We start from the raw sequence: 53,131 nt of genomic DNA, 5'->3' as shown, positions 1-53,131 counted from the left end.
GCGCAACGAAATTCCGGTCAATTCGGCCGTTTCAGTCGCGGTTAAATCCAACGAAAAACATCGAATTAAATGCCGAAATTTGGCCTCAGAAATTCTTGAACGCTTGTAATACTTGTTATTCATTGTATAGCAATATGTTACAAACTTTTATAACATGCTATACTTCATAAGACCCTATTTTAAATTGACTGCCTGTTATGAACATAGTTTTTCTGAGCCATACTCCCCGCAACTATTTGTTTAAAGTCGGGAGCTATCATCTGTCCAGGAACCTGGCATCCATGGGTCACCGTGTTCTGTATGTGCCCTCTCCCCTTTCGCTCTTCCACTTTCTCAACCTCCCCAAGCTTGGAGATGCAGACTATCGCAACGTGTTAAAAAGCCGATTGAATACCCTTAGCCCCAACATAGATTCAGACAACATTACCAATCTGACTCCCTTCGTACTTACTCCTTTCAACAGGGGCATTTTTGATCGTGCCCGGATACCACTAAACCAATGGTTCACCTTTAACCGGATGGGATCAAAAATAAAAAAGTTGGATTTCAAGGAAGCTGATCTCGTCATCCAGGACAAACCCGGCCTTTTCTTCATGCGAAAGTTTATTCAGGCCCGAACCTGGATCTACCGGGCAACCGATGACTACAGCAATATGTCTCGTGGGGCGGGAAAACAGGCTATTCAAGATCTTGAGCAGCAGATATGCACGTTCGCAGATCTGGTGCTGGTGACCTCCGAGCCGCTCAGACAGCTTTTCGAACAGCGGTACGGAATCCAGGCTAGGGTTCTTCGCAATGGCGTTGAAGCTTCTCATTTCAGCACTCCCCGTGAAAAACCCCGAGAATACCTTGGAATAACAACCCCCATTGTATTGTATGTGGGCAGCCTCGATGATCGCTTTGACCTTGACCTCCTGAAAAAAACCGCACGTTTGAGTCCCGATCTGCATTTTGTCATTATCGGCCCGGGCAGCCGCAAGCATCTTGATGGTAAGATCAGTAATATTACAGCATTGGGACCCAAGCCCTATGAAGAAGTCCCTGCTTTCATGCAGCATGCCGATATAGGTATATTACCCCTGAAGCTGACAGAGGCTAATCACGCCCGCTCGCCGATGAAAGTGTATGAATACGGCATCAGTGGATTACCGGTGGTCAGTACTCCCCTGAAGGAACTCAAGAACAGAAATGAAGATTTTATTACCTTTGCAGGGGATGCCAAACAATTCCACGAACAGCTCAGATATTGCCTGAACAACCAGCAAAAACTTGCGGCCATGGCACAGCAGGAGTCCCGAAAGCATTCCTGGCAGTCTATTACAAAACAGCTGCTTAACCTGGCAACACCTAAATCCCCGGATCATTCATGATCGACCCGGTTAAAACATACCATAAAACTGAAACAGGACGACGGGTGATCGATACCTTTTTCAAATGCTGGGCCCTGGTTCTTCCCATTACATCCGTTTTGCTGGTTCCTTTCATTCAGGGTACAACCCCTGCTTACATGATGGCCTTCCTCTCCGTTCCTCTTATTGTTGCCTTCGCAACGGTAAGGGAGATCAAGGAGTATTTTTACCTGCTGCTACTTATCGCCATTGCCTATATCACCCTCAACCTGGTCAGCCAGTTCCTGCTGTCGCTGTATGGACACATGGATTTATCCTCTCTGCCCCTGGTCGATCCCCTTTCATTCACCCGGAAGTTTGTGCTCCGCCCAACCCTTTTTACCCAAAGCCTCTATTTGGCGGCCTGCCTGCTAACCTTCTTATTTGTTTGCAAATGGTATCATCCCTCTTGGGATCCCTATATTTTTGCCGGCATTCTGCTGCTGGTCGCCTACGGCTTTTACGAAGTTTTCTATTTCTGGCTTACGGGCACATCCGGTGATTTTTTGTCTAACCGCGTATTCAACGAACGCTATTTCGGAAGCTCAACCCAGGTTATGAATATTGCCGGCCTCTCGACCCTGCGAATGAAAAGCCTTACGGGTGAAGCCTCCATGTTTGCCTTTACGGTATTGCCCTACTGGGTGCTGGCCCTTCATAAACAAAAATATCTTATCGGGGGTATTTTGACGCTGGCCCTGCTGTTCTCTACCTCAACAACGGCTATTCTGGGTATATTCACTTATCTTGTCGTTCTTGTCTTCAGTGGAAAAGTGGGCTGGAAATATCTTGTCGCGGGGGGAGCAGGCATCGTATTGATTACCATCATAAAGTATCAAGCTGTTTTCTCCGTTTTTAATGAGCTGATTCTCAAAAAGCTTTCCGGCGCCTCTATCTCGGGTAATGTACGCCTATCTAACATGATAAACTCCCTAACCTTTTGGTGGGAAGCCCCACTGCCGACCAAGATATTCGGACTCGGCTTCGGCTATATACGATCCACAGATTTCTTTTCAACCATACTTGTCAATAACGGACTCCTGGGGTTAACGGTTTTCCTGACTGTCTTTGCTTATCCAATCCTGATCCTGGGCCGTACATCCAAAGAATTCGGGCTTAAAGCAGCACTGATCATTATCCTTGTGACTATGCTGATAGCGGTCACAGAATATACCTACCTCCCCACCTGGCTGTTTTTAGGGATGTCCTACCATTATCTGCCCTCTCCTGGAAACAGTTTCTCAAAACAGCTTTTCCGATTGGAGAACAGCTAATTTTCCGTCCCTCGTTATACCTTGTCCTATATCCTGTACAGTGTGTATAATTTAGGACACTAAGCCACCTTCCTTTTTCAGAATTTCAGCTCATTTCCTTGCCTTCATTTGCCCTTTACAGCCTTATAAGGTGATTTTTCTGCTTCATTACACGCAACTGACAGGAGGCACTGAGCGCGGTACAGATATTGCAATTAATAATAGCAAACGGGCAAATTTATTCTGTCGATTAAATGCCCCGGGCTAACCAAACGGCCTTAAATTCTGCAAGATTAATTTAAAACTTAATCGATCCATTTTATGAGTTCCACAGCAAAAAAATACTCGCCCAAAAAGAATCGATTGAGGAGGGTTCCCATTCCGACCTCGTCATCGGCATTAAATTTAGAGATTAATTCCATATCTATAAATTATGCCCAGATTTATCATGAGAAACTCCTATGGAAACAAGGGCTTGATTTATTCTTTGGCCTCATAGGAACAATGATTCTCATATTGCTATATCCCGTTATTGCCCTTGGCATCAAGCTGTCTTCAAACGGCCCGGTTATCTTTAAACAGGAACGGTCCGGGTTTGATGGTCGGGTTTTTAACTGCTATAAATTCCGAACGATGCATTGCCATCAGGATAATGCATCGGGCAAGAAACCGGATATTACCAAGAAGAATGACAGTCGAATTTTTCCCTTTGGCCAATTTCTTCGAAAGACCAACCTGGACGAGATACCGCAATTTATCAACGTCCTGAAAGGTGATATGAGTTTGGTGGGGCCACGCCCCTACCCCCTGCGGGAGAACTCGTACTGGAATACCACATTCCCCGATTTCTACAAGCGGTTCTCGGTAAAACCGGGACTTACGGGATTGGCACAGGCATCGGGCCTTCGGGGTGGAACGCTTAACATCAAGCATATGCGGGAACGTCTGAAATGCGATCTCAAATATATCAAAGAGCGTTCCCTGGCCATGGACCTGAAGCTTATTTTCATGACAATAAAAAGCATGGTTACCTTCAAAACCCGGGCCCATTAACCTATTGGGTTCATCTCATCACATCACCCTAGCCCCCCTTTCCGGGGGGCTTTTTTTTGGGGTAAAATCTGAATTCCTTTCCGAAGCTGCCTGTACCAATTCATCATGATTACCGTTGCCATTCAAAGTTCTGATCAGTCTGTCATTCAATGCGGTACGGATACAATAGCTCTTTCATTTCCAAAAAGAGCTTAATAATCTTACTTTACCATTTTTCACTGAATTCAAAAGACTGATGTCAAACAGCCCGCTAACCTACGAAGAATCCTTTAAAATTCGTTCTTCAGAGGTAGATGCAAACCAAACTGCCACACTTCCCGCCATCTGCAATCTCCTTCAGGAGGTATCCGGAAATCATGCACTTGAACTCCACTTTGATATTACAGATCTGCAGCAGCATAAGCTAACCTGGGTACTGCATCGCCTGCAGCTCGTCATAGAACGGTTTCCAGCATGGCGTGAGAGCGTGACCATAAAAACCTGGCCTTCCGGCGGCGATGGACTGCGGGCATACCGTGATTTCCGAATATACGATCAGAAGGGAAACACGATTGGCCGGTCCCTCAGCCACTGGCTGATCCTGGATATGGAAAGCCGAAAGCCCCATCGCATCCCAGAAGAGATACGCAATAAAGTACCAGCCCACTCCTCCCATGTACTTAGCCCCGACGAGCACACTGTTACAGGCTTTGAGAAAGCCGATGCTTCTGAATCATTTCACGTCAGGAAAACTGATTTGGACCTTAATCTCCACCTGAACAACGTCCGGTATGTAGAGTGGGCGATGGCTTCTCACCAAGGAAAGAATAAGCCCGATAATATAGATATTAAGTTTATGGCAGAGGCTTCTTTAGGAGATACTGTTACAGCAAGTTTTAAGTCCGGAGGCAAACAAAAATACTTCCAGTTGAAACGTCATTCGGATAACAGAATTCTCGCCCTGGCTTCCTCCAAATAAAAAACGCCCCCCGTTGCCGGACGACGCCTTTCTGAATGCATGCAACCGATCAGGTTATCCCCAATCTGGAGCAAAACTCGGATTGACCAGCCGTTGCCCCTTTTCAAATTGATCAATGCGTTCGAAATCTTCATCCTCGAGGAAAAAATCAAAAATATCAAAGTTTTCCCGAAGATGCTCATCGGTAGAAGCCTTGGGAATAGCTACCACATTTTCCTGTTCTATAAGCCAACGGAGGGCTATCTGCGCCGGGGACTTGTCATATTTCTCAGCGATTTCCTGCAGTTCTTTGTTCCCACTAACCTTACCTTTGGCCAGCGGAGCATAAGCGGTAAGCATGATATCATTGTCTATGGCATAGTCAAGCAAATCAAGCTGGTCGATAAAAGGATGGAATTCCACCTGGTCACAGAAAATAGGAGCCCGAATTTCATCATTGACTTTTTTCAGTAACGGCAAGGGGAAATTGCTCACTCCTATATTCATGGCCTTTCCCTGATCGCGGAGCACCAGCATTGATTCAATAGTCTCACGCAAATCGTACTGTTCATTGGGCCAGTGAATGAGAAGCAAATCGACATAAGGCGTATCCAGATGACGGAGACTCTGCTCCGTAGACTGCAATACATCATCGGCATCCAGATTCGTATGCCATATTTTGGTAGTTAAAAAGATATCTTCGCGCGGAACATTAGAAACACTGATCGCCTCACCAATCTCCCTCTCATTCTTGTACATTTGCGCGGTATCAATATGGCGATATCCGATATCCAGCGCTGTCCGTAAAACTCGTTCGCATTCTCTATCATGGAGTTTATAGGTACCAAGACCTATTTCGGGTATGTCTATACCCTGTATATTCTTATATTGCATTTTTATTTAAAAAGATACTCCGTTAGTTTTTTAATTAGATTAAAAGTTATAACAGCTTACAGCTTAAAATGATTCGATAAAATATAGGAAAGTATTCGATTCTAAAAATCATATTCCCTATTGGCAGTTTATCTTTCCCTCCAGGGTAGCCCACCGGCCGATAAACGGTTATTTAATCAAGGTCATTTTCCGGGTAAAAACCTCTCCTCCCGCCTCCAGACGAGCAATATACATGCCACTGGGCATATTTGCAGCATTCCAATCCTCTTCGTGGTCTTTTCCAGCTTGTCTCGGTTCATTGTCTATGAGTGTAGCCACCTTCTGGCCTATCATGTTCCAGACCGTAAGCGTCACATCTGTAGCCTCATCCAATTCGAAGGGAATCGTGGTGCTAACTGTAAAAGGGTTTGGGTAATTGGGTTTCAACCGTATAGACTCGGGAAGCTCCGAGAGTATCTGCTCCTGGGTTCCAGAGGGACGGATAGCCAGTGAGAATCGCTCACCACTGATCGCTTCATACTGGGTATTCAGCAACGACTGCTGACGGGGGATAACAGCTTTTTCTATGGTCGGGGTTTCCGGTTCAAAGGCGTAGCGATTAGCTGTTCTCAAATTAATTTCTCTTTTCCTTTTCTGATCCACCAGTACCAAGTTCCAGTCCCGGGGCAGCTCGTCCGGCGTATCCCATTGAAATAATAGCTTGTCCTTGTCCAAGGCTGAAAAAGCCAGGGGAATTTCCAATTCACGCTCCAAGCTATTCGGCAGCACGTTTTTTGCCAGCCTGTTACTCCCGCTCACCCTACTGAAGAGATTGATAGAACCAGTATTCAGCGAAAAAAGCTTGTACGCATCCCACTGATCTTCACCAACCCGGGCCCCTTCGCGGAGTTCTATGCGATAGGTGTCATACCAGTTGTCAGCCCCCAGCCTGATATCGAAGCTGCCGGTGGGTTCATTCGAAGAATAATAGGTTTCCCTCTGCTGTTCGGCAAGAAGGTTATTTCGGTCAAACCGTACAATACCGTTGATATCGGAGTCCAGGTAACGTACCCAAAAGGGCTGAACCGGAGCAATTACTTCATTATTCGTTAAAAATTCGAACCCCCCGTTGCCGTTGCCAAGCTCCGGGTTCCAAACATACAGGTAATAGTTCATATTGCCATTGGCAGTGGCAAGAGCCTCTTTAACAGCTCCGACTGAAAGCTCACGGCTGTACGGATTCCCCAGCAGATTGAACCCCTCCATACCATCGATGCGCTTGTTCTCATTGGCATCAGTGGCTGTAACATGAATATCAACATATCGACCGTGGGGGCGACCCTCGGAAGACAGTATTTTGGGAACGCCTCCCCTATTCAGATCATTATCTTCGGGTACATGAATGAAGTATCCCCTTCCCGCTTCCATATAATTTTTCATATCCGTCGGGTAGACAAACGCTTCTTCCCGCTCTCCCCAGGTCAGGATTGAGCCTTCCCTGGCGGAATTTTCAGTATCTGCTCCCCCCTTCCAAATATCGCCCAGAATATGCTCAAAAGCGGTATTGACAGTGGGAGAGGACAGCCCCTTCCACCCCTCCCTTCCATCAATGGAGGCCACATAGGTGGATGATGGCCTCTGTATAGCTTGAGCTGCAGCGGAAAGGGATGCCATATCCCTCCTGATGTTCATGGATGCTCCCTCCGTACTTTGCAGCCAGTGGTTTTGTGTATCGGCAATAATCCGGTGAGAAATACCTCCTCGCCCCCCCGTGCGCTCACCGCGATACACCGCATAATCAATCCCGCGCCCTATCACTACGGCCTCCCTTTCCGCCCTAAGTCCGGTACCCTCAAGCAGGCTTTTGTCATTGGTTATTGCGGTGAGGAATAAATGAGGTTGTTCAGGTCTGTTTCGGCTGTACGAATAAAGGGCAAAATCCCGGGAAGTCAGTTCAATGCCTCCGCCCTCTGCTGCTCCATGGCTAACCGAAGGTCTCATAGAACGAACGTCTTCAAAGATAACTACAGTGCCGGCGCTAATCACATTATCAGGGGTTATCCATCGGAGAATACCTCTTTCTTCTTCAAAAGAGCGACCACGCCATTTCCCATTGGTAAAAAAAAGGACCCTGCCAGGTGGCAAATCATTAAGCGTAATGATGGCGAAGTCGTTTTGATGGGTATTAAGCCCGACAAAAGCTAAATCACCGGCTGTCTGCGCTACAGCAATCTCTTTCCCCCCTAAAAAGAGACCCAAAAAAAGAAAAAATTTAATTACCCAACACCGTAGCTTTTTGCCCATAAAACAAGTTGAATTGCACCCTGTACCTGTAATTATATTTACTATTTTTTTTGGTGGTAATCAAAACAGTAAAAGAGAAATATAATTCTAATCATCAGGCATTATTTTCCTGATAAATTCCGGAACCGTTCCAGGCTTTTAGACGGCATTGAGCTCCAGCTGTGCTCATCCATCGAAGCCACAAGCTTGTATTTTTTCCTGGCCAGATCAATTTTTCCGCATTTCTCGTAAAGACGCCCCGTATGATATTGAAATATGATATTGCGAGGGTATTTTTCAGCAAGCTCACGGAGATGTTCTAGTGCTTTTTTCTCCTGATGTTCCCGTTCGTAAAGATAGGATAAAATCATTTTTGCATCATTGCGCACATAGCTATTCGATCGGGCTGCCTCTTCAAGGGCGCGAAATCCCTCGGCCCTGTCTCCTGAAAAACCGGCAAACCGGGCAACCCACTTCAATTGATCTGGAACGCTGCCCATCATGTAGTAGAACATCCCTTTGCCGATCAGCGCCTTGGGATCCTGTGCATCTAACTTCAAAAGCTGACGGGTATAGGTAAATCCGTCCATCCCGCTTTCAATAGCTCGCCGGTAATCCTCTTCCCCTGCCGCCACAAGGCTTCGATATCCATGGAGTCCACTGAGCATCAAAACCATAGTGGTGTCATACGGATTCGATTGCAGCTGATTGTGACTTACCGTCAGGGCTTTTTCCGAGCGCTCGTAGAAAGCATGAGCCGCGGAAGGCTTCTTGCCGCCGAAATAATATTTCCAGAAGGGAATCATCGAGCTAAAGAAATATGCACGCGCATCCCCTGGGTATTTCTGTTGAAGGTATTGAAAAACGGAAAATGCTTCATTCCAGTCGGACTGGTAAAAAGCCTCAATTCCTTTATCCAGTCGCTGCTCATAACTCAAAGTATCAGCAGGCACAGTAACCGGCATGCCCGCAGCAGATAGTCGCACGAGCCCAATCATGAAGAAACCAAGAATCACTGTTGTTCTTAGATTCATAACTATTTTTATTTGCTTATGCAACGAACAACAATCCCGTTTCGTCTACACACCGCCTGATTAATCATCATCCAGATGCATCTCGCCCAGCAGCCCTTCGGTATAGGCCACTGCCACTGATACAGCCGCATCCCCGGTAATATTGACTGCCGTTCGACACATATCGAGGATACGATCGACTCCCAAAATAAGGGCAATGCCCTCCACGGGAACCTGGATTGCCTGCAAGACAATCACCAGCATGATAATACCGGCACCGGGTACGCCGGCTGAGCCGATGGAAGCGAGCGTTGCCGTTAAGACAATTGTCAGCTGCTGTGCAATGGAAAGATCAAGTCCCAGAGCCTGGGCAATAAAGACCGCAGCTACGGCCTGGTACAGGCTGGTGCCGTCCATGTTAATGGTAGCTCCGATGGGAAGTACAAAGCTGGAGACTTCCTCATCGACCCCGACGTTATTCTCCACACGTTCCATGGTAACAGGAAGGGTGGCAGAACTTGAACTTGTGCTGAAACCGAGTAAGACAGCAGGCTGGATAGCCTTGAAAAAGTCTCTCAGTTTCATCTTACTAAAAATTTTGAACAGGCTGGAATACACAATAAGCACGTGCAGCAACAGACCAATCAAGACGGCCGCACTGTACCAGCCCAGCGCTCCCAGCAGATTCAGCGCCTGCCCCAGGTCATCACCTGCCAAATCAACGATAACACCAGCCATCAGGGCGAAAACACCGTAGGGAGCCAGTAACATGATAAGGTCGACAATCTTGATGATCACATCATTCAGGGAATCAAAAAAGTTGATCAGCGGGCGTCCTTTTTCAATGGGGATCTGGATGATGCCGATGCCCAGCAAAATAGCAAAGAAAACAACCTGCAGCATATTCCCGTTGTCGCTTGCCGCTGAAAAGAAATTTTCCGGTACAATATCCACGAAAAAACTCAACGGGGAGCGATCCAGGACCTGCTGCGCGGTTTGTGTGGATCCTTCAACATTCCCCTCATAACTCGACATCAGTTCCTGCTGAGTTTCAGGAGGAAGAAAATCACCGGGCTGCAGGATGTTGACAACAGCGAGTCCGATGGTAATGGCAAAAATTGTTGTGATGATATAGATACCCACGGTCTTTCCGCCCATCCGCGAGAGCTTGGCCATATCGTTCAGGCTTGTCACCCCCACAACAAGGGATGCCAGTACAAGCGGTACAGCAATAAGCTTAAGCAAATTAATGAATATGGTACCAATGGGTTTTATAAAATCAATAGTGAAAGCTGAAAACCCCAGAACACTTGCCGCCAGTCCCCATATAAGACCAAGTACCAAGCCGATGATAATTTGCCAGTGCAGTTGCTTATACCATTTTTTCATACAGTCAGTGTTCTTAAAATTATGGCCAAAAGCGCACCCAACCCGGTAGAGATTGCATTAACAAGGTTGTTGTCAATCCGAATCCCCTCCTGTCTAAACGGGATGGACACTGGCCGGTTGTTCTGCTGAAAAGCTGCCCCAAAATAAGAATCGATGAGACATCCCGAAAATCCTGCAGCAAAAATAATGAGGAAGGCGCCGATGCCCAGAGAGAAAAAATACGCCGAAACAAGAGCGATCAACAGGCTCCCGATTGAGGCCCATATAGTCCCCCTGATGCTGACCCCTCCGTCGGTACCGGGTGCAACCGGTTTAAAGGTGGTGACAAGATACGTGCCATTGCTGCGCTTGTCGCGTAGTTCAGTTGCCCAGGTATCAGCTGTGGCTGCTGCAACAGCTGACAAGCTGCCGATTAGGAGAATATTTGTTTCAAGGATAACGGCAAGGACCAGGAAGGTGATCAGCCAGAAGCCGTTTGCCCACACCTGAATGCCACTGCGCCGGACCTCGTCGGCATAAGCCTCGCGACTGCCACTGATCAACGAGCTGCTGATAAAAAAAAGCAACACAATGAAAACCATCGCCCAGCCTCCGAAGCCAAAAACGATAGTGCCTATCACTGTTGCTGCGAACATCCCATCCAGCGACAGGCGTTGAAGTCCGAAAGCCGCTAATGAAAATAAAAAAGAAGCCAAAAACCCAACCAATATATTCCAGACGGGAACAGGGTTTCCCATGTTGGATATAGTTACAAGCACGATTACAAAAGAAAAAAAGACGTTTAGCTTACGATCCACGTGTCGCTATCTAGATTGGTCGGAGGCAGTGGAAGAGCCGCTATCGTGTTTTAGGATGGCTACAATAACAGCCACATAGCCCGCCATTATCACAATTGGAGAGATGTATAAGGAAATAATACCCTGCACTTTGTTTTCAATGTACATAGCTGAGAAACCGATGATGACCAATAGAAGTCCCAGGGCCAGGACTTTATAATTCCAGGGGCTGAAGATCATCGGTTTTCTGTTACCTCGGCTATTTCGATTTCTTGCTGCCATCATCTGAGATAAATTTAAAAATTTATGCTATCCTTACAACGAAATGACGAGTCTGGGTTCATCGTTATAACCTTATAAACTAACAATAATTTTACAACTAAATTGAGTTCATTTTTGAAAACTATAGTCCTCGCCTCCGGAAGTCCACGACGTAAAAAGCTACTGGATCAGCTGCAGATTCCTTTTAAGGTCAAGATAAGCACTGTTGAGGAACAGTATGATGACGCACTTGCCCCGGCCGATATTGTTCAAATGCTGGCATCCCGAAAAGCAGAGGATGTAGCACAAACATTTGAGGATGCCCTGATTATCGGGGCTGATACGATTGTTGTCTTCAGGGAAACCATACTTGAAAAACCTTGCAGCAGCGAAGCGGCCCGGCAGATGCTCATGCAGCTCAGTGAAGATACCCACTCTGTGGTTACGGGGGTTTCTCTTTACAAAAAAGCCCCGGGTAAAAAAAGCCGAATTCATACTTTTTTTGAAGAAACAAAGGTTACATTTGGCAATCTGAATGCCGATGATGTGCAGAGGTATGTAGCAAGCGGAAGTCCAATGGATAAAGCCGGTGCTTACGGCATACAGGACAACTATGGTTCTATCTTTGTAAAACGCATAGAAGGAGACTACAACACCGTGGTAGGATTTCCACTCTATGCCTTTTATCAGGTAATGCAGGATTTCGCACCCGAATATCTTACGGCTCAAAAATAGATCCGCCCCCCAGGAATCCCCGCCTCTCATTTCTTATATTGGAGTGATGAGCGCTGCATACTTTTCTGTTAACAAAAACCTAATTTTACACCCGGCTAAACCACATGGAACCTACTGACCATTTTGACGATCTGCTCCGACTTGTTGCAATCCTCCGGAAAGAATGTCCCTGGGATCGCCAGCAGACACACGAAAGTCTCAAAGATCACCTTGTTGAAGAAGCATATGAAACCATCGAGGCTATTGATGAGGACAATTTTTCCGAATTAAAAAAAGAGTTAGGTGATGTGCTCTTGCAAGTTGTGTTTCATAGCATTATGGCCAATGAAAAAGAACATTTTGATATGGGGGATGTGGTTTATGCCATCCAAAAAAAGCTGATCCGCAGGCATCCGCATGTTTTTGGGGACACCGATGTTGAAAATGAAAAACAGGTTGCTGAAAACTGGGAAAGCATCAAGCTGCAGGAAGGAAAAAAATCGGTACTGGATGGTATTCCCAAACAGCTCCCTGCCCTGATCCGGGCGCAGCGCATGCAGGAAAAAGCCGCCAATGTTGGTTTTGACTGGCCCCAAAAAGAGCAGGTATGGGAAAAGGTGGATGAAGAACTGCAGGAATTTAAGGAGACGCTATACGCAGACGAACGGCAAAAACAGAAGGAAGAGTTCGGTGATTTACTGTTTTCACTTGTCAATATCGGGCGAAGCTACAACCTGGATGCCGAGGATTGCCTCAGGGCCGCCAATCGAAAATTCATCCGCCGTTTCCAGTACATCGAAGAACAGCTGGAAAAAAACGAACAGGATATCACCGAGACCTCTCTTGAAGAGATGGACCGCTACTGGAACAAGGCAAAGGAGAAGTAGGGTCACGACCCCTTTTGCACCCATAAGCATGGTAAGTGTTGTGCAAAAGTAAATGCTGTTAATTGATTCTGCATGACCAGATTAGATTCCATTGAAATGACCAAATAATAGTCCCATCAAAACCTGATTTTCTAATCAGTAAATATTATATTTGACCCAAATTTAAAGTTTATATCCAATCTAAAACCGGAGTACAGAATGGCTGAGAGCTTAAAAGAAGATATTGATCTGAGTAAATACCCACATATTAATAAGGGTCTGGCGGGCATCGTCGCCTTTTCATCAACTAAGAGTTTTATAGACGGACAAGAGGGCAAACTAATTTATGCCGGTTATAATATTGACACTCTTGCTGAAAATGCCACTTTTGAAGAGGTTTGCTTCCTGTTGTGGAATGATCGCCTGCCCAATAAAGCGGAACTGGATGAACTGAACAATAAGCTTCAAAATAATCGTGATCTGCCGGAAGCGGTGCTGAACTACCTGAAAAGCACGTCTTCCAATGCAGAGCCGATGTCCGTGCTGCGTACGGCGGTTTCCATGCTCTCAGACTTTCATGAAGTAGAGGCAGACACCAGCAAAGAATTCCGTATCAACAAAGCTATTTCCATTACATCCAAAATGCCCACTATTATTGCGGCATACGATCGAATTCGCAATGGTAAGGAAGTAGTTGCTCCCCTCTCTGAAAAAAACACGGCCTTTAACTTTCTGTACATGCTCAATGGGGAAGAGCCCGGAGAACAGGCTGAGAAAACCATGGATCTGTGCCTGATTCTGCATGCAGAGCACGGCATGAATGCTTCTACCTTCACCAATCGTACGATTTGCTCAACGGAATCGGATATGTACTCTTCCATTACAGGTGCCATCGGTGCCCTGAAGGGGCCACTGCACGGCGGTGCCAACCAGGCCGTGATGAATATGCTTCTTGATATAGAAGAGAATGATGCCGACCCGGTTGAATACATCAAAGAGCGCCTGGATGACAAGCAAAAAGTCATGGGCTTTGGCCACCGGGTGTATAAAACCATGGATCCGCGAGCACGTATACTGCGCGGCATGTCTGACCAGCTGTCCAGAGAAACAGGTCACGAAAAACTCTACGAATGGTCAGAAGCAATTCTTGAGACGATGAAGAGTGAAAAAGGAATTGACCCCAATGTGGATTTCTTTTCCGCCACGGTATACTATTCCATGGGCATTAGTCCTGACCTTTACACCTGCATTTTTGCCATGAGTCGTGTTTCAGGATGGACCGGACATTACATTGAACAAGCAGAAAACAACCGTCTGGTGCGACCCCGTGCCCTTTATGTAGGCGAAAAAGACCTTCCCTGGGTACCTGTTGAAGAACGGTAGAAACCGCCTGGTTTGCCGGTTAAAATTTGAAGCCCCGAAACTTTCGGGGCTTTTTTAATGACCTTCTTTTGGAAAAGCACAGTTTTCCATTAATTACGATATTGGTATCTGAACAGCAGTCAATCAGAAGTTTAATTCCCCTACGTTGGATATAAAACAAACGCAGCAGCAGTTACTCACCGGACTGATACGCCGGGCGGAGGACACCAACTTCGGACGCCGGCATAATTTTGGAACAATCTCCTCCTACAGTAATTTTCAGGAGGAGGTTCCCATCTCATTCTATGATGACATCGCTGCCCGAATCCAGGAACTCAAGCAGGGAAACCAACATATTTTTTGGCCCGGCCCCATCAATAAATTCGCCGTATCTGCCGGCACATCGGGCCAGGGCAAACATCTGCCCCTGTCGGATCAGCGATTGCAGTCCGACCGCCGCTTTATGCGTAAAATTGCCGCAAGTTATCTGCGGCAACGCCCAAATATTTTTAATATCATCGGCACCCACGTCAGCCTGCCCGGATTCATGGAAACAAATGAGCAGTTCCAAATTGGCGAAATTAGTGCCTTTTCTGCCCAGCATGCGCCATTCTGGCTCTCCCCCCTGCAATTTTTCAATGCCGATGAATTGACGCAGCTCCCCTTTAGTGAAAAAATCGACCGCATTCTTGATGAAGCTCTCGATACAGATGTACGGGTAATAACAGCTGCTCCCAATTGGGTCCTTACCATTTTTCAGGAGCTTCTTGAGCGAACGGGTGAAAATAGCATGGCAGATATTTGGCCCAATCTCAGCCTCCTGGTCTGCGGAGGCGTAAAACTTGACAACTATAGGTCGCACATCCAGGCGTTGCTGGGAACAATGGAGGTTGATTTCATTGAGACTTATGGCGCCTCTGAGGGATATATTGCTTTTAGTGACGATCTGCAGCGCAGGGATCTCAACCTTGTTTTCGATAACGGTATTTTTTATGAGTTCATCCCCAATCCACTTGCAGACCCGGATGCCTTGTCCATACAGCAGGCGGTTCCCCTTTGGGAAGTCCAGCCCCATACGCCTTATGCGGTCCTGGTAACCACCAACGCAGGCCTGTGGCGGTATGCCCTTAATGACATTGTGGAGTTCAGCCAGACCCGTTCCCCGCGTATTGAAGTGATGGGACGCGTCAGTGAGATGCTCGATGACTACGGGGAAGCACTTTATGCTTATGAAGCAGCAGAAGCGCTGGCACGTATTGCCGAAGAAATGAAAATCACCATTGGAAATTTTACCGTGGGCGCGCAAATGCCGGAACATGAGCATATTCCCCGCCATTACTGGTTCATACAGGTTTCGGATCCCATTCACCGGGATACCCTGAACCGTTTATCCAAGAAGCTGGATGCGGCCATCCGGCAAGATAACCGTCATTACGCCATCCGGCGAGACAGTCAGACCCTCGATGCCCCTAAGGTCTTTACCGTTAGCCAGCAGCAGATCAACCGATGGCTGCAGCAGAAAGGCAAGGAAAAGGCACAGGGGAAACTGCCGTCCATTCTGCACGACAGCAGTGATGTTGATTATTTCAGGGAACTTTGAGGTCGCCTCTCATCCCAAAGACATGCGTTAGCTGCCACTCCCTGCATACCGTGCTATTGAACCACCAGGTTCACGATGCGCTCGGGCACGAAGATCTCCTTGACCAGTTTACCCTTGTCCAGGTATTTGGCAACGTTTTCAACGGATTTTGCCTCCGCTAGTACATATTCCTTGTCTTTTGCCTTGTCACGGGGCACGTAAATTTCCCCACGCACTTTCCCATTTACCTGTATGGGATACATCTGGGTATCAGAAACCAAATATTCTTCATTGAGCTCAGGCCAGTCGGCATAAGCAATACTCTCCTCATTCCCGAGCTTCTGCCACAACTCTTCGGCAATATGCGGGGCAAATGGTGAAAGCAGTTTCATAAAACTTTGCAGCACGGACTTTGGATGGTTATCCCATTTGTATGCTTCGTTAATGAAAATCATCATAGCCGATATTGCTGTATTAAACGAAAGGTCGTCCACGTCCCCGGTCACTTTCTGTATGCATTCGTGCAGTACTTTCAATTGTTCGCCTGAGGGGTCCGTTTCAATCACCGTATCGTTGAGCTCACCGGTATCTTCGTCGATCATCAGGCGCCAGACGCGGTTCAAAAAGCGAAACACACCGTCCACATCTTTAGTACTCCACGGCTTAACCTGTTCCAGCGGACCCATAAACATCTCATAGAGTCGCATCGAATCAGCGCCATACTGCTCCACGATATCGTCGGGATTAACCACATTGCCGCGTGATTTTGACATTTTGTGAGCCTTGGCGTCCACCATGCAGTCAGTGCCGGCAACAACAAAATGGTCGCCCTTTTTTTCTACCCGCTCATCCTGGAGCTTTATCCGTTCTGTGCCACTTACCCCTTCGGCCAGGTCTGCTGAAATCCATTCACCGTCTTTTTTGTAGCCGGTAAACTCCATTTCACCCAGAATCATCCCCTGGTGTACCAGCCGTTGAAACGGTTCTTTTGTTGATACCACGCCGCAATCGTATAAGACCTTGTGCCAGAAACGGGCGTACAGAAGGTGCAGAACACTATGCTCAGCTCCTCCCACATACATATCCACTGGCATCCAGTACTTTTCTTCATCAAAATCCACAGGACCGCCTTCAAAATCAGGACTGCAATAGCGTAGGTAGTACCAGCAGGAACCAGCCCACTGTGGCATGGTATTCGTCTCGCGGACAGCCGGCTTCCCTGTCTCTGGATCTGTGGTCTTGACCCATTTTTCGGCCCGTGCCAGTGGTGGATCCCCATCCTCTGTAGGCTCAAAATCTTCAACTTCCGGCAGTGTCACCGGCAGATGCTCCTCATCCAGCGGCTTGGGCTCCCCGTCAACATGAATAATGGGAAAAGGCTCACCCCAGTAGCGCTGTCGGGAAAACAGCCAGTCACGCAGCTTGTAATTAACAGCTTTTTTACCGGCTCCGTGCTCCTCCAGCCATGCGATAATTTCAGTTTTAGCCTCATCAACTCCCAGACCATTGAGAAAATCACTGTTAATCGCCTTTCCCTCGCCCGTATAGGCCTTGCCGACAAAATCTTCGGGAGGCTCAACAGTCCGTATGATTGGAAGATCAAACTTTTCCGCAAATTCCCAGTCGCGCTCATCCTGCCCGGGTACCGCCATGATAGCTCCGGTCCCGTAGGTGGCCAGCACATAATCAGCCACCCAGACCGGTATCTTTTCCCCGCTTGCGGGGTTGACGGCATAGGCACCGGTAAAAACGCCGGTCTTCTCTTTGCTGAGCTCTGTACGCTCAAGATCAGACTTTTGAGCCGCCTGCTGTTTATATTCCTCTACAGCCTCCCGCTGGTCGTCGCTTGTAATGCGGTTTACCAAATCATGCTCGGGGGCGAGTACCATATACGTGGCCCCGAAAATGGTATCGGGACGCGTGGTAAAAACTTTGATATGCTCCGATGCATTGGCAGCCGCGACCGCAAAATCAATTTCAGCTCCAATGGATTTGCCAATCCAGTTACGCTGCATTTCTTTGGTAGACTGCGGCCAGTCGAGCTCATCCAGACCTTCCAGCAGCCGATCGGCATATTCCGTAATCTTCAATACCCACTGGCGCATCGGCTTCTTGATAACCGGGTAGCCCCCAACCTCACTTTTGCCGTCGATAACTTCTTCATTGGCCAGTACCGTACCCAGTTCGGGACACCAGTTGACCGGCACATCGTCCTCATAGGCAAGTCCTTTTTCATAAAGCTTAAGAAAAATCCACTGTGTCCACTTGTAATAATCAGGGTCCGTTGTATTTACTTCCCGGTCCCAGTCGTAACTGAAACCAAGGGACTGCAGTTGCTCTCGAAACCGATTGATATTTTTTTCTGTCGTATCCCTCGGGTGCGTACCGGTCTTCACAGCATATTGCTCGGCAGGCAGGCCAAAGGCATCCCACCCAATGGGATGAAGCACGTTGAATCCATTCATCCGTTTATATCTTGCCAAGATATCAGTAGCCGTATATCCCTCGGGGTGTCCGACATGAAGTCCCGACCCGCTGGGATAGGGAAACATATCGAGCACATAGTATTTGGGCTTGTCATGGCTTTCTGGTGTCTTGAAAGTTTTGTTGGACTGCCAGTACTGCTGCCATTTCGATTCAATTTTATCGGGATTATACGAGCTCATTAAATTATTGATTAAAATTTTGTTATAATTCGTTGCTTCACGACGGATACTGCGGTGTAAGAAACAATAGGCACCCCCCTCTGTAGATGGAGGCATGCTACTTAGCAAGTTGCCAAAGATAAGGAAAATTTAGGGCGGTTTGAAGCAGTGATTCCAAGAAGCCCGGATTCACGCATCAGCCACCGTCGCTTCCCTGCCTGACAATCTAAAGCTGCAAGAAAACTGGAAAGGGGAATTTTGCACACAACACTTCATGACAACCAATCAAAAGAGACCCAGGGCCATGTGGAACATCGATCGACTTACCTCAAGCAGTTACCACATAAAGTTTCGCATCTATGATGAGGAATCCGTCATCACGAACCAATATTTCCTGGAACTTCTGTTCAAGTCATCCAACTTTCGAAGATTTTATAATACCTTTCTGGCCGATTCCCCCTTTGAAGCTTTCCTGTGGGAAAACAGGCCCATGACCCTGCATAACCTGGATCGGCCCTACGAGTGCAACCTTGTTAACAGTAAGCCACTGGCCGAACGAAAGGCCGACCATCTGACGTTCAGCTCCTATTTCGATCATAAAAAGGCGGTTGTAACTTTTCCCAACCTGGGCGGCGACGCCCTGCTCATCGTCCCCTGTCCCCTAAAAAAATTCTCCGTATACCCGCACATCGGTGCTTTCATTCGTAAGGCAGACAATCATCAAATTGATGCCTTCTGGCAAAAAACCGCGAAACAGATGCTGGATCGCATTGCTCCCACCCCTCGATGGCTGAGTACCTCAGGACTGGGCGTAAGCTGGACCCATGCCCGCATTGATTCCCGTCCAAAATATTATCAAAGCCGGGAATATAAAATGATTAGTCGTTAGCAGTCATTCTGAGGCCAGTCATATATGAACCTTCTTTCCGATTAAAATAATCCTTCCCCATATTAAAAACTCTGCTTTTACAGCCGTATATTAAATTGGTATGTTAATATCCTATACGGCATTAGACAATCCAGTCACATAACCAGAGGACATTATGAGCAGTGGACATGTAGAAGCGGGAGAAGTCATCAATTTGAATACTCTCAAAGACGGCATGCCGGGAAAGACAACTTTCGCACTGGTGAAGACCGATGATATGGAGGTAATCCGGATGGTATTGCCCAGAGGCAGAGACATCATGGAACACAGTGTGGAGGGCGAGCTGTCAGTACAGTGCTTGAAGGGGCACGTTATTTTTCAGGTGGAGGACGAAGCGAGAACGCTGGCAGAAAATGACTGGCTTTATTTGGACCATAATCAGCCTCATTCCATTCATGCCAGAGAAGACAGCATCCTGCTGGTTACTATCCTGTTCAAAGATAACAGCCGTTAATTTTTAATTCTGAATTACAGCAACTGTATATGCTTACATTGGGAACCCATCAAATACTCGGCGTAGACCGTATTACTGAACACGGTTACGTGCTTAAAGAAGACCGGGGAGAAGAAGTATTGCTTCCCGGCAAGCTTGCCGACAGAAAGCTGCAAAAAGGAGAAAATGTGCGGGTTTTTATATATAAGGATGGTGAAGAACGCATCACAGCCACCATGCAGGAACCCAAGGTAACCCTGCATCACCTGGCCTCTTTGACGGTCAAGGATCTCAACCGGCACGGGGCTTTCCTTGACTGGGGACTGGACAAGGATTTGTTTCTGCCCCACAGCGAACAAACGACCCGGCTGCAAGAGGGGCAGCCCTGCCTGGTCTATGTCTACCTCGACGAAGCGACAGACCGCTTGGCCGCCAGTATGAAAATCGATCGATTTTTGGATAATACGAACCTATCCGTCAAAGAGAAAGAACAGGTTGACCTCTGGATTCTGGATAAAACCGACCTGGGCTATAACGTTGCCATCAACGGGAAACACCGGGGGCTCATTTATCACAACGAGTTTTTTACTGACGTCTCCCCGGGCGACCGTACAACTGGCTATATCAAACAAATACGCCCGGATAACAAAATCGATGTCACACTGCGGCCCATTGGCTATGCCAAAGTGGAGGGACGGGCCGAGGCTATACTGGAACAGCTTCGCCGGTCGGATGGGTTTCTGGATCTTCATGACAAAAGTGATCCCGGGGAGATTAAGAAGCGGCTGAAAATGAGCAAAAAAACATTCAAAAAAGCGATCGGTTTACTCTACCGAAAGGATCTTATTGATATACGGGATAACGGTATTTACCTGACAGCTGCCATTGCCGAGTAACAGATTGCTGAACGGGTCCTTAGACGTTTAATGATCAAGGACTTGAGAGATGTCTGTTGAATCCTTTACGTCGGTATCCCCTTAAAAATGGATGGGATACCGCTGCCTCGATGCCGTATCTCATCCCCAAGCATTTCTGAACGTGACCATCTAGCAACGTATTACAGCTGTTCCTGACCGGCCAGTTCCTTGAGTAGCCTGATCTCTTCGGGCCAGCGTTTGGTGTTGGGAGTTTCCAGTATCATGGGTATATCATCCAGCCGATCATCCTGCATGAGACGTTTGAATCCCTCCAGTCCTATTTCCCCTTGGCCTATGCTCTCGTGCCGGTCGACTTGGCTGCCCAGTTCCTTTTTAGAGTCGTTGAGATGGATCCCCTTAAGGTATTGAAAGCCGACGATCTCTTCGAATTTGCTAAACATCTGTTGATATCCCTCCTGTGTTGAAAGATCATATCCCGCAGCATAAGCATGACAGCTGTCAATACAAACTCCAATACGACTCTTATCTTCCACTTTATCAATAATTGCGGCAAGATGCTCAAAACGAAATCCCGTATTGGTCCCCTGACCGGCCGTATTTTCTATAACCGCCGTCACTCCTTCCGTTTGATCAAGCGCCCAGTTAATGGAGTCCGCATTCCGTCTCAGACATTCATCCACGCTTATCTTGTTGAGATGACTCCCCGGATGAAAATTCAACAGCGTTATCCCCAGCTGCTCGCAGCGTTGCATCTCATCCAGAAAGGCGTTCCGTGACTTTTCCAGTTTGGCCTGCTCGGGATGCCCCAGGTTGATCAGATAACTGTCATGCGGCATCACATAATCCATGGAATAGCCATACTTTTCACAATTCGCTTTAAAGCCCTCAATATTTTCCGAGGTCAACGCCGGTCCCTCCCATCTGCGTTGATTTTTGGTAAAAAGGGCAAAAGCCGTTGCGCCGATATCATGGGCTCGTTCAGGGGCGTTTTCCACGCCGCCGGCCGCACTCACATGTGCTCCGATATATTTCATTGCGTTAGTCCGGGTATATTACGGTTTCCAATTTCTTGACGATGCAGAAAAAATAGGACAAACAGGACTGTCCTCAAAATCAGGATTATCACCAGCTACCGATAATCAAGCCCATCAGCGTAAAACCCACGCACCAGTATCCCCCGTTGATAAGAATATATTTCCACGACCTTCGTTCAAACAGGCCTGTGACAGCCAGAGCAAAAAATACCCATCCAAAGCCCGTCAGAAAACCGTAAAATGCCCCAAGCCCCCCTGTCATCTGTTCGGCAGCTTCCGATGACCCCGTAAGGAAGATCGCCAGGTTAACGGCCATGATCAGCTCAAAGATAAAAGCCAGTCCGAATATTTTTAGCATGTTAGCCTCTGCCAGTTCTGCCTCGGTCAGTCCGACTGTCTTCATCCATAGTTGTCCAAAAAGAGGCCCATACCACAGCCATCCCACAGCGAAGGTTGAAAGAGTAGCGGTAACGACCGCAAAAAAATTGATATTCGATAGGTCCATGATATTCCCTCCCTGTATTTTATAGTATTTGGTCTATATAATTAATTCTAAAAAATGATACAAAACAACATCATTTTATCTTTCACACAGGGTCGACCGCATCTGCAGGCACTCCGGAAGGTTATCCTTTAGAATAATCCCGGCCGGATGTTGGGGGAATAGCAATCTTATCCTTAACTTTTGTCCTATAAATACCGTCTTCATCCTTTAAATAAATGCAATCATAGAACCGCCAGTGAATATTCCTGATTACAGTCAGTCTCCCCCCATTGACCAGGTCGGAGTGGAGGAGCGAGTCGCACGGCTCAACAGTCGAAGCATTAAAAAGGAGTCCAAAATCAAGGCGTTGGAAATGGCCCTGAGCATGGTAGATCTGACAACCCTCGAAGGTATGGATACTGCTGGAAAAGTTATCCAGCTCTGCCAGAAGGCCAAAAGACCCCACCCTTACCAACCCGACCTTCCCACCGTCGCTGCGGTATGCGTATATCCCAGGCTGGTGAGTGTCGCAGAAAAAGCGCTTCGTGGCACCAGCATTCATGTAGCCAGTGTTGCAACGGCTTTTCCCAGCGGCATGGCGCCATTGGAAGTAAAACTGGAAGAAACCCGGCAGGCTATTGAAGACGGAGCCGACGAGGTCGACATGGTCATTTCCCGCGGCGAATTCCTCGAGGGTAATTATAACTATGTGTTTGATGAGATAGCAGCGGTCAAGGAAATTGTCGGTAAAGCTCACCTCAAAGTCATATTGGAAACAGGTGAGCTTCAGACCTACGGGAATATCCGCAAAGCAAGTGACCTGGCCATGCATGCGGGTGCTGACTTTATCAAGACCTCAACCGGCAAGGTAAAACCTGCAGCAACACAGCCTGTAACACTTGTTATGCTCGAAGCTATCCGTGATTATTATTACCGTACAGGACATATGGTAGGCATGAAGCCTGCCGGAGGTATCCGCAAGGCAAAACAGGCCATTCAATACCTGGTGCTGGTCAACGAAACCCTCGGCGGCAACTGGCTGCATCCCGACTACTTTCGATTCGGGGCCAGTTCTCTCACCAACGACCTGCTCTTGCAGATTGTTAAGCAGAAAACAGGTGTATACCAGAGCCTCGATTACTTCAGTAATGATTAAGATACCGCTCAGCTACGGATAACACGGTTTTTTAGATCCAACCAATTCAGTTATTATGTCAGAAAAAGAACCTACCGGCACAGAAGCCGCAACGCCCAATAAAGCCGGGAATTCCGTCCCCGGACTTGATTTCAACGGACCCTGGAAATATGATGCGGCTCCCCAGAGCAGCGATCAGATTGATCTCAGGGAGCAATATGACCTTTTTATCGAAGGGCATTTTCAGAAGCCGGAGAAAGGCCGGTACCTTCCTTCGGTAAATCCCGCTACCGAGGAGACATTGTCGTCGGTTGCAGAGGCTACCCAGCAGGATGTAGACAAGGCCGTGGCAGCTGCCCGCAAAGCCTATAATAAAACGTGGTCGGAGATGAAAGCCGCCGATCGGGGCAAGTATATCTTTCGGCTGGCACGACTAATTCAAGAACGGGCGCGGGAGTTTGCCATAATTGAAACAATGGACGGAGGCAAACCCATCCGGGAGGCACGCGATGTGGATATCCCGCTGGCTGCGGCCCAATTTTTCTATTATGCCGGCTGGGCCGACAAACTGGATTATGCCTTTCCCGGCAGGAAAGCAAGACCACTCGGTGTGGCCGGACAAATTATCCCGTGGAATTTCCCGCTGCTTATGCTGGCATGGAAAGTGGCCCCGGCTCTGGCAACCGGAAATACGGTGGTCTTAAAACCTGCTGAAACTACTTCGCTGACGGCTCTTAAATTTGCCGAGTTATGCCAGGATGCCGGGTTGCCCGAGGGCGTCGTCAATATCGTCACCGGTACCGGACAAACGGGTTCATTGATCGTCAACCACAACGATATTGACAAGATTGCATTTACCGGTTCAACAGAGGTCGGAAAAATAATTATGGAATCACTGGCCGGAACCGATAAAAAGTACACCCTGGAACTGGGCGGCAAAGGTCCCAATATGATATTTGATGACGCTCCCGTCGACCAGGCGGTTGAGGGAATCATCAATGCCATTTTCTTTAATCAGGGGCATGTTTGTTGTGCCGGCTCCCGCCTGCTGGTACAGGAAGGTATTGCCGACCGCGTATTACAGAAACTGCGCGACCGGATGGAAACGCTCATTGTGGGTGATCCACTTGACAAGAATACAGATATCGGCGCTATCAATTCCGAGCAGCAATACAACAAGATCAGCGAGTATCTTGAATTGGGGGTCGAGGAAGGTGCAGAAATGTACCAGAGCTCGTGCACTCTTCCCGAAAAGGGCTACTTCTGCCGCCCTACCCTCTTTAGCAATGTCAGCCAGTCCAACCGTATTGTGCGGGAGGAAATATTTGGTCCGGTATTAACGATCCAGACCTTTCGAACACCAGAAGAAGGTATAGAGAAAGCCAACAATACGCCCTATGGACTGGCCGGCGGGGTCTGGACCGACAAGGGATCCAAAATTTTCAAGGTGGGAAGCAAAATTCGCAGCGGGGTAGTCTGGGCAAACACCTATAACCATTTTGACCCCACTTCTCCCTTTGGCGGCTACAAGGAAAGCGGCCAGGGCCGCGAGGGGGGATTACACGGACTCTATCCCTATGTAGAGCTTGTACCGGGCTAATATCCATCACCTTTCAGTTAAATTGACGATGTATTAACCCAATTTATTCATGTCATGCCAGATCGAGTTAACGTATTGAAAACATACAAGACCTATATAGATGGAGCATTCCCGCGAACCGAGTCAGGTCGCCATTACAAAGTATATGACCGGGAGGGAAATATTCTTGCCAATGCCTGCCAGTGTTCGCGCAAGGATGTTCGCAGGGCTGTAGTGGCAGCCCGCGGCTCCTTCCCGGGATGGAGCGACCGAACCGCCTACAACCGCGGACAAATTCTCTATCGCATTGCCGAGATGCTTGAAACACGGAAAGGCCAGTTCACAGAAGAACTTGAACGCACTGGGTACAAAGCCAAAAGGGCTGTTGCCGAGGTAGAATCATCCATTGACCGTCTTATTTATTATGCAGGTTGGTCAGACAAATACCAGCAGGTATTCGGCAGTATTAACCCTGTGGCAAGCTCTCATTTCAATTTTTCTCTTCCAGAGCCTACCGGGGTCGTCACTATTTGGGCTCCGGAAGAACAACCCCTGCTCGGATTGGTTTCTGTGATCGCTCCGGTGATCACAGGAGGAAATAGCTGTGTAGTACTTGCCTCCGAAACATATCCCCTCAGTGCCATCAGCTTTGCGGAAGTCCTGAATTCTTCTGATGTTCCGGCTGGAGTTGTCAATATACTGACCGGTTCCCGCACAGAACTGCTCGATCCCATGACCTCGCATATGGATGTTAACGCCTTTTTTTATACCAATCCTGACATCGAGGTCCAGCAGCAGAAACAAATTGACGAAAACGGTGCTTTAAATGTGAAACGAATTATTCGCAAACCCATGGAGGATTGGCAGGATAAAGAAGCAAAATCTCCCTATTTTATTACCGATTTTCAGGAAATTAAAACAACGTGGCATCCAGTTGGATTCTAAAATTATGACCAAACTCCCTCTGTATTTAACAATCTCACTGTTATCTTTCGCCTTTATTTTCAGTGCCTGTTCCACTTCCCGCCAGGCAGCCGACGGCGGACCTTCCGACGCCGAAATGGCCGACGAAGGCATGACGGAAGAAGAAGCCAGAGCTCTACAACAGCTGCTCGATGAAAATCGAAGTGCCCTTGCCGATCTTCAGCAGTCGGACGAAGTGGAGATTCCATCCGTATTTACCCAGGAAGCCTCCACAGGGTCTGCAGTAAGCAGAAATCCGTATCAGGGATATCGTATCCAGCTCGTTTCAACAAGGGATGTTCAGCAGGCCGATACCATCTCAAGTCAGTTTCAGGAATGGATAGAAGCTGAAGCCCTGGCGTATAACCCCAAAGCATACGTTTTTTTCAAACAGCCCTACTACAAGGTGCATATCGGCGATTTTCACAGTAAAGAGAAGGCTGCTGCATTCACCCAGCTAATCAAGCAAAAATACCCTGACGCCTGGGTGGTGCCCGATCGCATTATTCCCGCCAATGTTCCGGATGAGGATGTCACCTTTACAACCGGTCAGGACACTACTGGTACAGGAGACAATTCATTCAACTGAACCATTTCAGCAATCTGGTATCATATTGTACGCTCCATGAAATGGTCCCATCAAGCAGTTATCCTCACTGGGAGATATCGCAGGCTGGCTGCTACCAATGGACCCAGAGGGCCAGTGACTCACACATTAAAGCGGAAAAGCATGACGTCGCCATCCTGAACAATATAATCCTTGCCTTCCTGGCGCATTTCGCCGGCATCCTTCACCGCTTTTTCTGACCCCAGCTCTTTGTATTTTTCATAGCTTACCGTTTCGGCCCGGATGAACCCGCGTTCAAAATCGCTGTGGATGACTCCTGCAGCTTCAGGCGCTTTAGAACCCCTGCGAACGGTCCAGGCCCTTGTCTCCTTGGGACCGACAGTGAAATAGGTAATAAGCCCCAGTTCTTTGTAGGCAGCTCGTATCAGCCGCTCCAGGCCGGCACTTTCCACCCCCAGTTCCTCCAGGAACATCTGCTTCTCCTCTTCATCAAGCTCGGCTATTTCCTCCTCGATTTTTGCACAGAAAGTCACAACCTCGTCATTAAACCGGTCTGCAATCTCCCGGACCTCATCCACCCATTTGTTGCCTTCATCCAGGTCATCCTCCGAGACGTTGCAGGCATACAGCACCGGTTTATCCGAAAGCAGGAAAAGCTCGCGATACGCCTTTCGCTTTTCATCATCAGCATCAAAGGTACGGGCGGCATTGCCATTTTCAAGATGTTCCTTCAGCTGCTGAACAATTTCCAGTTTCTGAATCGTCTGTTTATCGCCACTCTTGGCTTCCTTCTTGAGGCTCTCGAGACGTTTTTCAACCGATTCTAAATCCTTCAGTATCAATTCATCTTCAATGATATGTACATCTCTTGTAGGATTGACATCACCTTCCACATGAATAACATTGGAATCATCAAAACAGCGAACCACATGCACAATAAGATCCACTTCCCGGATGTGAGAGAGGAAGGCATTCCCTTTCCCCTTGCCCTCGGAAGCTCCTTTAACCAGTCCTGCAATGTCAACAAACTCCACGCTGGTCGGCAGCTTCTCCTTTGATCCAACGATCTCATACAGGGTATCCAAGCGTTCATCAGGAACCGGCACAACGCCCACATTGGGATCGATAGTACAGAACGGGAAATTCGCAGCATCTGCACCGGCGTCACTTAACGCATTAAAAAGAGTGGATTTACCTACATTCGGCAATCCGACAATTCCACATCGTAAACTCATGTATAAATATTTAGTTAGCCTATCTGTTCAATTAGATCAATCCATATACGGATGTTCCACAAATTCTTCTTCCGGCAACTTAACGGCCGTCAGCCTGCGGTAGCCCCGCCGGTCATAAACACAACCCGTATCAATGCCAATCATCTTGGCCTGCCGGATCGGTTGAGGCCGGGGTGTGTGTCCAAATACAATCGTTTTTTCCCAGGGCTTCTCAAAAGCATTCAGGTGCGAACGGACCCACAGAAAAGCCTGCATTTCCTCTTTACTGCTAAGTGATTCCTCAATAGTTTTGTTGGGAGAAACCCCCGCGTGAACAAAAAAATATTCTTTAGTGTCGTAGTACAATTTGGTAGCCTCATAAAATTGCCTGTGGCTCTCAGGCATGTCAAATTGCAGGCCGTCACCGTTATAGGAACGGATGGTTGTTTTTCCACCGTTCATCAGCCAAAGCTGGCGGTCACCGCCATTAAGTGCATCCAGCATCATCTGTTCATGATTGCCTCTCAGGAATACACAATCCACCTTCTTCCGGAAATCAAGCAAAAAATCCACCACACCCCGGGAATCCGGTCCCCGATCGATATAGTCTCCCACAAAAACGAAGGTCCGGTCATAAAAAGGCTGCAGCTTTTCGATAAGCGCTTTCATTGTCGCGGCACAGCCATGGATATCTCCAATCGCAATATATTTTTGCTCGCTCAAATTCTTCACAAAGACTCTTCTAATTTAGAGAGAGGTTTCAATCAGCCCCCTGCCCTTTTTCTGGATGCGGTTATCCTTTTTAAGCTGTTCCAGGGCGGAGTCCAGGATGCCGTTCACAAAATTGCCTGACTTCTTTGTAGAGAATTTCTTGGCAATTTCAATAGCTTCATTAATTGTTACCTTGGTAGGTATCTGTTCAAAAAACAGAAACTCTGCAATAGCCAGACGCAGGATCAGGCGGTCTACAGCATTTAACCGGTCAATGCTCCAGTTGTTGATATGCGATTGAATAACTTCGTCCAGGGTCTCCTGATTGTTAACAACCTTGAGAAACAATCGCTCACCAAATTTGAAAGTATCGGGATCGGTGAGCTTGGGTTTTATAACTGACTTTATAATTTCGGTCCATTTTCCTTTGCCTATTTCATTGGCATATAAGGCTTGCAGTACTGCTTTGCGGGCTTCTCTTCGCTGGGCCATAATTCTTTTTAAACGAATATTTTTTCGAATCCTAAAAATACAAAACCTGCTCTACAGCCGAAAGAAAAAAGAGCAGAAAACGCGCGATACCCTCTTGGACAAAATAGTTCTGGTCATCACTTGCTATCTAATATGAAAGATCACTATATTGGGCGCTCACGGGTAATTAGCTCAGTTGGTTTAGAGCACCAGCTCGACAAGCTGGGGGTCGCAGGTTCGAATCCTGCATTACCCACACCCCAAAGGCCTTTACTAACCAGTAAAGGCCTTTTTTTATAGTAAATTATTCCAAATTTTGAGTTCCATTGGTTTCACTGGAACTGTTTATGCACATCTGCTCAACAAGACCAAGTAGCAATGGAACCTCTCCCGGGAGGAGAATATCACCTCCCTATACCGGGCTATGACAGTCGGTATCCCACAGTAACTGTATGCCGGACCCTGCCAATATTTCTTTTAAAAAAATCTCTTCCCGGAGAACTAATGCAAGGACTGACCGCTCATTGAAGTGATCAGGATATTTGATGCAATTTAAAAAATAGCAGAAAGTGGCTTCACCGGGGAAGGCTCCCCAGTCTAAGGTATTGCTATCGATATATTGGCCAGCATCTTATCTCGGGATCAGACAATGCTTTCCTTGGTCCGGCAGACTCTTACTTTTCCAGTATTTCAGCTATCAGTTGCAAGGCAATGGATTCTTCATCATGAAACTGGAACTGAACAAAAAACAGAAATTCCGCTCGTACAGTACCATTTACACGTAAAAAAAGACTGTGTCCCGTTACCCTAAGAGCTTTCTAATTCCCAGTCCAAAATATCATCATTAATTTCAATGGATAGAATCTCCAATAAATCAGCCATGCCCAATTTATGGGTATCATAAAAGCTGCTACTCACCAAGACTTTAGGGTAAACCCCATTGTCATTGTAATAAATACTTATTGCTTCGATCAGATCCGGCATTGTTCGTCCAACGTTCTCATATAATTTAAAAAGAGAGGTTCAATACATGCATTATACGCAAGAAATACTGATAAGTTCCCTTTACACCGCTATAATTTATTACTCATGACATATCCGAAGAAAAGGGAAGCAAGTTCACAACCTGCAAGCCGTTATGCCTCCCCCCGCCATTTAATATCGTAGGGCCAACTGTGCGCTTATTTCTGTTTGGTATGACGATCATCGGTAATGATTTCCCACTTATCCACGCTGTCATCAAAGACTACCTTGGTAACCTGCATAATCCTTAGAAGCTGTCGCTGGTGCTCTTCAAAGAAATTCCTGGTTATCCTTATTTCTGGATACTTCCAGTATTTTTTTTCATACGTACGAATAGCTTCCAATAATTCGTTCATTATAACATATACTAATATTCAGCAGTAAAATAGTTGGCAGACTGCAGTGTAGTGGATTTACCTACAATATAAAAGATAGTTCCATTATGCATTCGTAGTGTATCATAATATTTATTACATGCAAATATTAATTTAGACTACAAATAAAGCAAAGGACATATTTTTAATAGGATCTCCCCAGGAACGCAATGGATCATCGTTTAGAAGAATATTATGCAACAAAAAAATACCGCGGTTTCTACAAGGTCAGAGAATACCGGTATGCATGGATCGGATCTATTCATATCGTCTTTTCGGATGGTGAGAAAGAAGTTTTTGCTGCAGGATTATTTAGAGAAGGAGCATTGGAAAGGATTTTTAACAAAATAGACAAGCTTCATGCAAACAGCAGAAAAAAGATCGGGAGGTAATTTACGTTGACCTTGTACTAAACTTTGCGTACCAGGATCATATTATAGAGGTTTTGTCCGCAATATCTGATTTATTTTTTCATCTGTTTCCAGCTGCAGCTATTCGTTATGCAATACCCCTGCTGTTGAGATATGACACTGTCAGATCAAACACTTCTTCTACATCACTGGTGTAAACGCGCTCGCCACGCTGATGGTATGGGTGAATTGCCGGCTCGAGAGCAATAGATACAATATCCTGTGATGTCCTTTTATTAAATTCATATCCATAGTGGAGATAATCATTGGTGTTGTTATGGAGCCGAATGCCCCCATTCAGTTTCAGCATGGCATTGATGACCTCTTCTGTGGCTTTTATGAGTATATCTGAGGCATCCAGATTATTTAATTCCCAGTGCCTCGCATAGAGTGCGATACCCGGCTCTCCCTTAAAAATCGGAGTGGTATCCAGCGTGATCACCAGATCGGGCAGCCAGGAAACGTTCAGGCACCGGTTTACAATGCGCCGTGCCCCCATCCCGTGTTCACAGCCCTTTCCCCCGTCTTTAAGAAGTTCCGGCTGCTCCCTGAGCCCCTTGCTTTCCTCCATCTCAGAAAAGAAAAACAGTAAATCAGGCCAATCATGATTTGCAGCTTCCTCTGCGATCCGCAGCAGAAGTCCTACTCCCACGCTGTCGTCCATTGCACCCTCGATGTATTCTTCGGTAATCGTAACCGGAAGTGAGTCGGGGAAGTCAGAACCATAATGATTGATTTTATCTAGATGGGCCGCCAATGCGATGGTAGGTCGCTCCGGGCGATGCCCAACACGAAACATCAAACTGTTGCCCGCAACACCCTTTTCCTCTCTGCTTTGCTGAATCTTTTCAAAGACACTGCGAACATAGGGGTGGAGCCGCTCTTCATACGAACTGAAGGAGGGGCACTGGGCTATCTCCTCAATATGGTGTAAAAGCCGGTTGTTCTCCATCTATGATTTAGAACTGAATGCAATATTGAAGGTGCCGTCGCTTTCGGCAAAAATGTTCAGTTTGTCCATAATAGCATCCGTGTTGAGGGGGCCGTAAATATGGGGGAACTTTTCTCCGGTCTCTTCATCGACCTCATATTTAATATCGGAGCAGAGCGTAGAGACATCAATAACCAGCAGCAAAACCTCTTGACGGCCAGCGAAGTGATGATTCGCCGTACGTTCGATCTGTGATCCCTTTGAACAATGGATAAATCCTTTCGAAGTAAGAGATTCCGGATAATACTTATTATTCCTTTTTTGATTGTTGAACTCTTCTTTTGTCGTAATATGAAAAACTAGATCGTCGTACATGATATTATAGAATATTATACAGTTTTGATAAAATCACAGGCAATATGAACAAGGGCATCTCCCTTGTATACGACCGGTGCATTATTCAATCCAATGATACGTCCTTCTTTGTGGCTTTGTACCTCGGCCCACAAATCTCCGTAGGGATCACTAATATATCCCAGCAGCTGGCCTTCCTCTACATGGTCGCCAAGCTCAGCTTCATGTCGAAACAGTCCGCCATATTCGGCACGTATCCAGGGAGATGCTTCATAAATTTCTGTTTGTTGTGGATCGGTTGTAGCCGGGATCATCTCCAGGTATTCCATGAGACGCAGGGTACCGTCTATGCCCTCTTGAATGGCCAACTCGTCAAACCGAAGGGCCTCGCCGCCTTCATAGACCAAGACAGGGGTCCCGTTGTCCTGAGCCGCTTTACGAAAGGTATTATCGAGTACGGAAGAATTAACGATAACCGGCGGTGAAAAGGCTTTCGCAATATCACGGTTCCTCTTGAGGCTCCAGTCGCACCGGATCTGGGGATAGTTGGCCCGTGCTTCCCCTCCCGTATGGAAGTCGATTCCCAAGTCGACGTGGGGAAGGATCTGGTTCATAAGGGTATGAGCCATGAGGCTGGCCAGGGATCCCGTTTGACTACCTGGAAAGCTTCGGTTAATATCCTTGCCGTCGGGCAGGCCGCGAATATTCTGGATAAATCCATAGGTATTTACCAGCGGCATGGCGATAACCGTTCCTTTCCGGGGCATCAACATCTGATTGTGGATCATTCGGCGCAGGATCTCAATCCCGTTGATTTCATCGCCGTGCAGTCCTCCTGTCAGCAGCAGTACCGGTCCATCCTCTTCGGCTCTGTATAGGTGGATGGGGAGATCTATATTCGTATGTGTCGGGAGTCGGGCGATATTGAGTTCGATAGCTTGTTGTTCGCCCCGGCCAATACGATAGCCATTAATTTCTATAATGTCAGACATCTGGGTAGGTATTTTTGAGGCCCTATGCTTGGACATTGCGTTTTATATATGCGATGATTTCACCGGCAATATCTTTGCCTGTCGCGGTCTCAATGCCTTGAAGTCCCGGTGAGGAATTGACCTCCAGCGCCAGTGGCCCCCGTTTTGATTGAAGCAAATCCACACCTGCCACAGAAACCCGCATCGCTTCTGCTGCAATCAGTGCAGTTTCCCGTTCCCGGGGGCTCAGTTCAATGAGTGCTCCCGAACCACCGCGGTGCAGGTTCGAACGAAATTCTCCTTCCTTGCCTTTTCGTTTCATGGCCCCTACAACTTTTCCATCCACCACAAAAGCCCGGATATCCTCACCCCTGGCCTCTTCAATATATTCCTGTACAATCACGCGGGCTTTCATACTGTGAAAAGCCTGGATGATGGATTCAGCGGCCTGATAAGTGGGCGCAAGGATAACGCCCACCCCCTGGGTGCCCTCGAGCAGCTTGACGATGAGCGGGGGACCCCCGACCAGTTCAATAATTTTTCCCACTTCTGTAGAATCGTTTGTAAACACCGTCTTGGGCATACCCACTCCTGAACGAGCGAGGATCTGCAGGCTTCTCAGCTTGTCGCGCGAACGAACCAGCGCCTGCGATTCAACCGTTGAGAAAACCTTCATCATCTCAAACTGACGCACTACAGCAGATCCGTAAAAAGTGACTGAAGCCCCGATTCGGGGAATTACAGCGTCCACCCCCTCAACCTTGGTGCCCCGATACAGGATACAGGGATTATCCTCTTCGCTGATAATATCACATTTCAAATGATCGAGAACTGTTGCCGTATGTCCATCATCTTCAATAGCTTCAACCAATCGGGATGTCGAATAAAGGGTCCTGTTACGCGATAAAACAACAATATGCATGCAGTTTAAATCTACTCCTTGATCATTTTTGTTAAATATTTTTTGGACGGATCGACAAGAAAGTGACCATTAATTAGTTTTCGTCCAATCAATACGGGATAGCGCATTTCCGATCGATTGGCCAGTGACAATTCCACTTCAAGTTCTTTACCAAAAATCCGTATCAACGTTTTGATGATAAAGCGTGTTTCTGTGGTCCCGTTTGAACTTTTGATGGTTTTTGTGTTGTAAACCGGAAGTCTGAAAAGTTTGTCATTATAGGTCTCATGCGAAGGATCCAGCAAATTAAAACGGACATGGGGCCTGCCATTCTTATCAAAGGATTCAATATGATGGCAATGAAGACTTGAGGTATAGGCCCCCGTATCAATCTTAGCATCGATATCAAACAGTTCCCATTCCGGAAAATCAACGGATTCAAGCCGTCCTATGACATCCAAACCTCTGTCTTTTCTACTCATAGCTATTGATTTCTATCAATCCATAAACGGCCTTAAGTATACAAGTTATTCTGCTTTCTATCATCTGCTGAATAAACTTTATCCCCTCACACGAAACTTGCTATCTTTGGGAAATGCAAATCCAATCTAATATAGCTGATGCCATGAAAAATTGCACGCTCACCGGACTTCTGGCCGCTCTTGCAACTCTCATAACGGCCTGCAGCAGTACTGCAGGCCTCCTTCAGCATCCCACTACCTCCTCAACGCTTTGGGCCCAGCATGCGGCTGAATACAGGGCCCTGACAATACAGGTATACCAGACAGCTGCAGCTCAGCTGGGGCTGGCGATAGAGGATTCGCAGTGGAGCGCCTATCCAACCCAGCAGGATTCAATTCTTCGCGACTACCCGACGGCCATCGTGGTGGATGTGGATGAAACCGTGCTCAACAATTCTGCCTTTCAGGCTCGCATGATCAAAAAGAACAGTGATTTTGATCCCGAGGCCTGGAACCGCTGGGTCATGGAGGCCCGGGCTGAGGCGGTTCCCGGGGCACAACCCTTCCTGAAATTAGCATCAGAGAAAGGTATTGCCATCTTCTACCTGACAAACAGGGATGCCGGGGTGGAAGCGGGAACCCGTGCAAACCTCCGGAAGCTCGGCTTCCCGCTCTCCAGCAAAGAAGATCGCATTCTGAGTAACGGGGAGCAGCCACAGTGGACCTCTGAAAAGAGTGCGCGTCGCCGGTATGTGGGCTCCCGTTATCGCATTCTTATGCTTTTTGGTGACGATCTCAATGATTTTATCCCGGCAAAAAACAGGAGCCTTCAAGAGCGGATCCGTCTCGTCAATCAGCACCAAATACGATGGGGACGAAGCTGGTATATATTACCGAACCCCACCTACGGATCTTGGGAGGCAGCTTTATATGATTTCAACAATGAGCTGACGCCCAGGGAGATAAAGCAAATAAAAAGAAAACGCCTCAATACCAGCGAGGGGCAATAGAGCACCCCTTTTTCAGTATCTGTTATGATGCTTCATTCTCTCTGTCCTTATTGCTTTTGGTTTTTTCACGCACCAGCAACCCTCCAAGTACGAGAACCACAAAAACAGCAAGTATGAGAAGGTACGTCATCGTGTTGGATTCCGGCTCAGCATACTGCGCCCATTGATCCGTTTTTTCGGAAATAGTAGCCAGCTCGGCGCTTGTCATGAGTTCAGCATTTGTAAAATGACTGCTCCACTGTCGTTCCACCCGGTTCCAGAAGTCCTGGAAGGTCTGATAGTGTTCATAGTTTTCCTGGGAGGCATCGCTTTTACTCTCCTTGATGGCACTGTCCAGATAGCTGTTAAGGGAGTTTTTGAATTCCTCGGCATTCTTAAAGCTACCGACTGCGAGGCCCTGTTCGCTCAGCGAGTCGTTCAATGTGGCGAAGGTCTTTTCCTGCAGCATTTGATCCCACTCTGAGATTCTGCTATCCACCTCACTGGCGATCTCTTCCGAATCGCTTCCGCCGTAGACCTCTGCGATCTTATTTCCGAGGCGATTCCACATCTCTTCAAACCGCTGCTGAACCGTCTGCATCCGCATATAATCCTCGAGGCGCAATTTACTGCTGTTCTCTTCGAGGATGGTAACATTTTCAGCTGCAATGTCGCGGATCATCTTGAGCGCATCTCCATCGGAATCGATACGAGCTTTAGCATTCATCTTTTCAAGCTCTCTAATGGCCTGGAGATCCATCTGCTGGTAAGCCACCACGGTGGAGTCGATAAAGGCCAGCACAAGTTCATCGCGCTGTTCCAGGTTTCTCCGGTAGTTGCGTACCATGCCCGACAACTGTTTTTCACTTTCTATGGATTCCTGCATCGCCTGCTTCAGGGAATCGGCTTCCTGGGTCAACTGGAAAACATGTTCCTGGTAGGCCAGCAGCCGAAGCTGCAGCGTGGTCAGCTGATCGTCCTGCTGTTCCATTTTCTGGAGGCGGTTGGCTGCCAGCGTCGCCGCCTGATTCAACTCCTCGATCACCTGGCTGTAGGTATCTGGATAAAGCGCTTTATTAAGCAGCTCCTTGTGCGATTGATATTCCTGATCAAATGAAGCGACATCCTCCAATATTGCCTGGGCGCTGTCGGCCACGGCAACCGTGTCAACTTTATTCTTAAATTCCTGATACTGGGCCTTGAAATTCTTCTGGATTTCAAAATCCGACAACTCCTCCTGCTGCTGCTGGGCCCAGACACGGGTTGTTCCAAGTAGAAGAAAAATGCTCAATAAAACGAATGATAGTTTCTTCATGGTTATTGCCCTTCTGTTTTTTCTGTTCCATTCTCTTTTTCAATACCTTCAGGTGTAACCCTGTAGCGTTCTCCCGTCGAGCGGTTTACAAGCTGTACAAAATTATCACGCTGGTTAAACGCAGGTTTTTCAATCCCTTTTTCATCAATTTTGAACTGCTCGCGCAGTTCCAATTTTCCCTCTTCCGGCGACATCAAATAGACATGTTTATACATGGGCGCAGTCATGTAGAACAACCCGTTTTCTCCCCTGATATACCTCAATTCTGAAGTGGTAACAGAAGTCGTATCCTGTGTTTCCATGTACTGCAGGGGGAGCATATTGAATTCCATTCCCTGCTTCACATCACTGACGATCCCATTTTCATCAGGTGTTAGAACAGATTCTATTGGCTGTGAATAATCAACCCTGCTGATTACCATCGACTGTTTACAGCCACTTGCTGCAAACAGGACCGCAACCAACAAAGCCACCGTAGTTTTTCCGTTTAATTTCATGTGACTATCTCTATCATTTAATTGTAGTTAACCCTTACCAACTGGTGGATACAGTTACTTATAGAGAGGCGTCACAAATTTGTTCCAGAGTCGTTTTACAGGGAAAGCAAAATTTCTACAGGCACTTTTGCAGGCAGCAAAGCTGTTCCCTTCAATTCCTTAAGGCCAATAATAAAGGAGTACCCTACCACCTTCCCTCCCAGCTCTTCCACAAGCTCGGTAGCGGCAGCAGCAGATCCTCCCGTAGCAATAAGATCGTCATGAATGAGAATCCTGGCACCCTCCGAGAAGGCATCCCGGTGAATCTCAATGGTGTCTTCCCCATATTCCAGGGCATATGTTGCTGACAGGGTATCAGAAGGCAGTTTACCGGGCTTGCGGATGGGAATAAAACCGGCATGCAGATCCTGGGCAAGGTTGGTGCCGAACAAAAATCCGCGCGATTCCAGCCCCACCACATAGTCTACGTTGTGACTGCGAAAGGGACGTGCCAATACCTGTGATGTCAATTCGAGCGTATCCGGGTTCTGCAACAACGGAGTAATATCTTTAAACTGGATACCTGGCTGAGGAAAATCACCAATGTTCCGAATATTTTCTCTCAGCAGTGCAAGAATCTGTTGTTTAACTTCGTCCATTCCTGTTATCTTGATGTTGATTTAATTCACCGGATAATACCTACTTAACATATATTGAAGCAAATAAATATGAGTACAGATCTTTCAGGAGCACAGAAGCACCTTCGGTTTATGCAACAGGCTTTTTTGCTGGCTGAGCAAGCGTATGAGGAAAAAGAAGTGCCCGTAGGGGCTATTGTCGTCAAGGACGATGATATTATTGGCAAGGGATACAATCAAACCGAACGGCTTGGTGATCCTACGGCTCATGCTGAAATGCTGGCCATCTCCGCCGCCTGTGCAACCCTGGGTGAAAAATACCTGACTGACTGTACCCTTTATGTGACCCTTGAACCCTGCCCCATGTGCGCCGGGGCCCTTGTGTGGTCAAAAATTGGCACCATCGTCATGGGGGCCCTTGACGCTCAGGCCGGAAGCTGCGGGAGCGTATTCAATATTGCCGGAAGCAAAAAACTGAATCACCAGCCAACAGTTCTTCACGGTCTCATGGAACAGGATTGCGAATGGATTCTAAAACAGTTTTTTCAGGAGCGCCGCAGCAAAAACAACGGCGCTATCTAAGCTCTTTTATTTATCCAGTTCACGGAGCCAGATGTTTCGATAGCTTACCGGATTGCTGTGATCCTGCAGCATGATCGGCAGCTTTTCCTCATGCACTTCGTAGGATGGATGGCCAATATACTCCGTTGGTCCCTCTATCTCTACATCATCCTGTACCAACACCCCATTCCAGAAAACGGTAATGCGGGCCGGTGACTTCAACCGACCTTCTTCCTCAAATTCCGGGGCGGTATAGATAATATCATAGCTCTGCCATTCACCGGGTTCGCGAGCTGCGTTGACCAGCGGAATATGCTGCTTGTATATGCTGCCGGCCATTCCATTCGAGTAGGTCTCATTGTTGTAACTATCCAGTACCTGCAATTCGTATTTGCCCTGCAAAAAGATTCCACTGTTACCGCGTCCTTGTCCCTCGCCTTCCACTTTCTCCGGGGAACGCCATTCGACGTGAAGCTGAACAGAACCGAATCCCTGTTTGGTCTGTATGCTGCCGGTTCCGGGGGCAACGGTCAAGTGGTCGCCCGAGATATTCCATTCAGCAGGTGCTCCTTCCTCCCCTGCTGATTCCCATTCATCCAGGTCAGAGCCATCAAAAAGGACAATCGCATCCGACGGCGGTGCTTTGTCATTGAACCCGTTGGGATCCACCTTGCCGGGAATGGGCTTCCATACTTCCGTTTCTTCCGGTTTCATATCCTGTTGCTGGGCACAGGCCGTATTCATAGTGAGCAATAGTACAATGGCGGGAATCGACAGCTGGAAGGAAACAATTTTTTTCATGAAAGCAGGTTATAATAATGAAAAGTTAAAGTGGCTGTAATTGTTAAAAATCCAATATTGAAAAAATCGCATTCCCGTTCAAGAAATTTTAAGTTCCTCTGCCGCCCTGTCCGGACGGACGATACCAGGTCAGGCCACAGGAGTAGCCCCTCCCACTTAACCAGCATACAAGACCGATTATGATCTTCAAAAGCCGCAGCTATTTTCTGTTTCTTATTCTGTGTCTTCTTCTGCCGATCCAGAACATTCTTGCACAGGATCTCAAGCGCTATGAATTCACGGACCAACAGATGGGCACCCTGTTCAAAATCACCTTCTATGCCGACGACGACTCTCTGGCAGAAGCCGCTTCCAGGAACGCCTTTCAGCGAGCAGATACCCTGAATAGCATCCTCAGTGATTATGAACCAGACAGCAACCTGAATTACCTGTCTGCCCGCTCCGGCACGGACAGATTTTTCCCCGTCGACCCGGTCCTCTTTCGAGTCATCAGCAAAGCTCAGCTTGTTGCCCGCCAGACAGAGGGGGCTTTTGATATCACCACCGGCCCCTTGGTCAAACTTTGGAGATCCATACGGCACAGCAAGAATCCTGAACTGCCACCATCCGCGAAACTGCAAGCCCTTAAACAGCGAGTAGGCTATCGATATGTAGAAGTTGATTCATCCCGCACGGCAGTTGCCCTTACCCATCCCCGCATGCAGCTTGACCTGGGAGGCATTGCCAAGGGATATGCCGCAGATGAGATCCTGCGTGTCCTCAATCAGTCGGGCATCCAATCCGCCCTGGTGGATGCGGGAGGAGACATCCGGCTTGGCGCCCCTCCCCCCGGCAAAAAGGGATGGACCGTTCGCATACCCGCTCACAATGAAAAGGGAGAACCCGAAGCTGTGACGCTCCTCCTGGCAAATAGCGCTGTGGCAACATCCGGCGACCTGTTTCAGCATGTTAATATTAACGGCAAACGCTATTCCCACATCATAGATCCCCATACCGGCCTGGGTCTAACCAACCAAAGTATGGTTACCATTATCGCCCCCAACGGCATTACCGCCGACAGTTATGCTTCGGCTGTAAGTGTAATGGGAGCCGAAGGCGGGCGGGCGTTTATCGAATCCAGACCACAATGCGCGATGCGCATTGAATATAGCAGCAAGCGGGGAAATTCGGAGATTATGGTTGTGAAAACAAATGATTTTGATGCATTGACCCTCAATCCGTGAACCCATAAAAAAAGAGGACTGAACCAAATGAATGGCCAGTCCCCATACAAAAAAAGTTATAAAACGAGTGATCCCCGGCTGTTAATAATCTTCGATCGCTTCCAGCCAATATTCCTCTATTTCTTGCTGAGGAGGGGGATCGGCCGGTCGCACCAGTCGGAAACCCACAAAAGGAGCATTGGTCAGCCACCAGAGACTTTTGGGAAGCTGAGGGTCAAGCTGTTTCCACTTAGCCTCCGATCCGCGCCGCTCAGCGCATCGTAATTTTGCCGGTTCGTCTTGCCAACTGCCCCCGCGCAGTGACCGGGGATACAGCTCCTCGGGCTTCAGCCAGGGATTATCGGCCGTGCTGCCCTCAAACTGTTCATAATAGTTTTCATCATACTGGTCCATGGTCCATTCAGCCACGTTGCCGTGGATATCATAAATCCCCAGGGCATTGGGCTCCTTGGTGCCAATTTTTTGATACCCGCCGTCACTGTTTCCTTTATACCAGGCATATTTATCAAGTTCAGACTGATCATCACCATAGGTATAAGTGCTGTTTCCCCCGGCCCTGCAGGCATACTCCCACTCAGCTTCTGTCGGCAGCCGGTAGAAATGTCCAGTCTCAGCCGTAAGCCATTTGGCATACATTATGGCGGCATACTGTGTCATGTTAATCGCAGGGTACCCGTCTCTTCCCATGCCAAAACTCATATCGATATACGGGGGAGTCGGAAGCGATACTGCATCGGCCTCTACATTAACCTCGCCGCCGGACGGTGTGCTCACATTTTCAAGCTTCTCTTCAACAAACAGGTCATACTCCTGCCACGTAATTTCATACTTTCCCATCCAGAAATCGTCTACCTTGACCTTGTTCCGGGGTCCTTCATCCGCCTCACGGCCGGTTTCATCTTCGGGGCTGCCCATCATGAATGTACCGCCCTCCACGGGAACCATTTCAATACTCTCCTCCGATTCCGGAATGTGCTCTTCGTAGGGAACAAACTCTTGTGCCATCCCACGGCTTGTAACCCCAATTGTCAAAAAGAATAAAAATAAAAGATATCGATATCTCATAAAGAAAATATGTGGTTAAATAGAAAATCTTGCTGTAACAGCCCAAGAGCTTAGCAAAGAAAAAACCAAGATGCAATTTCAAAATTAAAAAACATTTGAAGGTGCAGCTTTGGACAAAGCTGTTGATCCCCTTGCTGTTTTTGAAATAACGTAAAGCTCCCGAAATTATTTGTCGGCCTTTCAAAAATAGCAGAAAGATTCCGGCTGAATCCAAATCGACGAAACCTCAACGAAGAAAATCAGGTATGTACAGCCAGAATCATTTCCCATTGATAGGTTTCATGGGCATCAAGAACTGTTGATGGAAAATGATTGTGGTGAGGACTATCCGGAAAATGCTGCGGCTCCAGGCAAAATGCTGATTCAATGCCGGAAACGGGATGTTCCGAATAATAAAACTGCAACCCCGGTTCACTGGTATACAGCTGCAGAGCCCGACCCGATTTCGGCTCTTCAATTTCTGCCGCAAGGTGCGGATTTTCATGTCCATATCCGCGGAGCACAAAATTATGATCATAGCCTTCCGTATGATTCAGACAGGGATGATCCGCTTTCCGATCCTCCCCCAAAGCCTTGGGTGCTCGAAAATCCAGAGGGGTATCCGCGACGGTGGCAATCTTGCCCGTGGGAATCAGATCGGAATCAACCTCGGTAAAATGATCAGCATGGAGGGTCAGCCGGTGATTATCAACCGAATCCCCGTTGCTGGTGCCATGCAAATTGTAGTAGGCGTGATGCGACATATTCAGGATTGTTTGCGTATCCGATTCTGCGCTGTAGGTGACCCTGAGTTCATCGTGATCAGTCAATTCATAAGTAACTTTAACCCCGAGGTTGCCCGGATAACCTCCTTCTCCATCAGTCGATCGATATGACAAGTTCAGTGTTTGTGCATCTACCTGGTCTGCTCCCCACACAACCTGGTGGAATCCCTGCGGCCCACCGTGCAGGTGATGCCCATCCAAATTGCATGGAAGCTGATAGGTATGGTCATCCACTGTTATTCGTCCACCGGCAATACGATTGGCATAGCGTCCGACTACAGCGCCAAAGTACTGTTCCTCATTGGTTAAAAATTCGTTCATCGAACCATAGCCAACCACCACATTATCAAAATTGCCCTGCCGGTCAGGCATCTCAAATGCTGTTAGACGGGCCCCGTAGTTGGTCACCGAGGCCCGGAGGCCGTTACTGTTGGTGAGTGTATAAAGGTTGACAGTCCTATTACCGAGGGTTCCCTGGAAATCTGTTTTATTCAATGTACCGAGTCCTGAAATTAGTTATTGGTAAACTGTTTTCCTTTGAAGGTATTCATCAGAAAATAAAGGAATGGAAGAATAATACAAGCACCAACCACAAGGGCGACGACAAGCTGAAGCAAAGTTTCATCGGGTGCGGCAGTATTGTAAAATGTGAGAGCCTGATCCTCATTTTTCATTTTAACCACAACGGGATACTGCACCCAGAACCATGCTAACAGAATCATCACCACCTGTGTGGCTGCAAGGATCCTGGACCAGGCCACCCGTGCATAATGCAGGCTCCTCCACAACAAGGGCAGCAGCACCGCAGCAAAGATCACCGCCATCAAAGCCACAGGCGATTGCATGAAATCACGCCAAAGCGGTAGCCCATTCCATTGTGCAGCAGCAAAAACCAGCCCCCCTGAAATGACGGAAGCCCCATTCAATTGCCACGCAACCCTTATGAAAGCACTGCGCTGTTCGATATCCGTTGTTTCCCCTATCAAGTAGACGGCCGCTAAAAATGTAAACAGGACCAGGCAAAACAGTCCCACTGCAAATGAAAACAGGTTCAGCCATGAAGCGAGGTAGGCTTCAAAAAAAGTAGCAGCATCGGGATTGATTCGTCCGAGCACCAGCGCACCGATGATTATCCCAAGAAAAAGAGGCGTCCACATGCTTGAAAACTTGAATATCGCATTGTAGGTGCGATCACTTCCGTCCTGAATAGCATCATAATGCATAAATGTAAAGGCCGTACCCCTCAAAATGATACCAACCAGCATCAAGAGCAGCGGAATATGCAGGTAGAGCGACATGGCTGCATAAATTTTAGGAAAACCCATGAAAAGAATCACCACTACCAGTATCAGCCATACATGATTAGCCTCCCAGACAGGGCTGATGGCATGTGCGATGGTTTCACGATCCTGACGTCCGGAAATAAGTTCCAGAGCACCGGCTCCAAAATCTGCTCCTGCAAAAAGCACATAGAAGACCATTGAAAGTGCAAGAAAGAAAATAACAACTTCAAGAAGCATGGCTGTTTAGGAATATTTGGACATTAAATACCTTATCCGCCTGTTTTTGCCGTTTCATAGCGACTGCTTAAAGTGATAATCTGCCGATACATCAGCCAGATAACAATAACAGACAGCAGCAGGTATAGCGCCAGAATGAGATAGAGCGAGTACTGCAGACCCGGCATGGGCGTGACAGCATCCCTTGTTTTCATGACCCCGTAAATGATCCAGGGCTGTCGCCCGACTTCCGTGACAATCCACCCAGCCTCCACGGCGATGAAACCAAGGGGAGTACAAATTCCAATCAGCCACAGAAACCATCTTTTGCGAATGATTTTCTTTCCTCTCCAGAGAGCGTAATAATAGAACAGGCCAAGCAGCATCATTATAATTCCGCTCGCCACCATAATTTGAAAAGCAATATGCGTAATCACCACCGGCGGCCACTCCTCCCGTGGAATCTGGTCAAGCCCCTTAACTTCGGCATCAAAATTTCCGTGGGCCAGGAAACTGAGCATCCGCGGTATTTCGATGGCATAGTGCACCACCTGTTGTTCTTCATCGGGAATGCCCCCGATCACAAGCGGAGCGGGCTGACTCGTGCTAAAATGCCCCTCCATAGCAGCGAGTTTAGCTGGCTGTCGGTCGGCAACACCCTTGGCGGCATAATCTCCGCTAAGAGGCTGAAATATGGCGGCAAGTCCCCCTATGATCAATGAAATTTTAACAGCCTCCCGGTGAAAGAGGTTTTTAGGATCCCGCAACAGCAACAATGCATGCAGGCCCGCAACGGCAAAACCAGTAGCAACAAAAGCTGCCAGGGTCATATGCAGCGCCTGTGAAAGCCAGGCATCATTAAACATGGCCGCTACCGGATCAATATTGACGGCTGCACCGTTTACCCATTCAAAACCGGCAGGACTGTTCATCCAGGCATTGGCCGCCACTACAAAAATGCCCGAGGCTACCCCTGATACTCCAACCACGAGCCCTGTCAACCAGTGCGTCCAGGGGCGGAGCTTATCCCACCCATACAGGAAAAGTCCAAGCGCTATCGCTTCAACAAAAAAGGCTGTACCCTCCCATGAAAACGGCATTCCGAAGATGGGGCCCGCATGCTCCATGAATGTAGGCCAGAGCATTCCCAGTTCAAACGACAGGACCGTACCCGATACAGCGCCCGTGGCAAAAAAGATTGCGACTCCCCTGGACCACGCTTTGGCGAGATCCTGGTAGACCTGCTGGCCCGACTTAATCCATCGGTATTCTGCGATGGCCATTAAAAAAGGCATAGCCATTCCGACACAGGCAAAAATAATATGAAAACCGAGCGACACGGCCATCTGAAGACGGGCAGCAAGAAGATTCTCCATATATATGGGCAGTATACCCAACACGATTCATGATTTCAGACAAGTGGCACTATCCAGCTTGCAGGCTGTTCTGTAATATGGATAAAAATTATATCAGATGATAACTTCTTGTTTCAAATGGCCCAGCCATCAATGAAAATAGTAAGCGCTGTATCTATCAGCCGAAAAAGATGTAAAATTTTCTTATTTTTTATATCTTTATTGATTTTCAACATCATCATATTCCACAAGCAAAAATGAATTAACAGGAGTTACATGAGTGAAATTCAGCCGAGTGTAAGCTACAGCTTTACCATGCGCTTGTATATTGAGAACAAGCCGGGTATGCTGGTTAAAGTACTTAATGCTATTGCAGAACAGAAGGCCGACCCGGGCGCTGTGGACGTTGTCAAAGTCGAAGGGCGCTACAAAGTGCGCGACCTCACCGTCAGTGCCCGCGACGAAAAACATTCAAAGGATATTGTCAAGGCGGTTAAAAAAATTGAGGGCGTCAAGGTACGCAATGTCTCAGACCGCGTATTCCTGCTTCACCTCGGCGGAAAAATCCGTATTGAAAACAAAGTACCCGTCAACACCCGTGACGCTCTTTCCATGGCTTATACCCCGGGTGTGGGACGTGTGTGTGAATCCATTGCCAGAGACAAGGAGAAGGCGCATACGCTGACAATCAAACAGAACTCGGTCGCTGTTGTCAGTGACGGTTCTGCCGTACTCGGGCTGGGCAACATCGGACCTGAAGCGGCTATGCCGGTTATGGAGGGAAAAGCCATGCTTTTCAAGGAGTTTGCTGATGTCGATGCCTATCCAATATGTTTGGACACACAGAACGTGGATGATATTGTCAATGCCGTAAAATGGATGGCACCGGGCTTCGGGGGCATCAACCTCGAGGACATCAGTGCTCCACGCTGTTTTGAAATTGAACGTCGGCTTAAAGATCTGCTGGATATTCCCGTTTTCCATGACGATCAGCACGGTACCGCCGTAGTGACGCTGGCCGCAACCATCAATGCGCTCAAAGTGACAGGAAAGGAGCTGTCCGAACTGCGTATTGTCATTGTAGGCGCCGGAGCTGCAGGCGTTGCCATTACCCGTATCCTGCTTGAAGCCGGGGCTAAAGAGGTCCTCTGCTGCGACCGTAGTGGCATCATCAATCGCGATAACCTCTCCGAAGCTGACGACAGTAAACGATGGATTGCCCAGAATACGAATCCCGACAATTCCTCGGGATCACTTATGGATGCAACCTCCGGGGCCGACCTGCTGATTGGTGTAAGCGGGCCCGGCATCGTACCGCGTGAAGCCATTGAAAAAATGGCTGAAGATCCCATCGTTTTTGCACTGGCCAATCCCGTACCGGAAATCATGCCGGAAGAGATTAATGATATAGCACGGATCATTGCCACGGGACGTAGTGATTACCCTAATCAAATCAATAATGTGCTGGCTTTTCCCGGCCTCTTCCGTGGTGCCCTTGATGCGCGGGCCAAGGATATCAATGAAGAGATGAAGCTCGCTGCCGCCCATTCCATAGCAGAATGCATTGACGAGAATGACCTCGGAGAAGAATATATTGTACCAAGTGTATTTAACAAGCAGGTCGTTCGACGGGTAGCCAAAGCAGTTAAAGAGGCCGCCTATGAGAGTGGGGCCGCCAAGCGGAAAAAAGAGATTCAATAAATGCAACCAGTACCGATGATACGGCAGATGTCCCCCTCACGCGGGGGATTTCTTCTCCTCTATTAGCTAATTTCCTGCCGGGCTGTGCCATGGCCCGGACAGGGCTGGTTCTTTTGTAGTGTCAGCTGACAACAGGAAATTGAGAAATACGAAGGGTCGTTGCTCCATACGGCACCAAGACAACCTCTTCTGCCTCAGCATCAGAATTATTGCCCTGCCCGTACCGATGCTGTCCACTTACAGGCAAAGGGCCTGCCGAATGGTCATAGAGTTTCCACTCGTCTATTTTCTTGGCCTTCGCCGTCATTTTCAAAGGAACATTATTCAAATTCCATGGGTAGTTCCCTTTTTGCTTATCATCATAGACGACCTTGAAATCCCTATTCTCAACCGTTTTTTTCGTGAGACCGTAATTCCAGGGATCTGCAGTATATACTTCGTAATAGGGATGCTGAATTCGCCAATTCTCTTCAGGCGGTTGCTTCTGCTCCCAGGTTTCACCAATCTTCAGAGCAAAGACCAGGGGCCCCCGTTCTACGCCTGCTGAATTTTCCACCCAGCGGCTTACCTGTACCTCCATCGGCATTTCCAGGGAAACCGTATCTCCGTCCGACCATTTTCGGTCAACGACAACCATTTGTCCACTGTTTTGTTCAACCTGTTTCCAATCCCTGCCATTTACCCGTATTGAAGCCTCTGATGCCCACCCCGGGATTCGCAGTTCAAGAGGAAAAGATACCGGCTCGGGACTCTTGATATTGAACTTCACCGTATCATCAAAGGGATAGTCGGTCTCCTCAATGATCGTAATTTCAGTGCCTCCCCCTACTTTTGCGCTCACTTTACTTGAAGAGTAAATCATTGCTGCGAGACCATTATCGCTTGTGGCGTACCACAGGTTCTGTACCAGTTTGGGCCACCCCTGGTGCATATTAGTTGTACAGCAGGGGTAACCATTCAATACCCCGTAGCACAGCTGGGCATTGGCATCGTTAAAAAAGTTGCGGCTATGATCGGAGATCTGCACCTGGTTGGTCTGTTGAAAATACTGTCTCCGCTCATATTCCTCATCGTGCTGAGTTGGCAAGGCGTTAAACGCCACCTTTTCAAGGTAGTCCGCAAAATAGGTATCACCCGTAATGCGCGTCATCTGCTCAAAAGAATACATCATCTCCACAACGGTGCAAAACTCGGTGCCCTGGGTTGGATTATTGCCGTGGAGATTTTCATCGGCCCCGTAAAGTCCGGTAACAAAGCCATGAATGTTTCCCAGATCAGCCAACCCGTCTTTCACGGCCCGAATATCATCCACATTGTGTGTCCGCTGGTAATAAATAACAGGCTCCTTGAGTCCCATCGCAATATTGACCGTATGCAAACGCGGTACAGGATTCAGGCGAGCCATTTTGCCCTTCCCGAATATCCCTGTCCAGTCAAAAGTCTGCTTGTGAATTAAGTCGCCGAGTTCCAGCAGGAACCGATCCCCGGTGTGATTGTACAACCAGTAAACCATCATCAGGTTATCACCGCCTCGACGGTTCCCCCAGAATGACCAGTGACCCAATGGCCGCTCGGGCAGATGATCCAGCTGATACCTAAAATAACGGGTCATCAGATCCAATACTCGCTCATCACTGGTGGCCATGTAATACTGCTTGAGAACTTTTAGCATCACCATTTTAGGCCACCAGTCCCTTCTATTTCCTCGCTGGACACCCCGGACGGGCTCCGGAGGCTCCTCAAAGGGTTCAGGACCAAAATAGCCGTCTTCAAGCTGGTTGTTCAGGCTCCATTCAATCCATTGTTGTGCTTTATCTTTTAGATCCTGATCATCCAGAATGTAAGCCAGCGGCACCAGTCCGTCCAGCCAGTAGGGTCCGCGCTCCCATCCGTCTCCGCCACCGCCAAGCCAGCCATTATTCGGGCCCACAACTTCTGAATAAAGGCTATCCAGATTTCCGGTTAAACCTTTTTTCTGCTTTCTGAGCTGCTCCAGGAGCCACCCCCTGGGTTGGATGTTTCCAATTGGCAGCGCTGTATAATGCTGAGACTTCAGGGGAGCTCTTGCACTCATATAATAGTCATTGCTTTTCTCCCGAGTACGTCCCCCCGCATTTTTCCGGACCTTTTTTGCAGGGACAAAGGGTACACTTGTCATTAGGCCAAAACTTGAACCCGCAATATGCTGAATGAACTTTTTCCTATCCATAATTATAAAATGCCCATCTCATAATTCCCTTCTAACATGATCGCACCATACAACAAAGAACACAAAATCTGATTTATCCTCAACTCATCAGCCTCACGTCCATCTGAATTTTGACGGTTGGCAGATTTATTTTTTTACTGGTTTATGCTGTGTTACATTTCTTGTTAACAAGGATCACAATCACCATATTCATTACAAGGTACATACAAATTTATTTTACCCTGCACATATAACTCACTTTAAAACATTGCTTATGTTAAAAACCTACTCGAGTTACCTGATGCTGCTTTGGTTACTATTTTTCCTTCCCCCTTCCGCGCCGGGTCAACAGGTTCAGGAGGGAGACCATGCAGTCGCGACGGTTACCGGCCCCATCTCAGCCTCGGAAATGGGTCCCACCCTCATTCATGAACACGTACTGGTGGACTGGATCGGAGCCGACAGCACGGGATACCACCGGTGGAACCGACAAAAGGTAATCGACAAGGTGCTGCCTTATTTCAGGGAAGCCAAAGAGCAAGGTATCAGGACGATACTGGAATGCACACCGGCCTACCTTGGACGTGATCCTTTCCTTCTTCAGGAACTCGCCCGCCGGTCGGGCATCAACATACTCACTAATACGGGATATTATGGTGCGGTGGACAACAAGTTTATGCCTCAACATGCCTGGCAGGAATCAGCTGAAACTATTTCCCGCCGGTGGATTGACGAGTTTGAGAACGGAATAGACGGCAGCGATATCCGCCCCGGATTCATTAAAATCTCCGTAAGGGGTGATGCCCCATTGTCCAGTCTCCATCAAAAGATCGTTCGCGCGGCAGCTCTGACCCACCTGGCAACAGGCCTGACCATTGTCTCGCATACAACCGGTGATGAACCGGCACTGGGCCAGCTGGATATTCTGGAAGAAGCCGGGGTCTCGCCTGCTGCCTGGGTATGGACGCACTCCCAGGCGGGCACCCTGGAGGCCCAGATCAAGATAGGCCGGGCCGGCGGATGGATCTCCCTTGATAATTTTAACCATAATTCCTCAGAAGAGCCGCCGTCAAACAGCAATCTTGAATGGTTCATAGAACGTCTCAGCAAACTAAGGGAGGCCGGACTGCTGCACCGGGTCCTAATTTCCCACGATGCCGGCTATTACAATCCTGATGAAGTCAACGGGGGCGAATTCAGGGGATATACTGACATCTCGAAGCATCTTCTGCCCGCCCTGAGGGAACACGGCTTCACCACAGCAGAAATCAACCGGCTGATGGTTGAAAATCCTCAACAGGCCTACGGAATTCGTATCCGTAATGGTAATCCGAATTAAAGAAAATGGCAGTGTGCAAGTCCTCCCTTTTGGGTGCTCATCCGTTTCTTTAGCGATATATCTTTCCATAACAGAATCGGATGGGCTATGGGATCCAAATCAAAGTGCCACTGTATAAAGCATGCATGAAAATCTAACAATTAGTCGAAACATTTGTATTTTAGGACTCGATGAAACAGCGAGCACACATATTGTTGTTCCTGGTTCTTCTGATACCCTTCAGTACTAAAGCTGAGACCGAAGTTGAACCACATGAGGTCCCCGGACAAATACAGGCCATAAAGGGGATTCCCTCTCCTTCTGCATATCCCCCCGGGCTCGTGCGTTTCTTTGCGTTTCATCATGAGACAGAAACACCGCCTGACTCACTGAATAAACCAGCGACCGCTCTTTCCGAAACAAACTCTGAGGATGATACCAATAACGGATTTTCAGGCATTCCGTATGAGATAGCTGTCTCATCCATTTATTTGATAAGATGCAGAACTATCCACCGCAGTCTGCGCATCAGAACAATTCTATTTCCCTTCCATTCTTTCTTATAAAACCGCTGGTTCTGTGGGTATCGGAATTGATGAATTTTGATACCAGCACACCTAATAAATCATGCCGCCCAAACTGTAGTAACAGATAATGGGAGCGGCATGGCCCTGTTTCATCCTCAAAAAAAATACCCCCATGGATATTGATATAACTTCTGTAATTATCAGTGCCGTTGCGTTCTCATTCTTCCTGATCCCCATCATCTATGATCAATGGAAGAATAAAACATAAACCACACCTAAAACAGCGCAAATTCTACTGTCTTTATGGCATGCAAAAGCCGCCGTAACAACCGCGGCTTTTGTTTTTTCTGCTTGGTGCGGCTTAGTTCCGGACACCTTCATTTCTATCCCGCTTTTCAGTCCTCACGGCTTATTCAGGGCAAGCTTCTTTTTCCATGATCGACGGGTGTAACTCGCTTCAACCGTAATATCCCCGTTTCTAAACCCCTTGTCCATGACGCTCTTGGTTGGTTCCATGGCAGGGATTACTGGTAAATACATAATCCAAGTCGCCAAAATAGAAGCTAGAATAAATTGCCGGATTGGGTATATTTATATTGAACTGCATACGAAATGGCTCGATTTATGAACACAAATACGATACTACCCCGTTTGACTGTTCTCCCCTTCCTCATTTTCACACTGGCGCAATGTACTACCCCCCCCAACATCAGACAACTCGTCCCCCGATGCTGCGGACAGTACCCTTGATGATCACGGGCCTGGGAACTGGAGGCCGATGAATACGGCGTGCGGATCAATGTTTTGGCATTCCTGAAAGCGGGTCCCAACCGCAGTCATGATTCCACGACAGCTGCCCGGCTTCAGCGCGCCCACCTGGCGAACATCAACAGGCTGGCCGACGAAGGAAAACTCATCATCCCGGGCCCTTCATCGATGCGGACGATTTGAGAGGGATGTACATTTTCAAACCTTCTTCCATTGAAGAAGCACGAACCTATACTGCTACGGATCCGGCTGTTAAAGCGGGTCGACTTGAAGTGGAGCTGTATACATGGTATGGTTCAGCAGCCATGCTCAAGATCCCGGAAATTCACAAGCAACTCCGCAGAAAAAATCCCTGAGCACCGGCATACCTTTTATTAAATTATAACACTATTTTTCTGTACTTTGGTCTTTTTAAATCTAATAAGGAATATACTCGTATGTTCTTATCGGAACGGCTTGGCGATATAAAGAAACAAGGCAATATCATCTTGAACTCACGGTTTTTGAAGAATTTGACCGTACTCGAGCGGACGGAATTCCTGCAATACTGCCACCGGCGTAATTACAAGAAGGAGGAATATATTTATTACCAGGGTGATCCCGGAACCGGCATGTATTTTATCGAGGATGGAAAAGTCGAACTGGTCCTCGAAGGTGAGTCCGACCAGCAGACCCACCACTCCTATATCATCAGCGCCCCTGAAAGTTTTGGAGCACTCTCCATTGGATACGAGATCCGGCGTATTTCCAATGTTCGGTGTCTTACAGACTGTACACTGCTCGGTTTTTTTAAACCCGATTTTGAAACATTGAAAAAAAGGCATCCTGTCATTGCCGTTAAATTTATGGAGACCCTCGCAGTGGTGGCAATGAAGCAACTGGAAATTGTCACCAATGAGCTCAAAAAGCAGGTCGGGGCCAAACACGCGCTATCCCTTCAATTTGAGCTTTATATGAATCCCAACAACAACGATGAACTGCTTTAACCTCTCCAGTAATGGCACTTAAGAAAGGAACGGTAACGGAGCTTACCATTGATGCTGCTGCGTATGAAGGAAAAGGTATTGCCAAGGTCGATGGCCTCGCTGTATTTGTCCCCAATACCGCACCTGGCGACCGTATCAAAGCCCGTATTACCAAAAAGAAAAAGAGTTACAGGGAGGCCCGGTTAATCGAGATCCTCGAACCGGGTCCCCATCGCATTGCCCCCCAATGCCGCCATGCCCGTGAATGCGGGGGATGCAGCTGGCAACACGTAGACTATGAATATCAGCTTACATTCAAAAGGGAACAGGTGCGAGATCATATGGAGCGAATTGGTGGCCTCACCAATGTCAGTGTCAATAAGACCATGGGGTGTGAGAAGCCGTTCTATTACCGCAACAAAATGGAATATTCGGTCGGCTCCCGGCGCTGGTTGAGTCAGGAGGAGATCAAAAGTGACGCCTATGTCGATGACCGCTGTTTTGCAGCAGGACTGCATGCCCCCGGCCGTTATGATAAAATACTGAATCTCCATGAATGCCACCTGCAGCAGCCCATTTCATACAAGATACTCGATTTTGTTCGTTCCTGGTGTGTAAAACACGAGGTGGCTCCCTACGACAGCAAACGCCAATCGGGATACCTGCGTAATGAACTGTGTTTAAAGTCAAGCAACCAATGCCTTTTTTTTGTTGAACGCTTCGCACCTCTTACCAACGGCAAAAGCTTGTCGCAACAGTTTGT

The 53,131-nt window shown here is 47.7% G+C and carries 53 protein-coding genes, 1 tRNA gene and 2 pseudogenes; 27 read left to right on the top strand and 29 right to left on the bottom strand.

The features are described from left to right. Positions 1-123, bottom strand: a pseudogene (locus FN808_RS17460) (IS1595 family transposase); the annotation flags it as partial. A 74-nt stretch (positions 124-197) separates the two neighbouring features. Here FN808_RS17460 and FN808_RS17455 point away from each other — a divergent pair. From FN808_RS17455 to FN808_RS17440, 4 genes are all read left to right on the top strand, one after another. Next, positions 198-1,370: a glycosyltransferase gene (locus FN808_RS17455; protein ID WP_142715903.1), complete on the top strand. Its 1,173-nt coding sequence runs from the start codon at positions 198-200 to the stop codon at positions 1,368-1,370. Next, the gene (locus tag FN808_RS17450) at positions 1,367-2,662 is read left to right on the top strand and encodes a hypothetical protein (RefSeq protein ID WP_142715902.1); all 1,296 of its coding nucleotides are present in this window, start codon (positions 1,367-1,369) and stop codon (positions 2,660-2,662) included. The genes FN808_RS17455 and FN808_RS17450 overlap by 4 nt, the downstream gene beginning before the upstream one ends. 357 nt (positions 2,663-3,019) lie before the next feature. Then, entirely contained in the window at positions 3,020-3,694 is a 675-nt protein-coding gene (locus tag FN808_RS17445; protein WP_281280791.1) for a sugar transferase, read from the top strand. Between the two features lie 235 nt (positions 3,695-3,929). After that, on the top strand, positions 3,930-4,652 hold the full coding sequence (locus FN808_RS17440) for an acyl-[acyl-carrier-protein] thioesterase (protein ID WP_142715900.1): 723 nt from the start codon (positions 3,930-3,932) through the stop codon (positions 4,650-4,652). A gap of 54 nt (positions 4,653-4,706) precedes the next feature. On the opposite strand, the gene FN808_RS17435 is transcribed toward FN808_RS17440, so the two are convergent. From FN808_RS17435 to FN808_RS17410, 6 genes are all read right to left on the bottom strand, one after another. Further along, positions 4,707-5,525: an aldo/keto reductase gene (locus FN808_RS17435; RefSeq protein WP_142715899.1), complete on the bottom strand. Its 819-nt coding sequence runs from the start codon at positions 5,523-5,525 to the stop codon at positions 4,707-4,709. Between the two features lie 168 nt (positions 5,526-5,693). Next, positions 5,694-7,763, bottom strand: a complete 2,070-nt coding sequence (locus FN808_RS17430) for a T9SS type A sorting domain-containing protein (protein ID WP_185958482.1) — start codon at positions 7,761-7,763, stop codon at positions 5,694-5,696. Positions 7,764-7,909: 146 nt separating this feature from the next. Then, entirely contained in the window at positions 7,910-8,821 is a 912-nt protein-coding gene (locus FN808_RS17425; protein WP_142715897.1) for a tetratricopeptide repeat protein, read from the bottom strand. 60 nt (positions 8,822-8,881) lie between these two features. Then, complete coding sequence (locus FN808_RS17420) at positions 8,882-10,189, bottom strand: dicarboxylate/amino acid:cation symporter (RefSeq protein ID WP_142715896.1); 1,308 nt, start codon at positions 10,187-10,189, stop codon at positions 8,882-8,884. Further along, a complete protein-coding gene (locus FN808_RS17415; protein ID WP_185958481.1) occupies positions 10,186-10,926 on the bottom strand; it encodes a DUF92 domain-containing protein in 741 nt (246 codons plus the stop codon). The genes FN808_RS17420 and FN808_RS17415 overlap by 4 nt, the downstream gene beginning before the upstream one ends. 66 nt (positions 10,927-10,992) lie before the next feature. Then, positions 10,993-11,205 carry a DUF3098 domain-containing protein gene (locus FN808_RS17410; protein WP_246068387.1) on the bottom strand — a complete coding sequence of 71 codons (213 nt, stop codon included), beginning with the start codon at positions 11,203-11,205 and terminating at the stop codon, positions 10,993-10,995. A 156-nt stretch (positions 11,206-11,361) separates the two neighbouring features. Between FN808_RS17410 and FN808_RS17405 the strand changes: the two genes are divergently transcribed. From FN808_RS17405 to FN808_RS17390, 5 genes and pseudogenes are all read left to right on the top strand, one after another. After that, positions 11,362-11,961 (top strand): Maf family protein, encoded by a 600-nt coding sequence (locus FN808_RS17405; RefSeq protein ID WP_142715894.1) that lies wholly within the window; start codon positions 11,362-11,364, stop codon positions 11,959-11,961. 104 nt (positions 11,962-12,065) lie between these two features. After that, the gene (mazG, locus tag FN808_RS17400; protein ID WP_142715893.1) at positions 12,066-12,827 is read left to right on the top strand and encodes a nucleoside triphosphate pyrophosphohydrolase; all 762 of its coding nucleotides are present in this window, start codon (positions 12,066-12,068) and stop codon (positions 12,825-12,827) included. A 198-nt stretch (positions 12,828-13,025) separates the two neighbouring features. Beyond that, entirely contained in the window at positions 13,026-14,189 is a 1,164-nt protein-coding gene (locus FN808_RS17395; protein ID WP_142715892.1) for a citrate synthase, read from the top strand. Between the two features lie 136 nt (positions 14,190-14,325). Further along, positions 14,326-14,769 (top strand): annotated as a pseudogene (locus FN808_RS19380) (GH3 family acyl-acid amido synthetase); the annotation flags it as partial. Between the two features lie 189 nt (positions 14,770-14,958). Further along, positions 14,959-15,768 carry a GH3 domain-containing protein gene (locus FN808_RS17390; protein ID WP_434084139.1) on the top strand — a complete coding sequence of 270 codons (810 nt, stop codon included), beginning with the start codon at positions 14,959-14,961 and terminating at the stop codon, positions 15,766-15,768. Positions 15,769-15,821: 53 nt separating this feature from the next. Here the strand turns inward: FN808_RS17390 and leuS are convergent, their stop codons facing one another. Further along, on the bottom strand, positions 15,822-18,413 hold the full coding sequence (leuS, locus tag FN808_RS17385) for a leucine--tRNA ligase (RefSeq protein WP_142715890.1): 2,592 nt from the start codon (positions 18,411-18,413) through the stop codon (positions 15,822-15,824). Positions 18,414-18,696: 283 nt separating this feature from the next. Here leuS and FN808_RS17380 point away from each other — a divergent pair, with 283 nt between their 5' ends. The 3 genes from FN808_RS17380 (at position 18,697) to FN808_RS17370 (ending at position 20,649) form a co-directional block, all read left to right on the top strand. Beyond that, a complete protein-coding gene (locus FN808_RS17380; protein ID WP_142715889.1) occupies positions 18,697-19,281 on the top strand; it encodes a DUF6940 family protein in 585 nt (194 codons plus the stop codon). Between the two features lie 154 nt (positions 19,282-19,435). After that, positions 19,436-19,774: a cupin domain-containing protein gene (locus FN808_RS17375; RefSeq protein ID WP_142715888.1), complete on the top strand. Its 339-nt coding sequence runs from the start codon at positions 19,436-19,438 to the stop codon at positions 19,772-19,774. Positions 19,775-19,803: 29 nt separating this feature from the next. Further along, positions 19,804-20,649 (top strand): CvfB family protein, encoded by an 846-nt coding sequence (locus tag FN808_RS17370; protein WP_142715887.1) that lies wholly within the window; start codon positions 19,804-19,806, stop codon positions 20,647-20,649. Between the two features lie 161 nt (positions 20,650-20,810). Here FN808_RS17370 and nfo read toward each other — a convergent pair whose 3' ends face one another. Next, the gene (gene nfo / locus FN808_RS17365) at positions 20,811-21,665 is read right to left on the bottom strand and encodes a deoxyribonuclease IV (RefSeq protein WP_142715886.1); all 855 of its coding nucleotides are present in this window, start codon (positions 21,663-21,665) and stop codon (positions 20,811-20,813) included. A gap of 88 nt (positions 21,666-21,753) precedes the next feature. Beyond that, positions 21,754-22,170: a DUF1761 domain-containing protein gene (locus FN808_RS17360; protein WP_142715885.1), complete on the bottom strand. Its 417-nt coding sequence runs from the start codon at positions 22,168-22,170 to the stop codon at positions 21,754-21,756. A 235-nt stretch (positions 22,171-22,405) separates the two neighbouring features. On the opposite strand from FN808_RS17360, the gene deoC reads away from it, so the two are divergent. The 4 genes from deoC to FN808_RS17340 are packed head-to-tail and all read left to right on the top strand — an operon-like array spanning position 22,406 to position 26,415. Next, positions 22,406-23,305, top strand: a complete 900-nt coding sequence (gene deoC / locus FN808_RS17355; RefSeq protein ID WP_221930107.1) for a deoxyribose-phosphate aldolase — start codon at positions 22,406-22,408, stop codon at positions 23,303-23,305. Between the two features lie 55 nt (positions 23,306-23,360). Beyond that, positions 23,361-24,884 (top strand): aldehyde dehydrogenase family protein, encoded by a 1,524-nt coding sequence (locus tag FN808_RS17350; RefSeq protein WP_142715884.1) that lies wholly within the window; start codon positions 23,361-23,363, stop codon positions 24,882-24,884. Between the two features lie 54 nt (positions 24,885-24,938). Continuing rightward, positions 24,939-25,808, top strand: a complete 870-nt coding sequence (locus FN808_RS17345) for an aldehyde dehydrogenase family protein (protein WP_142715883.1) — start codon at positions 24,939-24,941, stop codon at positions 25,806-25,808. A gap of 4 nt (positions 25,809-25,812) precedes the next feature. Beyond that, entirely contained in the window at positions 25,813-26,415 is a 603-nt protein-coding gene (locus tag FN808_RS17340) for an SPOR domain-containing protein (RefSeq protein WP_142715882.1), read from the top strand. A 119-nt stretch (positions 26,416-26,534) separates the two neighbouring features. Here the strand turns inward: FN808_RS17340 and ychF are convergent, their stop codons facing one another. The 3 genes from ychF to nusB are packed head-to-tail and all read right to left on the bottom strand — an operon-like array spanning position 26,535 to position 28,811. Then, positions 26,535-27,629, bottom strand: coding sequence for a redox-regulated ATPase YchF (gene ychF, locus FN808_RS17335; RefSeq protein ID WP_142715881.1), 1,095 nt, complete (start codon positions 27,627-27,629; stop codon positions 26,535-26,537). 36 nt (positions 27,630-27,665) lie between these two features. Continuing rightward, on the bottom strand, positions 27,666-28,340 hold the full coding sequence (locus tag FN808_RS17330; RefSeq protein WP_221930106.1) for a metallophosphoesterase family protein: 675 nt from the start codon (positions 28,338-28,340) through the stop codon (positions 27,666-27,668). 15 nt (positions 28,341-28,355) lie between these two features. Continuing rightward, complete coding sequence (nusB, locus tag FN808_RS17325; protein WP_142715880.1) at positions 28,356-28,811, bottom strand: transcription antitermination factor NusB; 456 nt, start codon at positions 28,809-28,811, stop codon at positions 28,356-28,358. A gap of 160 nt (positions 28,812-28,971) precedes the next feature. On the opposite strand from nusB, the gene FN808_RS17320 reads away from it, so the two are divergent. Then, positions 28,972-29,046: transfer RNA gene (locus FN808_RS17320), tRNA-Val, on the top strand. Positions 29,047-29,597: 551 nt separating this feature from the next. Here FN808_RS17320 and FN808_RS19035 read toward each other — a convergent pair. Together FN808_RS19035 and FN808_RS17315 are read right to left on the bottom strand one after the other, a co-directional pair. Next, the gene (locus FN808_RS19035; protein ID WP_185958480.1) at positions 29,598-29,774 is read right to left on the bottom strand and encodes a hypothetical protein; all 177 of its coding nucleotides are present in this window, start codon (positions 29,772-29,774) and stop codon (positions 29,598-29,600) included. 197 nt (positions 29,775-29,971) lie between these two features. Next, positions 29,972-30,169, bottom strand: coding sequence for a hypothetical protein (locus FN808_RS17315; protein WP_142715879.1), 198 nt, complete (start codon positions 30,167-30,169; stop codon positions 29,972-29,974). A gap of 188 nt (positions 30,170-30,357) precedes the next feature. Here FN808_RS17315 and FN808_RS17310 point away from each other — a divergent pair, with 188 nt between their 5' ends. Then, positions 30,358-30,579 (top strand): hypothetical protein, encoded by a 222-nt coding sequence (locus FN808_RS17310; protein ID WP_142715878.1) that lies wholly within the window; start codon positions 30,358-30,360, stop codon positions 30,577-30,579. Between the two features lie 106 nt (positions 30,580-30,685). Here FN808_RS17310 and FN808_RS17305 read toward each other — a convergent pair whose 3' ends face one another. The 5 genes from FN808_RS17305 to FN808_RS17285 are packed head-to-tail and all read right to left on the bottom strand — an operon-like array spanning position 30,686 to position 34,236. Next, positions 30,686-31,549 carry a M28 family peptidase gene (locus FN808_RS17305; protein WP_142715877.1) on the bottom strand — a complete coding sequence of 288 codons (864 nt, stop codon included), beginning with the start codon at positions 31,547-31,549 and terminating at the stop codon, positions 30,686-30,688. After that, positions 31,550-31,903, bottom strand: a complete 354-nt coding sequence (locus FN808_RS17300; RefSeq protein ID WP_142715876.1) for a DUF952 domain-containing protein — start codon at positions 31,901-31,903, stop codon at positions 31,550-31,552. It lies immediately after the preceding gene. A gap of 14 nt (positions 31,904-31,917) precedes the next feature. Then, positions 31,918-32,874 (bottom strand): succinylglutamate desuccinylase/aspartoacylase family protein, encoded by a 957-nt coding sequence (locus tag FN808_RS17295; protein ID WP_142715875.1) that lies wholly within the window; start codon positions 32,872-32,874, stop codon positions 31,918-31,920. Between the two features lie 22 nt (positions 32,875-32,896). Further along, positions 32,897-33,775: a 30S ribosomal protein S6--L-glutamate ligase gene (gene rimK, locus FN808_RS17290; RefSeq protein ID WP_142715874.1), complete on the bottom strand. Its 879-nt coding sequence runs from the start codon at positions 33,773-33,775 to the stop codon at positions 32,897-32,899. An 11-nt stretch (positions 33,776-33,786) separates the two neighbouring features. Beyond that, positions 33,787-34,236: an ATP-dependent zinc protease family protein gene (locus FN808_RS17285; RefSeq protein WP_142715873.1), complete on the bottom strand. Its 450-nt coding sequence runs from the start codon at positions 34,234-34,236 to the stop codon at positions 33,787-33,789. A gap of 143 nt (positions 34,237-34,379) precedes the next feature. Between FN808_RS17285 and FN808_RS17280 the strand changes: the two genes are divergently transcribed. Next, positions 34,380-35,225, top strand: a complete 846-nt coding sequence (locus FN808_RS17280) for a 5'-nucleotidase, lipoprotein e(P4) family (protein WP_185958479.1) — start codon at positions 34,380-34,382, stop codon at positions 35,223-35,225. Between the two features lie 22 nt (positions 35,226-35,247). Here the strand turns inward: FN808_RS17280 and FN808_RS17275 are convergent, their stop codons facing one another. The 3 genes from FN808_RS17275 to FN808_RS17265 all read right to left on the bottom strand — a co-directional run bounded on the left by FN808_RS17275 (position 35,248) and on the right by FN808_RS17265 (position 37,654). Further along, positions 35,248-36,519: a hypothetical protein gene (locus FN808_RS17275; RefSeq protein WP_142715871.1), complete on the bottom strand. Its 1,272-nt coding sequence runs from the start codon at positions 36,517-36,519 to the stop codon at positions 35,248-35,250. A 2-nt stretch (positions 36,520-36,521) separates the two neighbouring features. Continuing rightward, positions 36,522-37,016: a hypothetical protein gene (locus FN808_RS17270; protein WP_142715870.1), complete on the bottom strand. Its 495-nt coding sequence runs from the start codon at positions 37,014-37,016 to the stop codon at positions 36,522-36,524. A gap of 95 nt (positions 37,017-37,111) precedes the next feature. Next, the gene (locus FN808_RS17265) at positions 37,112-37,654 is read right to left on the bottom strand and encodes an adenine phosphoribosyltransferase (protein WP_142715869.1); all 543 of its coding nucleotides are present in this window, start codon (positions 37,652-37,654) and stop codon (positions 37,112-37,114) included. Between the two features lie 69 nt (positions 37,655-37,723). On the opposite strand from FN808_RS17265, the gene tadA reads away from it, so the two are divergent. Then, the gene (gene tadA, locus FN808_RS17260; protein ID WP_246068386.1) at positions 37,724-38,215 is read left to right on the top strand and encodes a tRNA adenosine(34) deaminase TadA; all 492 of its coding nucleotides are present in this window, start codon (positions 37,724-37,726) and stop codon (positions 38,213-38,215) included. Between the two features lie 6 nt (positions 38,216-38,221). Here the strand turns inward: tadA and FN808_RS17255 are convergent, their stop codons facing one another. Next, the gene (locus tag FN808_RS17255; protein WP_142715868.1) at positions 38,222-38,995 is read right to left on the bottom strand and encodes a 3-keto-disaccharide hydrolase; all 774 of its coding nucleotides are present in this window, start codon (positions 38,993-38,995) and stop codon (positions 38,222-38,224) included. A 179-nt stretch (positions 38,996-39,174) separates the two neighbouring features. Here FN808_RS17255 and FN808_RS17250 point away from each other — a divergent pair, with 179 nt between their 5' ends. After that, a complete protein-coding gene (locus tag FN808_RS17250; protein ID WP_142715867.1) occupies positions 39,175-40,218 on the top strand; it encodes an FAD:protein FMN transferase in 1,044 nt (347 codons plus the stop codon). A gap of 81 nt (positions 40,219-40,299) precedes the next feature. Here FN808_RS17250 and FN808_RS17245 read toward each other — a convergent pair whose 3' ends face one another. From FN808_RS17245 to FN808_RS17230, 4 genes are all read right to left on the bottom strand, one after another. Continuing rightward, the gene (locus FN808_RS17245) at positions 40,300-41,223 is read right to left on the bottom strand and encodes a formylglycine-generating enzyme family protein (protein WP_221930105.1); all 924 of its coding nucleotides are present in this window, start codon (positions 41,221-41,223) and stop codon (positions 40,300-40,302) included. A gap of 299 nt (positions 41,224-41,522) precedes the next feature. Next, positions 41,523-42,542 (bottom strand): aldose epimerase family protein, encoded by a 1,020-nt coding sequence (locus tag FN808_RS17240; RefSeq protein WP_185958478.1) that lies wholly within the window; start codon positions 42,540-42,542, stop codon positions 41,523-41,525. 17 nt (positions 42,543-42,559) lie between these two features. Further along, on the bottom strand, positions 42,560-43,567 hold the full coding sequence (locus FN808_RS17235; RefSeq protein WP_142715864.1) for a cytochrome d ubiquinol oxidase subunit II: 1,008 nt from the start codon (positions 43,565-43,567) through the stop codon (positions 42,560-42,562). 32 nt (positions 43,568-43,599) lie between these two features. Next, complete coding sequence (locus FN808_RS17230; protein ID WP_142715863.1) at positions 43,600-44,922, bottom strand: cytochrome ubiquinol oxidase subunit I; 1,323 nt, start codon at positions 44,920-44,922, stop codon at positions 43,600-43,602. Between the two features lie 255 nt (positions 44,923-45,177). Here FN808_RS17230 and FN808_RS17225 point away from each other — a divergent pair, with 255 nt between their 5' ends. Beyond that, entirely contained in the window at positions 45,178-46,602 is a 1,425-nt protein-coding gene (locus FN808_RS17225; RefSeq protein WP_142715862.1) for an NAD-dependent malic enzyme, read from the top strand. A 121-nt stretch (positions 46,603-46,723) separates the two neighbouring features. Here the strand turns inward: FN808_RS17225 and FN808_RS17220 are convergent, their stop codons facing one another. Next, positions 46,724-48,811, bottom strand: a complete 2,088-nt coding sequence (locus FN808_RS17220; RefSeq protein WP_221930104.1) for a beta-L-arabinofuranosidase domain-containing protein — start codon at positions 48,809-48,811, stop codon at positions 46,724-46,726. Between the two features lie 253 nt (positions 48,812-49,064). Between FN808_RS17220 and FN808_RS17215 the strand changes: the two genes are divergently transcribed. The 5 genes from FN808_RS17215 to FN808_RS17200 form a co-directional block, all read left to right on the top strand. After that, on the top strand, positions 49,065-50,129 hold the full coding sequence (locus FN808_RS17215) for a phosphotriesterase family protein (protein WP_221930103.1): 1,065 nt from the start codon (positions 49,065-49,067) through the stop codon (positions 50,127-50,129). Between the two features lie 1,310 nt (positions 50,130-51,439). Next, positions 51,440-51,586, top strand: a complete 147-nt coding sequence (locus tag FN808_RS19030; protein WP_185958477.1) for a YciI family protein — start codon at positions 51,440-51,442, stop codon at positions 51,584-51,586. A 5-nt stretch (positions 51,587-51,591) separates the two neighbouring features. Continuing rightward, the gene (locus tag FN808_RS17210) at positions 51,592-51,759 is read left to right on the top strand and encodes a YciI family protein (RefSeq protein ID WP_221930102.1); all 168 of its coding nucleotides are present in this window, start codon (positions 51,592-51,594) and stop codon (positions 51,757-51,759) included. An 81-nt stretch (positions 51,760-51,840) separates the two neighbouring features. Beyond that, on the top strand, positions 51,841-52,389 hold the full coding sequence (locus tag FN808_RS17205) for a cyclic nucleotide-binding domain-containing protein (RefSeq protein ID WP_142715860.1): 549 nt from the start codon (positions 51,841-51,843) through the stop codon (positions 52,387-52,389). An 11-nt stretch (positions 52,390-52,400) separates the two neighbouring features. Then, positions 52,401-53,131 (top strand): class I SAM-dependent RNA methyltransferase (locus tag FN808_RS17200; RefSeq protein WP_142715859.1); only part of this gene is annotated, 731 nt, incomplete at its 3' end.

The organism is Fodinibius sediminis, from assembly GCF_900182555.1.
GTDB lineage: Bacteria > Bacteroidota > Rhodothermia > Balneolales > Balneolaceae > Fodinibius > Fodinibius sediminis.
This window is presented reverse-complemented; position numbering and strand designations above follow the sequence as displayed.

Bases quoted from the DNA above. Each gene is read 5' to 3' on its own strand.
- FN808_RS17375 (WP_142715888.1), top strand. From the start codon at position 19,436: ATGAGCAGTGGACATGTAGAAGCGGGAGAAGTCATCAATTTGAATACT.
- FN808_RS17225 (WP_142715862.1), top strand. From the start codon at position 45,178: ATGAGTGAAATTCAGCCGAGTGTAAGCTACAGCTTTACCATGCGCTTG.
- tadA (WP_246068386.1), top strand. From the start codon at position 37,724: ATGAGTACAGATCTTTCAGGAGCACAGAAGCACCTTCGGTTTATGCAA.
- FN808_RS17250 (WP_142715867.1), top strand. From the start codon at position 39,175: ATGATCTTCAAAAGCCGCAGCTATTTTCTGTTTCTTATTCTGTGTCTT.
- FN808_RS17340 (WP_142715882.1), top strand. From the start codon at position 25,813: ATGACCAAACTCCCTCTGTATTTAACAATCTCACTGTTATCTTTCGCC.
- leuS (WP_142715890.1), bottom strand. From the start codon at position 18,413: ATGAGCTCGTATAATCCCGATAAAATTGAATCGAAATGGCAGCAGTAC.
- FN808_RS17310 (WP_142715878.1), top strand. From the start codon at position 30,358: ATGGATCATCGTTTAGAAGAATATTATGCAACAAAAAAATACCGCGGT.
- FN808_RS17315 (WP_142715879.1), bottom strand. From the start codon at position 30,169: ATGAACGAATTATTGGAAGCTATTCGTACGTATGAAAAAAAATACTGG.
- FN808_RS17210 (WP_221930102.1), top strand. From the start codon at position 51,592: ATGTACATTTTCAAACCTTCTTCCATTGAAGAAGCACGAACCTATACT.
- FN808_RS17450 (WP_142715902.1), top strand. From the start codon at position 1,367: ATGATCGACCCGGTTAAAACATACCATAAAACTGAAACAGGACGACGG.
- FN808_RS17245 (WP_221930105.1), bottom strand. From the start codon at position 41,223: ATGGCACAAGAGTTTGTTCCCTACGAAGAGCACATTCCGGAATCGGAG.
- FN808_RS17265 (WP_142715869.1), bottom strand. From the start codon at position 37,654: ATGGACGAAGTTAAACAACAGATTCTTGCACTGCTGAGAGAAAATATT.
- FN808_RS17360 (WP_142715885.1), bottom strand. From the start codon at position 22,170: ATGGACCTATCGAATATCAATTTTTTTGCGGTCGTTACCGCTACTCTT.
- ychF (WP_142715881.1), bottom strand. From the start codon at position 27,629: ATGAGTTTACGATGTGGAATTGTCGGATTGCCGAATGTAGGTAAATCC.
- nusB (WP_142715880.1), bottom strand. From the start codon at position 28,811: ATGGCCCAGCGAAGAGAAGCCCGCAAAGCAGTACTGCAAGCCTTATAT.
- FN808_RS17440 (WP_142715900.1), top strand. From the start codon at position 3,930: ATGTCAAACAGCCCGCTAACCTACGAAGAATCCTTTAAAATTCGTTCT.
- rimK (WP_142715874.1), bottom strand. From the start codon at position 33,775: ATGCATATTGTTGTTTTATCGCGTAACAGGACCCTTTATTCGACATCC.
- FN808_RS17270 (WP_142715870.1), bottom strand. From the start codon at position 37,016: ATGAAATTAAACGGAAAAACTACGGTGGCTTTGTTGGTTGCGGTCCTG.
- FN808_RS17230 (WP_142715863.1), bottom strand. From the start codon at position 44,922: ATGGAGAATCTTCTTGCTGCCCGTCTTCAGATGGCCGTGTCGCTCGGT.
- FN808_RS17350 (WP_142715884.1), top strand. From the start codon at position 23,361: ATGTCAGAAAAAGAACCTACCGGCACAGAAGCCGCAACGCCCAATAAA.
- FN808_RS17255 (WP_142715868.1), bottom strand. From the start codon at position 38,995: ATGAAAAAAATTGTTTCCTTCCAGCTGTCGATTCCCGCCATTGTACTA.
- FN808_RS17300 (WP_142715876.1), bottom strand. From the start codon at position 31,903: ATGTACGACGATCTAGTTTTTCATATTACGACAAAAGAAGAGTTCAAC.
- FN808_RS17390 (WP_434084139.1), top strand. From the start codon at position 14,959: ATGGCAGATATTTGGCCCAATCTCAGCCTCCTGGTCTGCGGAGGCGTA.
- FN808_RS17370 (WP_142715887.1), top strand. From the start codon at position 19,804: ATGCTTACATTGGGAACCCATCAAATACTCGGCGTAGACCGTATTACT.
- FN808_RS17235 (WP_142715864.1), bottom strand. From the start codon at position 43,567: ATGCTTCTTGAAGTTGTTATTTTCTTTCTTGCACTTTCAATGGTCTTC.
- FN808_RS17420 (WP_142715896.1), bottom strand. From the start codon at position 10,189: ATGAAAAAATGGTATAAGCAACTGCACTGGCAAATTATCATCGGCTTG.
- nfo (WP_142715886.1), bottom strand. From the start codon at position 21,665: ATGAAATATATCGGAGCACATGTGAGTGCGGCCGGCGGCGTGGAAAAC.
- FN808_RS17205 (WP_142715860.1), top strand. From the start codon at position 51,841: ATGTTCTTATCGGAACGGCTTGGCGATATAAAGAAACAAGGCAATATC.
- FN808_RS17220 (WP_221930104.1), bottom strand. From the start codon at position 48,811: ATGGATAGGAAAAAGTTCATTCAGCATATTGCGGGTTCAAGTTTTGGC.
- FN808_RS17215 (WP_221930103.1), top strand. From the start codon at position 49,065: ATGTTAAAAACCTACTCGAGTTACCTGATGCTGCTTTGGTTACTATTT.
- FN808_RS17295 (WP_142715875.1), bottom strand. From the start codon at position 32,874: ATGTCTGACATTATAGAAATTAATGGCTATCGTATTGGCCGGGGCGAA.
- FN808_RS17380 (WP_142715889.1), top strand. From the start codon at position 18,697: ATGTGGAACATCGATCGACTTACCTCAAGCAGTTACCACATAAAGTTT.
- FN808_RS17455 (WP_142715903.1), top strand. From the start codon at position 198: ATGAACATAGTTTTTCTGAGCCATACTCCCCGCAACTATTTGTTTAAA.
- FN808_RS19035 (WP_185958480.1), bottom strand. From the start codon at position 29,774: ATGCCGGATCTGATCGAAGCAATAAGTATTTATTACAATGACAATGGG.
- FN808_RS17285 (WP_142715873.1), bottom strand. From the start codon at position 34,236: ATGAGTAGAAAAGACAGAGGTTTGGATGTCATAGGACGGCTTGAATCC.
- FN808_RS17435 (WP_142715899.1), bottom strand. From the start codon at position 5,525: ATGCAATATAAGAATATACAGGGTATAGACATACCCGAAATAGGTCTT.
- FN808_RS17415 (WP_185958481.1), bottom strand. From the start codon at position 10,926: ATGGGAAACCCTGTTCCCGTCTGGAATATATTGGTTGGGTTTTTGGCT.
- mazG (WP_142715893.1), top strand. From the start codon at position 12,066: ATGGAACCTACTGACCATTTTGACGATCTGCTCCGACTTGTTGCAATC.
- FN808_RS17395 (WP_142715892.1), top strand. From the start codon at position 13,026: ATGGCTGAGAGCTTAAAAGAAGATATTGATCTGAGTAAATACCCACAT.
- FN808_RS17275 (WP_142715871.1), bottom strand. From the start codon at position 36,519: ATGAAGAAACTATCATTCGTTTTATTGAGCATTTTTCTTCTACTTGGA.
- FN808_RS17305 (WP_142715877.1), bottom strand. From the start codon at position 31,549: ATGGAGAACAACCGGCTTTTACACCATATTGAGGAGATAGCCCAGTGC.
- FN808_RS17280 (WP_185958479.1), top strand. From the start codon at position 34,380: ATGAAAAATTGCACGCTCACCGGACTTCTGGCCGCTCTTGCAACTCTC.
- FN808_RS17425 (WP_142715897.1), bottom strand. From the start codon at position 8,821: ATGAATCTAAGAACAACAGTGATTCTTGGTTTCTTCATGATTGGGCTC.
- FN808_RS17410 (WP_246068387.1), bottom strand. From the start codon at position 11,205: ATGATCTTCAGCCCCTGGAATTATAAAGTCCTGGCCCTGGGACTTCTA.
- FN808_RS17345 (WP_142715883.1), top strand. From the start codon at position 24,939: ATGCCAGATCGAGTTAACGTATTGAAAACATACAAGACCTATATAGAT.